Source organism: Robertkochia marina (assembly GCF_004799345.1).
GTDB lineage: Bacteria > Bacteroidota > Bacteroidia > Flavobacteriales > Flavobacteriaceae > Robertkochia > Robertkochia marina.
The window spans coordinates 230,686-288,356 of the sequence record NZ_SSMC01000002.1; the positions used below are offsets into that span (position 1 = coordinate 230,686).

Annotated in this window: 48 protein-coding genes and 1 tRNA gene (2 of these 49 only partly in view); 25 read left to right on the forward strand and 24 right to left on the reverse strand. The window is 43.1% G+C overall.

Annotated elements, in window-relative coordinates; all coding sequences use genetic code 11:
• From E7Z59_RS07505 to E7Z59_RS07550, 10 genes are all read left to right on the forward strand, one after another.
• Nucleotides 1-1,402 carry the 3' portion of a PKD domain-containing protein gene (locus E7Z59_RS07505; RefSeq protein WP_136335704.1) on the forward strand. The gene continues 6,908 nt to the left of window position 1, outside the view, so the window shows 1,402 of its 8,310 coding nt (coding positions 6,909-8,310); its start codon lies beyond the left edge, outside the window; its stop codon occupies nt 1,400-1,402.
• 97 nt (nt 1,403-1,499) lie between these two features.
• On the forward strand, nt 1,500-2,132 hold the full coding sequence (locus E7Z59_RS07510) for a Crp/Fnr family transcriptional regulator (protein WP_136335705.1): 633 nt from the start codon (nt 1,500-1,502) through the stop codon (nt 2,130-2,132).
• A 70-nt stretch (nt 2,133-2,202) separates the two neighbouring features.
• Nucleotides 2,203-3,006 carry a sulfite exporter TauE/SafE family protein gene (locus tag E7Z59_RS07515; RefSeq protein WP_136335706.1) on the forward strand — a complete coding sequence of 268 codons (804 nt, stop codon included), beginning with the start codon at nt 2,203-2,205 and terminating at the stop codon, nt 3,004-3,006.
• Nucleotides 3,007-3,152: 146 nt separating this feature from the next.
• Nucleotides 3,153-4,565, forward strand: coding sequence for an MBL fold metallo-hydrolase (locus E7Z59_RS07520; RefSeq protein WP_136335707.1), 1,413 nt, complete (start codon nt 3,153-3,155; stop codon nt 4,563-4,565).
• A 381-nt stretch (nt 4,566-4,946) separates the two neighbouring features.
• The gene (locus tag E7Z59_RS07525) at nt 4,947-6,356 is read left to right on the forward strand and encodes an MBL fold metallo-hydrolase (protein WP_136335708.1); all 1,410 of its coding nucleotides are present in this window, start codon (nt 4,947-4,949) and stop codon (nt 6,354-6,356) included.
• Nucleotides 6,357-6,556: 200 nt separating this feature from the next.
• Nucleotides 6,557-6,901, forward strand: a complete 345-nt coding sequence (locus E7Z59_RS07530; protein WP_136335709.1) for a rhodanese-like domain-containing protein — start codon at nt 6,557-6,559, stop codon at nt 6,899-6,901.
• Between the two features lie 11 nt (nt 6,902-6,912).
• The gene (locus E7Z59_RS07535) at nt 6,913-7,182 is read left to right on the forward strand and encodes a heavy-metal-associated domain-containing protein (protein WP_136335710.1); all 270 of its coding nucleotides are present in this window, start codon (nt 6,913-6,915) and stop codon (nt 7,180-7,182) included.
• 90 nt (nt 7,183-7,272) lie between these two features.
• Nucleotides 7,273-8,529: an NAD(P)/FAD-dependent oxidoreductase gene (locus E7Z59_RS07540; protein ID WP_136335711.1), complete on the forward strand. Its 1,257-nt coding sequence runs from the start codon at nt 7,273-7,275 to the stop codon at nt 8,527-8,529.
• Nucleotides 8,530-8,962: 433 nt separating this feature from the next.
• On the forward strand, nt 8,963-9,520 hold the full coding sequence (locus E7Z59_RS07545; RefSeq protein ID WP_136335712.1) for a YeeE/YedE family protein: 558 nt from the start codon (nt 8,963-8,965) through the stop codon (nt 9,518-9,520).
• 17 nt (nt 9,521-9,537) lie between these two features.
• Nucleotides 9,538-9,954 carry a DUF6691 family protein gene (locus E7Z59_RS07550; protein ID WP_136335713.1) on the forward strand — a complete coding sequence of 139 codons (417 nt, stop codon included), beginning with the start codon at nt 9,538-9,540 and terminating at the stop codon, nt 9,952-9,954.
• 76 nt (nt 9,955-10,030) lie between these two features.
• Here E7Z59_RS07550 and E7Z59_RS07555 read toward each other — a convergent pair whose 3' ends face one another.
• Nucleotides 10,031-10,477: a hypothetical protein gene (locus E7Z59_RS07555; protein WP_136335714.1), complete on the reverse strand. Its 447-nt coding sequence runs from the start codon at nt 10,475-10,477 to the stop codon at nt 10,031-10,033.
• Nucleotides 10,478-10,679: 202 nt separating this feature from the next.
• Between E7Z59_RS07555 and trxB the strand changes: the two genes are divergently transcribed.
• The gene (gene trxB, locus E7Z59_RS07560; protein WP_136335715.1) at nt 10,680-11,648 is read left to right on the forward strand and encodes a thioredoxin-disulfide reductase; all 969 of its coding nucleotides are present in this window, start codon (nt 10,680-10,682) and stop codon (nt 11,646-11,648) included.
• A 172-nt stretch (nt 11,649-11,820) separates the two neighbouring features.
• On the forward strand, nt 11,821-13,029 hold the full coding sequence (locus E7Z59_RS07565; protein WP_136335716.1) for a beta-propeller domain-containing protein: 1,209 nt from the start codon (nt 11,821-11,823) through the stop codon (nt 13,027-13,029).
• Nucleotides 13,030-13,199: 170 nt separating this feature from the next.
• On the opposite strand, the gene E7Z59_RS07570 is transcribed toward E7Z59_RS07565, so the two are convergent.
• Genes E7Z59_RS07570 through E7Z59_RS07585 form a run of 4 tightly spaced genes read right to left on the reverse strand, consistent with a single transcriptional unit; the run spans nt 13,200 to nt 16,063 of the window.
• Complete coding sequence (locus E7Z59_RS07570; RefSeq protein ID WP_136335717.1) at nt 13,200-13,934, reverse strand: head GIN domain-containing protein; 735 nt, start codon at nt 13,932-13,934, stop codon at nt 13,200-13,202.
• 33 nt (nt 13,935-13,967) lie between these two features.
• Entirely contained in the window at nt 13,968-15,050 is a 1,083-nt protein-coding gene (locus E7Z59_RS07575) for a hypothetical protein (RefSeq protein WP_136335718.1), read from the reverse strand.
• Complete coding sequence (locus tag E7Z59_RS07580) at nt 15,031-15,579, reverse strand: hypothetical protein (protein ID WP_136335719.1); 549 nt, start codon at nt 15,577-15,579, stop codon at nt 15,031-15,033. Before E7Z59_RS07580 ends, E7Z59_RS07575 begins: the two co-directional genes overlap by 20 nt.
• Nucleotides 15,572-16,063, reverse strand: a complete 492-nt coding sequence (locus E7Z59_RS07585; RefSeq protein ID WP_242015641.1) for an RNA polymerase sigma factor — start codon at nt 16,061-16,063, stop codon at nt 15,572-15,574. Before E7Z59_RS07585 ends, E7Z59_RS07580 begins: the two co-directional genes overlap by 8 nt.
• A gap of 365 nt (nt 16,064-16,428) precedes the next feature.
• Between E7Z59_RS07585 and lon the strand changes: the two genes are divergently transcribed.
• The 3 genes from lon (at nt 16,429) to rpsA (ending at nt 21,620) form a co-directional block, all read left to right on the forward strand.
• On the forward strand, nt 16,429-18,876 hold the full coding sequence (lon, locus tag E7Z59_RS07590; RefSeq protein WP_136335721.1) for an endopeptidase La: 2,448 nt from the start codon (nt 16,429-16,431) through the stop codon (nt 18,874-18,876).
• Between the two features lie 3 nt (nt 18,877-18,879).
• A complete protein-coding gene (gene cmk / locus E7Z59_RS07595; protein ID WP_136335722.1) occupies nt 18,880-19,581 on the forward strand; it encodes a (d)CMP kinase in 702 nt (233 codons plus the stop codon).
• Nucleotides 19,582-19,808: 227 nt separating this feature from the next.
• Entirely contained in the window at nt 19,809-21,620 is a 1,812-nt protein-coding gene (gene rpsA, locus E7Z59_RS07600) for a 30S ribosomal protein S1 (RefSeq protein ID WP_136335723.1), read from the forward strand.
• Between the two features lie 251 nt (nt 21,621-21,871).
• Here the strand turns inward: rpsA and E7Z59_RS07605 are convergent, their stop codons facing one another.
• The 3 genes from E7Z59_RS07605 to E7Z59_RS07615 are packed head-to-tail and all read right to left on the reverse strand — an operon-like array spanning nt 21,872 to nt 24,394.
• Complete coding sequence (locus E7Z59_RS07605; RefSeq protein WP_242015640.1) at nt 21,872-23,179, reverse strand: cryptochrome/photolyase family protein; 1,308 nt, start codon at nt 23,177-23,179, stop codon at nt 21,872-21,874.
• A gap of 14 nt (nt 23,180-23,193) precedes the next feature.
• The gene (locus E7Z59_RS07610) at nt 23,194-23,886 is read right to left on the reverse strand and encodes an SDR family NAD(P)-dependent oxidoreductase (protein ID WP_136335725.1); all 693 of its coding nucleotides are present in this window, start codon (nt 23,884-23,886) and stop codon (nt 23,194-23,196) included.
• A 10-nt stretch (nt 23,887-23,896) separates the two neighbouring features.
• A complete protein-coding gene (locus E7Z59_RS07615) occupies nt 23,897-24,394 on the reverse strand; it encodes an SRPBCC family protein (protein ID WP_136335726.1) in 498 nt (165 codons plus the stop codon).
• A gap of 198 nt (nt 24,395-24,592) precedes the next feature.
• On the opposite strand from E7Z59_RS07615, the gene E7Z59_RS07620 reads away from it, so the two are divergent.
• Complete coding sequence (locus E7Z59_RS07620) at nt 24,593-25,438, forward strand: DUF2911 domain-containing protein (protein ID WP_136335727.1); 846 nt, start codon at nt 24,593-24,595, stop codon at nt 25,436-25,438.
• A gap of 194 nt (nt 25,439-25,632) precedes the next feature.
• On the forward strand, nt 25,633-27,003 hold the full coding sequence (locus tag E7Z59_RS07625) for a hypothetical protein (RefSeq protein ID WP_136335728.1): 1,371 nt from the start codon (nt 25,633-25,635) through the stop codon (nt 27,001-27,003).
• Here the strand turns inward: E7Z59_RS07625 and E7Z59_RS07630 are convergent.
• From E7Z59_RS07630 to E7Z59_RS07650, 5 genes are all read right to left on the reverse strand, one after another.
• The gene (locus tag E7Z59_RS07630) at nt 26,994-28,727 is read right to left on the reverse strand and encodes a sodium:solute symporter (protein ID WP_136335729.1); all 1,734 of its coding nucleotides are present in this window, start codon (nt 28,725-28,727) and stop codon (nt 26,994-26,996) included. The two genes, E7Z59_RS07625 and E7Z59_RS07630, sit on opposite strands and share 10 nt — an antisense overlap.
• A gap of 106 nt (nt 28,728-28,833) precedes the next feature.
• Nucleotides 28,834-31,362, reverse strand: a complete 2,529-nt coding sequence (locus tag E7Z59_RS07635) for a PIG-L family deacetylase (protein WP_136335730.1) — start codon at nt 31,360-31,362, stop codon at nt 28,834-28,836.
• 94 nt (nt 31,363-31,456) lie between these two features.
• A complete protein-coding gene (locus tag E7Z59_RS07640; RefSeq protein WP_136335731.1) occupies nt 31,457-31,990 on the reverse strand; it encodes a mechanosensitive ion channel domain-containing protein in 534 nt (177 codons plus the stop codon).
• A gap of 4 nt (nt 31,991-31,994) precedes the next feature.
• Nucleotides 31,995-32,903 carry a septum formation inhibitor Maf gene (locus E7Z59_RS07645; protein WP_136335732.1) on the reverse strand — a complete coding sequence of 303 codons (909 nt, stop codon included), beginning with the start codon at nt 32,901-32,903 and terminating at the stop codon, nt 31,995-31,997.
• A 39-nt stretch (nt 32,904-32,942) separates the two neighbouring features.
• Nucleotides 32,943-33,533: a Maf family nucleotide pyrophosphatase gene (locus tag E7Z59_RS07650; RefSeq protein WP_136335733.1), complete on the reverse strand. Its 591-nt coding sequence runs from the start codon at nt 33,531-33,533 to the stop codon at nt 32,943-32,945.
• Nucleotides 33,534-33,647: 114 nt separating this feature from the next.
• Between E7Z59_RS07650 and E7Z59_RS07655 the strand changes: the two genes are divergently transcribed.
• Complete coding sequence (locus tag E7Z59_RS07655; RefSeq protein ID WP_136335734.1) at nt 33,648-34,493, forward strand: TolB family protein; 846 nt, start codon at nt 33,648-33,650, stop codon at nt 34,491-34,493.
• Here E7Z59_RS07655 and E7Z59_RS07660 read toward each other — a convergent pair.
• Together E7Z59_RS07660 and E7Z59_RS07665 are read right to left on the reverse strand one after the other, a co-directional pair.
• Nucleotides 34,490-35,020, reverse strand: coding sequence for a KdsC family phosphatase (locus tag E7Z59_RS07660; RefSeq protein ID WP_136335735.1), 531 nt, complete (start codon nt 35,018-35,020; stop codon nt 34,490-34,492). The genes E7Z59_RS07655 and E7Z59_RS07660 overlap by 4 nt on opposite strands.
• Entirely contained in the window at nt 35,001-35,765 is a 765-nt protein-coding gene (locus E7Z59_RS07665; RefSeq protein ID WP_136335736.1) for a Rossmann-like and DUF2520 domain-containing protein, read from the reverse strand. The genes E7Z59_RS07660 and E7Z59_RS07665 overlap by 20 nt, the downstream gene beginning before the upstream one ends.
• A 233-nt stretch (nt 35,766-35,998) precedes the next feature.
• Here E7Z59_RS07665 and ccsA point away from each other — a divergent pair, with 233 nt between their 5' ends.
• Nucleotides 35,999-39,193, forward strand: a complete 3,195-nt coding sequence (gene ccsA, locus E7Z59_RS07670) for a cytochrome c biogenesis protein CcsA (protein ID WP_136335737.1) — start codon at nt 35,999-36,001, stop codon at nt 39,191-39,193.
• Between the two features lie 96 nt (nt 39,194-39,289).
• On the opposite strand, the gene E7Z59_RS07675 is transcribed toward ccsA, so the two are convergent.
• Both E7Z59_RS07675 and E7Z59_RS07680 read right to left on the reverse strand, forming a co-directional pair.
• Nucleotides 39,290-40,849 carry an aminotransferase class V-fold PLP-dependent enzyme gene (locus tag E7Z59_RS07675; protein ID WP_136335738.1) on the reverse strand — a complete coding sequence of 520 codons (1,560 nt, stop codon included), beginning with the start codon at nt 40,847-40,849 and terminating at the stop codon, nt 39,290-39,292.
• Nucleotides 40,800-42,806: a protein-disulfide reductase DsbD family protein gene (locus tag E7Z59_RS07680; RefSeq protein ID WP_136335739.1), complete on the reverse strand. Its 2,007-nt coding sequence runs from the start codon at nt 42,804-42,806 to the stop codon at nt 40,800-40,802. The genes E7Z59_RS07675 and E7Z59_RS07680 overlap by 50 nt, the downstream gene beginning before the upstream one ends.
• A gap of 244 nt (nt 42,807-43,050) precedes the next feature.
• Between E7Z59_RS07680 and E7Z59_RS07685 the strand changes: the two genes are divergently transcribed.
• From E7Z59_RS07685 to E7Z59_RS07700, 4 genes are all read left to right on the forward strand, one after another.
• Nucleotides 43,051-43,650, forward strand: coding sequence for a glutathione peroxidase (locus E7Z59_RS07685; protein ID WP_136335740.1), 600 nt, complete (start codon nt 43,051-43,053; stop codon nt 43,648-43,650).
• 3 nt (nt 43,651-43,653) lie between these two features.
• Nucleotides 43,654-44,817: a trans-sulfuration enzyme family protein gene (locus E7Z59_RS07690; RefSeq protein WP_136335741.1), complete on the forward strand. Its 1,164-nt coding sequence runs from the start codon at nt 43,654-43,656 to the stop codon at nt 44,815-44,817.
• Between the two features lie 34 nt (nt 44,818-44,851).
• Nucleotides 44,852-45,574: a bacillithiol biosynthesis deacetylase BshB1 gene (bshB1, locus tag E7Z59_RS07695; protein ID WP_136335742.1), complete on the forward strand. Its 723-nt coding sequence runs from the start codon at nt 44,852-44,854 to the stop codon at nt 45,572-45,574.
• A gap of 112 nt (nt 45,575-45,686) precedes the next feature.
• Nucleotides 45,687-45,762: transfer RNA gene (locus E7Z59_RS07700), tRNA-His, on the forward strand.
• 972 nt (nt 45,763-46,734) lie between these two features.
• Here the strand turns inward: E7Z59_RS07700 and E7Z59_RS07705 are convergent.
• Nucleotides 46,735-48,273: a M28 family peptidase gene (locus E7Z59_RS07705; protein ID WP_136335743.1), complete on the reverse strand. Its 1,539-nt coding sequence runs from the start codon at nt 48,271-48,273 to the stop codon at nt 46,735-46,737.
• A gap of 204 nt (nt 48,274-48,477) precedes the next feature.
• Between E7Z59_RS07705 and E7Z59_RS07710 the strand changes: the two genes are divergently transcribed.
• Nucleotides 48,478-49,851: a TlpA family protein disulfide reductase gene (locus E7Z59_RS07710; RefSeq protein ID WP_136335744.1), complete on the forward strand. Its 1,374-nt coding sequence runs from the start codon at nt 48,478-48,480 to the stop codon at nt 49,849-49,851.
• A 397-nt stretch (nt 49,852-50,248) separates the two neighbouring features.
• Nucleotides 50,249-53,053, forward strand: coding sequence for a prolyl oligopeptidase family serine peptidase (locus tag E7Z59_RS07715; RefSeq protein ID WP_136335745.1), 2,805 nt, complete (start codon nt 50,249-50,251; stop codon nt 53,051-53,053).
• A gap of 113 nt (nt 53,054-53,166) precedes the next feature.
• On the opposite strand, the gene E7Z59_RS07720 is transcribed toward E7Z59_RS07715, so the two are convergent.
• From E7Z59_RS07720 to E7Z59_RS07745, 6 genes are all read right to left on the reverse strand, one after another.
• Nucleotides 53,167-54,441 carry an alpha/beta hydrolase-fold protein gene (locus E7Z59_RS07720; protein ID WP_136335746.1) on the reverse strand — a complete coding sequence of 425 codons (1,275 nt, stop codon included), beginning with the start codon at nt 54,439-54,441 and terminating at the stop codon, nt 53,167-53,169.
• A gap of 151 nt (nt 54,442-54,592) precedes the next feature.
• Nucleotides 54,593-55,090, reverse strand: coding sequence for a GyrI-like domain-containing protein (locus E7Z59_RS07725; RefSeq protein ID WP_136335747.1), 498 nt, complete (start codon nt 55,088-55,090; stop codon nt 54,593-54,595).
• Between the two features lie 3 nt (nt 55,091-55,093).
• Nucleotides 55,094-55,636 carry a dihydrofolate reductase family protein gene (locus tag E7Z59_RS07730; protein ID WP_136335748.1) on the reverse strand — a complete coding sequence of 181 codons (543 nt, stop codon included), beginning with the start codon at nt 55,634-55,636 and terminating at the stop codon, nt 55,094-55,096.
• Between the two features lie 16 nt (nt 55,637-55,652).
• Nucleotides 55,653-56,381: a sulfite exporter TauE/SafE family protein gene (locus E7Z59_RS07735; RefSeq protein WP_136335749.1), complete on the reverse strand. Its 729-nt coding sequence runs from the start codon at nt 56,379-56,381 to the stop codon at nt 55,653-55,655.
• 22 nt (nt 56,382-56,403) lie between these two features.
• Nucleotides 56,404-56,964 carry a DUF1643 domain-containing protein gene (locus E7Z59_RS07740; protein ID WP_136335750.1) on the reverse strand — a complete coding sequence of 187 codons (561 nt, stop codon included), beginning with the start codon at nt 56,962-56,964 and terminating at the stop codon, nt 56,404-56,406.
• A protein-coding gene (locus E7Z59_RS07745) for a beta-N-acetylhexosaminidase (RefSeq protein ID WP_136335751.1) crosses the window boundary here: on the reverse strand, nt 56,961-57,671 show its end. It continues 1,194 nt past the right edge of the window; only the last 711 of its 1,905 coding nucleotides appear in the window; its start codon lies beyond the right edge, outside the window; the stop codon is at nt 56,961-56,963. The genes E7Z59_RS07740 and E7Z59_RS07745 overlap by 4 nt, the downstream gene beginning before the upstream one ends.

A 57,671-nucleotide genomic window follows, 5' to 3' on the forward strand; every position in this document is an offset into this window, starting at 1 on the left:
CCTGAGAACAGAATCCGTAGCTCCGTATGCACTGTTTGGTGACTCGGGAGGGAATTATTTCGGTCAAGCCTTACCGGAGGGTAATTATACCATTACGGCGACTCCTTTCAGCGCCTCAGGCGGAGGAGGAACTCCGGGAACACCTTTAACGATCAACTTCTCTATAGGAGATCCTGTTATCGTAGTCGGACCCACGGCAATAGCTACCTCCAACCTGCAATCGGGTGAAGCCCCACTGGAGATTCTATTTAACGGTAGCGGATCCCTGGAAGGAGATAACCCAATTATTAATTACGCCTGGGATTTCGGCGATGGTGGATCTTCTGAGCAACCTGACCCAACCTATAACTACAATACTCCCGGAAACTATACGGCTACCTTAACCGTAACGGATGACCAGGGCTTACAGGATAGCGATCAGCTGATTATTAGCGTATCAGGCCCTGTTATTACAGGTCCGACTGCCATTGCTGTTTCAGATGTAACATCCGGGGAAGCCCCTTTTGAAATTAATTTTAATGGTAGTGGTTCGGTGCAGGGAGACAACCCGATAACAACCTATTCATGGGATTTCGGAGATGGTGGGACTTCAGACCTGGCAGATCCAACATATACCTATCTGACACCCGGTTCTTTCCTTGCCGTATTAACGGTTACCGATGATCAGGGACTTCAGGCTACCGACGAAATTAATATTACCGTTACCCCTCCGGCTCCGGAAGCAGATCAGGTGGTTAGTTTTACGCTGATCAATGCAGCAACTGACAATGATCTGTTTGATATCACAGAAGGTATAATCATTGATTTAAATTCCATAGGAACCCCTTCTCTAAATATAAGGGCTAATACGAGTCCTGCGGTGGTGGGTAGTGTTATAATGCAATTATCTGGACCTGTGAGTAATTCGAGGACCGAATCTGTGGCACCTTATGCCTTGTTCGGAGATTCTTCCGGGAATTATTTCAATGGGTCATTGACCCCGGGTGATTATAGCCTTACAGCAACCCCCTATACTGCCGGGGGGGGAGGAGGCACTGCAGGAACCCCTCTTGTGATCAATTTTAGCGTGGTCAATACACAGACCAAGTCAGGTACGATCGCTCCTGATTCTTCCCTGGGTGAAGAAACAGTATTGTCTGAAGAGGTATTGCTATATCCAAACCCGACTAATTATACCCTGAATATATCCGGGTTATCTTCCACCGATATCAGCCAGGAAGCCCGATTTTATATGCATGATATTAAAGGAGCGCTATTAAAAACCTTTACACCGAATGGGGTGGAAAGCGCAGATGGGTATGCATTGCCTGTTGATGATCTGCAGCAAGGGGTCTATCTGCTTAGTCTTGAGAGTAATGGAAGGGTTCTGCTCAGGAAACGTTTTGTCGTTATGAAACAATAAAAAATTCATCATATAATGATGGCCGGGAAAGGTAGAGGTGAGATTTTTCAGAAAGTACTTACCTTTACCTTTCTTTAATCCATTAACCCCGATTCACATGCTTATTGAGCTGCAGGAAAATTACGGCCATATTTTTGAAGAAGAATTGCTCAGGGAGATCAACCAGGTTGGTACTTATAAGGAAATACCGGCCGGCACGAAACTTATTGAAATTGGCGATTATGTTAGATCAATGCCCCTGTTGATATCAGGAGCTATTAAGATCATGAGAGATGATACAGAAGGTGATGAACTTCTTCTGTACTTTCTTGAAAGGGGCGACACCTGCGCCATGACCATGGCCTGTTGTATGGGGCAAAAGAAAAGTGAGATCAGGGCGGTGGCCGAAAAAGACACCCGTCTGATCATGATTCCTGTTCAAAAAATGGAAGAATGGATGACGAAGTACCAGACCTGGAGAAGTTTTGTGCTTGAGAGTTATCAATTACGGCTTAACGAGATGCTGGAAACCATAGATACCATTGCCTTTCTTAAAATGGATGAACGCTTACTAAAGTACCTGAGAGATAAGGCAAAGATCAACCAGGATGATTGCCTTGAAACCACCCACCAGCAAATTGCCTACGATCTTCATACCTCAAGGGTAGTGATCTCCAGGCTGTTAAAGGCCCTGGAAAAGGAAGGAAAGATCCAGCTGCACAGAAACCATATCAAGGTAATAGACCTTTAGTGCATTGTAACTATTGTTACTGTAGCCGCAAAGTACCCCCGCTATATTTGCCCCTGTAATTAATTCAATTATGGATATACTATACGTTATTCTTGGGTACGTAGGCGCATTGGCAATAGGAATTGTATTAGGATTGATCGGAGGCGGCGGTTCTATATTGACTGTCCCCGTCTTGGTTTACCTGTTGGCCATAGAGCCTGTAATAGCAACAGCATACTCTCTTTTTATTGTCGGAACCACCTCCCTGGTGGGTGCCATTAAAAATATTAAGAAGAAACTGGTGGACTTCAGAACAGCCCTGGTTTTTGCTGCTCCGGCATTTATTGCGGTCTATGCCACCCGAAAATACCTGGTACCTGCCATTCCTGAAGAGATCTTTACGATAGGAGGATTTACCCTAACCAAGGATGTGGGGATCATGATCTTTTTCGCCATTATTATGTTGCTGGCTGCTATTTCCATGATCCGCGGTCGTAAAGAAAACGGTGAAACTGAAGAACAGGAGGTTACCTATAATTACCCGTTGATCGTTTTAGAAGGTGCCGTAGTGGGAGTACTTACCGGTATCGTTGGTGCAGGAGGAGGATTCCTGATCATTCCTGCCCTGGTGCTGTTGGCCAAACTACCTATGAAAAAAGCAGTGGCCACCTCCCTGTTGATCATCGCTATAAAATCGCTTATAGGCTTTATCGGAGATGTTGAGAACCTGGAGATCGAATGGCAATTTCTTCTCAGTTTTACGGCTATCTCTGTAGTAGGAATATTCATTGGTATCTGGCTTAATAAATTTATTGAAGGCAGTAAGCTCAAAAAATCATTTGGTTGGTTTGTGTTGATCATGGGAGTATATATAATTCTTAAAGAATTGCTGTAGTACTTCGGATCACATTTTAATAAAAGGGAAGGCTGATATTTATCAGCCTTTTTTTATGCGCTACTTTTTTTCTTTGTAACAATTGTCACTGTAAACATTATGAGTGTGTTATAGTTTTACTTCAATAATTTAAAACCAAAGGGATAATGAAAATTGAACAAATTTATACAGGATGTCTGGCCCATGCCGCATATTATATTACCAGTGAAGGAGAGGCTGCGATATTCGATCCACTCAGGGAGGTGCAACCTTACCTTGACAGGGCAGAAAAGGACGGAGCAAAGATCAAATATGTATTTGAAACCCACTTCCATGCCGACTTTGTAAGCGGTCACCTGGATCTAAGGAAAAAAACCGGTGCCGATATTGTTTTCGGCCCCACAGCCAAACCCGGCTATGAAGCCATTGTTGCCGAGGACGGACAAGTATTCGAAGTAGGAAAATACAAGGTAAAGGTTTTACACACTCCCGGACACACCATGGAGAGTACTACCTATCTGTTGATCGATGAGAATGGCAAAGAACACGGTATTATTACAGGAGATACCCTCTTTATTGGAGATGTTGGAAGACCGGACCTGGCTCAGCATGTCATCGAAGACCTGACTGAAGAAAAACTGGCAGGTCATCTCTACGACTCACTTCGCAATAAGATCATGCCTTTATCAGATGACCTGATCGTGTATCCTAATCATGGTGCAGGTTCTGCCTGTGGGAAGATGATGAGCAAGGAAACTACCGATACCCTTGGACATCAGAAGGAGGTGAACTATGCCTTGAGAGCTGATATGACGAAAGAAGAATTTATCAAAGAATTACTGACCGGGCTTACCACCCCTCCGGGATATTTCCCGAAGAATGTGCTGATGAATATCCAGGGATATGAAAGCTTTGATGAGGTAAAAGACAGGGCTGAGCACCCCATGAATGCTGAAGAATTTGAAATGGCTGCTAATGCCACACAGGCGCTGATGCTGGATACCAGAGATGCAGAAGATTTTGCAGCAGGGTTTATTCCTAATAGTATTAATATCGGATTAGGAGGTGACTTTGCTCCCTGGGTAGGAGAAATGATTCCCGATATCAAACAGGAGATCTTACTGATCACCGAGCCCGGAAAAGAAGAAGAAGCTATTACCAGGCTGGCCCGGGTTGGCTACGACGGGGTTATAGGGTTCTTGAAAGGCGGCTTTAAAACATGGAGGGATGCCGGAAAGGAGATCGATACCGTGAAGAGACTCGATGTTAAAGATCTGGAGGAGCTATATAGTAAAGAGCTGATGGTTTTTGATGTAAGGAAGAAAAGTGAATATGACTCTGAACACCTTATCGGGGCAGAAAATGTACCCTTGAATCAGATCAACAACCACCTGGCAGAATTTCCAAAGGATACCCCTTTCTACCTCCATTGTGCAGGAGGTTACAGAAGTATGATCGCCGCCTCCATGCTTAAACAAAGAGGTTGGGAACATGTTGCCGATGTACGTGGCGGTTTTGATGCCATTAAAGAATCTGAGTTGCCCAAATCAGATTATATCTGTCCGACTACACTTTTGTAGTATCACATAATTTTCATAGCAGTTTTAGGCCTCGGATTTCGGGGCCTTTTTTTGTTTGTAGGGATGTAGGGAGTTTGTTCGCGGAACGAGCTTGCTTGTCTGCAGAAGGGATTGAGTGCCTTCGTCTTCACGAGCCCGCATTTGCGGGGCTTGTCAACCTGCCTGGCATGCCATGGTAGACAGGTTTCCCGATTTTACCTCAATGCCTTCCGATACTGTACACAGTTTTGAATCGAAAATTACCCCCTCCTTTTAAAGGAGGGGTGCTCCCAGAGGGAGTGGGGTGGTTTGCCTCTTCCACCAGATCCCCTCTGTAACCTTTGTTACTGGCAGAGCCTTACTCCCTTAGTAATTTTACACCTGTTAAAAAATCGAAACACTATGAGAATAGAACAAATATACACCGGATGTCTCGCTCAGGGAGCGTATTACATTGAGAGTAACGGAGAGGTTGCCATTATTGACCCCCTAAGAGAGGTACAGCCTTATTTAGATAAGGCCGAGAATGATCAAGCAAAGATCAAATACATTTTTGAGACTCACTTTCATGCCGATTTTGTAAGTGGTCACCTTACCCTGGCAAAACAAACCGGAGCACCCGTAATTTATGGTCCTCTGGCGAACCCATCTTTTGATGCGCTTATCGCAGAAGACGGTCAGGAGTTTCCCCTGGGCGATGTAACCATCAAGGTATTGCATACGCCGGGGCATACCATGGAGAGTACCACTTACCTCTTAAGAGATGAGAATGGGAAAGATCATGCCATCTTTACCGGAGATACCCTGTTCCTGGGCGATGTGGGACGTCCGGACCTTGCGCAAAAGGCTGCTGATATGACGCAGGAGCAATTGGCCGGAACCCTATATGACAGTCTAAGGAACAAGATCATGCCGTTAGCAGATGATGTAACGGTATACCCTGCTCACGGTGCCGGTTCTGCCTGTGGTAAAAATATGATGAAGGAGACGGTAGATACCCTGGGGAATCAAAAGGCAATGAATTATGCTCTGCGTGCCGATATGACCCGGGAAGAGTTTATTGATGAGGTAACCGAAGGACTATTGCCTCCACCAAAATATTTCCCTTTGAATGTAAAAATGAACAAAGAAGGGTATGAAGATATTGATGAGGTACTGGCACGTGGAATGCAGGCCTTAGATGCTGATGCGTTTGAAACTATGGCTAACGAAACCGGAGCGGTGGTTCTCGATGTAAGACACCAGGATGATTTTGCGAAAGGTCATATTCCAAGATCGATATTCATCGGGTTGGATGGAGATTTCGCTCCATGGGTGGGAGCCCTTATTGCCGATGTACAACAGAAGATCTTGTTGGTTGTTGATGAAGACAGGGTAGAAGAGGCTGTGACCCGCCTATCTCGCGTCGGATTTGATAAGACATTGGGATACCTGAAAGGAGGATTTCACACCTGGAAATCTTCAGGTAAAGAATTCGATACAGTAGACTCTGTAACGGCAGCTTACTTTAAAGAGGGGATGGAGAATGATCCGAAACCGGTTGTTGATGTAAGAAAAGAAAGTGAATTCCTTTCTGAAAGGGTGGTAGATGCTAAAAATGCTCCATTGGATTTCCTGAATGATCATATGAGTTCTTTTTCAGCAGAAGATGAATTCTATGTGCATTGTGCAGGTGGATACAGAAGTATGATCGCTGCTTCTATTTTGAAGAGCAGGGGAATACACAACCTGATCAATGTAGAAGGAGGCTTTAAGCAGATCAAGGAAGAAGGTGTTCCTGTAACAGAATATGTATGCCCTTCTACCTTATAATTCAACATCGGAGGGCTCTGTAACCTATGTTACTTTCGCTGGTTGAATTTGAACGTATATTTATACATAGATAAGTTGAGGGCCGAAAATGGTTTGATGATGCAAGTAGGCTTTCGTTACGTAATGTTTGATTATTATTGGTTGGATTGGGAAGTGGTCAGCGTTTAGCGGCTGCTTCCTTTTTTTTAAATGGTAAGGAAATGATATTACAAGCAATTCGGGAAATGCTGTTTCCCGCTAAAATGGATAATGTTAAGGTGCTGAGTCCCGAAGTTTTTAAAAGCAGAATTGCTTCAGGCGTGCCCGTTCTTTTGGATGTGAGAACACAGAGAGAGTTTAAACAGGGGCATATAGAAGGCGCTCGTAACCTGGATATATTTCACACCGGGAAGTTTCAATCACAATGTGAATTGCTCAACAGGGATCAACCGGTATACCTCTATTGTCGGTCCGGAAACCGAAGCCGGAAGGCCTCAAGAATTTTAATCAGGATGGGCTTTCGTGAGATCTATGACCTAAAAGGAGGAATTTTAAATTGGTACTAAAACTGTAGGTGATGAAAACCAGAATAGTAATACAAAATCTTAAATGCGGCGGATGTGCAAAAACCATTCTTAACCGCTTGCAGGAGGAACAGGATATTCATAATGCCCGGGTATTGATCGATGAGAACACCGTTCAGATCGACCATGAAAATGCAGCAACGCCCGCACATATAAAAAATGTACTGAGGCAACTTGGCTACCCTTCTGTTGAAGAAGAAAACGGACTCATGGCAAAGGCGAGATCGGTAGTTAGTTGTGCAAGCGGACGATTGAAGGATTGATCTCTGAATACAGCTGTTTGCATTACTAACATATGTCATTATTTGCTGTCTTTATATTGGTTAATTTTATATAATCTAAATATCTAAAACATGAAGTATCAAGTCATTATAGTAGGTGGGGGTACTGCAGGTCTTATGACTGCAGCCCAGTTGAGAAAAGCAAATAATGATCTTAAGATCGCCTTGATCGAGCCGTCTGAAACTCATTATTACCAGCCTGCATGGACACTGGTAGGAGCGGGTACATACGATTACGACAAGACCGCCAGGCCAACGAAAGATTTTATACCGAAAGGAGTAACCTGGCTAAAAGAAAAGGCAACCGGTTTTGATGCGGCCAATAATATTGTGAAGACAGAGAAATCAGGCGACCTGGAGTATGACTACCTGGTAGTGGCTCCCGGGTTGGTAATGGATTATGACCGTATTGAAGGGCTCAGGGAGGCCATTGATAAGGGAGTGGTGTGCAGTAACTACACCGATCCTAAGCATACCTGGGAGGTGCTCAAAAATTTTAAAGGGGGTAACGCCATTTTTACCCAGCCCACGGGGGCTATTAAATGTGGTGGAGCTCCGCAGAAGATCGCCTACCTGGCGGCCGATTATATGAGGAAGCACGGGTTACAGTCTAAAACGAATCTGGCCTTCATTACCCCGGGAACTGTGATCTTCGGAGTAAAAGAGATTCGTGAAACCCTCGAGAAAATTATCGACCGGTACGGGATGATCTTTACGCCTTACATGGCCCCTAAAAAAATAGATGGTAAGAATCAGAAGGTGTATTTTGAATTCATTGGGCCTGACGACAAAAAACCAACATTTGATGGTTCTGATAAACTCGGTGCCAAAGAATTAGACAACGGCCTGATAGAGGTTCATTTTGACATGCTTCATCTGGCACCTCCACAAGCGGCACCTGAATTTGTAAGAAGTTCAGACCTCGTTAACGATGGAGGGTGGCTTGACGTAGACCAATACTCTTTGCAGCATAAGACCTATGACAATGTATTTGGTCTGGGTGATGTAGCAGGGCTGCCTACCGCAAAAACCGGAGCTGCCATCAGGAAGCAGGTTCCTGTGGTGGTAGATAATCTGTTGAAATTAATGGAAGCTAAAAAGGCAGATAATCATTCCTATAACGGGTACAGCTCATGTCCGCTGGTTACTGCCTATGGTAAAATGGTACTGGCTGAGTTTGATTACGACGGGAACTTTACCCCGGATCCTCAACTTAAAAAGATGCTTATTTCAGATTCTTCCAAAGAACACTGGAGACTTTGGATGCTGAAGAAATATATGTTGCCTTATCTCTATTGGAATAAAATGCTCAAAGGGGAAAAGGTTTAATGAGTGTTATGCTTACAAGGCGGCCCGGGAGGGCCGCTTTTTTTTAATATTCAACCCCCAAATTACAAATCCCAAAACTCACAGCGCACTGCCCTTTATTCTCAACCCCCTTCGCTCTTCTGAAAAAACTCGTTACCCCCCTTTACCATGAGCTTGAATCTCAAAACCATTAGTAAATTATTCAGAAGACCGCTACGGTTTGTTTTACAAATCTGCTCCTGATGGATTTTAACAATCTTCATTATCCTCCACCGGAAATCTAATTTCAGTGACCTGGCCAGGAGGTCTAATTTTCATATTCTCGCATAAACGCATAAACGCATAAACGCATAAACGCATAACCGCATAACCGCATAACCTAGAGAGTTCGTAACCTTTGTTACAGACAGGGGCCTGTTTTTACTATTACTTTGCAGAAAAATAAGATTGAAATATGGAGTTAATCTTTGAACCCTGGCCATGGTATGTTTCCGGGCCGATGATCGCCGTGATCATGTTGTTATTGCTGATGTCTGGTAAGAATTTTGGGATGTCTTCTAATCTGAGGACCTTTTGCACCATAGCAGGTGCCGGAAAAGCCAGTGATTTTTTTAAGTTCGACTGGAAAGCCCAGCGATGGAATCTTTTGGTGGTTGCAGGTGCTGTGATCGGTGGTTTTATAGCCATGAATTACCTCACCGCAGATCCGGCCGTAAAGATCAATGAAGATGTAGTGGTTCAGCTCAGGGAGTTGGGCTTTTCTACTGCGGGCCAGGCTTATTTACCCGAAAAGCTATTTTCGGCTGATGTTTTTACCCAGCCTGCTACCCTCGGACTTTTGCTGTTGGGCGGATTCCTGGTTGGTTTTGGTGCCCGTTATGCCGGAGGGTGCACCTCAGGCCACGCCATTTCAGGAATGAGTAATCTGCAATTACCATCGCTCATTGCAGTGATCGGCTTTTTTGCAGGAGGTTTGATCATGATCAACTTCTTATTCCCCCTTATCTTTTAATTTTTGAAGAAGACCGTATGAAAAGAGGTATATTTTATTTGATGGTAGGCGTGATCTTTGGTATCACGATGTTTAAATCTGAAGCTGCATCCTGGTTTCGTATTTATGAGATGTTCCAGTTTAAATCATTTCATATGTATGGTATCATCGGGTCGGCCCTTGCCTTAGGAGTTGTTTTTGTGCAATTGATAAAAAAAGGAAAGATCAGGAACTTTGACGGTGAACAAATTATTATTCCACCAAAAGCAATGAGTGTTCCCCGATACCTGCTTGGTGGCTTGTTTTTCGGATTTGGATGGGCCCTGGCAGGTGCCTGCCCCGGTCCTATGTTCACACTTACCGGAGCTGGTTACTGGCCAATTCTGGTGGTAATAGCAGGAGCTGTTGGAGGGACGTTTGTTTATGGGCTATTGAAAGACAAACTTCCCCATTAATCTTTAGCAACTGTGACATATAAAAAAGGGGCGCTTCATAGGGCGCCCCTTTTTTGAACGAGTTTAGAATAAATGTTTATTGGAGACGTTTGTAATTTTCTTGTAATAAAGGATTGCCATCTGCGTCAAGTTGAATTTGACTATAGGTGTCTTCATCCAGAATAAGCTTAAAACTAAATACCCTGAAGGTATCTATGACCCGCATCATGGAGGCCGAACCGTATTCCAGCGTTTCCGTCAGAGAACTGTCTGTAATGACATAACTCCCATAGGCAAACCATTCTACCGAATCTTTTGGTACAAACCTTGACCACATTACTTTGCCATCATAGAACATTTTAATCTGACGGTATCCCTCAGAGGCTTCTATGGTATCAACAACTTTTTCACCATCATAGGTGTATTGATCAACCTGCTCCCAAGTACCCTCCAGTGATAGTTGAATATCTTCATTGTTACCGGGTTTTGCAGCAAAAAGTACCATAACAACAACGAGTACAATGGCATAGGATAAAAGTTTCATATCTTAAAAATTTTAATGGTCGTGAATTATTCTCACTCTCTAAGATACAAAAAATGAGTTAATATATATATGTAAATCAAGATGTTAGATCTTGTTTGTATCGCAAGGGTCACCATTTTGAGCCTCCCGATTTTTTGTTTTTTTTAGGAGGCCAATTGTGGCAAATAAATTAATTTTGAACAAATCTTATTATAGCGTATTTATGTCTGATAAAATTGAAAGAATCAAGTGTCTGATCATCGGATCAGGACCTGCAGGATATACCGCTGCCATTTATGCAGCCAGAGCCGATCTTAAACCCGTAATGTATACAGGAATGGAACCCGGAGGTCAGCTGACAACTACTACTGAGGTAGACAATTTTCCGGGATATCCTGAAGGTATCGATGGTCCAACTATGATGGTACAGTTGCAACAGCAGGCAGAACGTTTTGGTACCCAGGTTCGTATTGGAATGGTTACCAAAGTTGAGCTTAGTGAAGAGCATGGAGGTATTCACAAGGTAGAAGTTGATAATACTACACAAATAGAGGCGGAAACGGTCATTATTGCAACCGGGGCAACCGCAAAATATCTTGGTCTTCCCAGTGAACAAAAATTGCGTGGAGGTGGAGTTTCTGCTTGTGCCGTTTGTGACGGATTCTTTTACAAAGGGCAGGATGTTGCCATCGTAGGAGGTGGAGATACAGCTGCTGAAGAGGCAACCTACCTGGCTAATATTTGTAAGAAGGTTACCATGTTGGTGAGAAAGGGCGAGATGAGAGCTTCAAAAGCAATGCAGCACCGGGTTAAAAACACGCCCAATTTGGAAGTAAAGTATTTTACAGAGGTGGATGAGGTAATCGGAGACCAGGTGGTTGAAGGACTTAGAATGGTTAACAACCAGACCGGTGAGAAGGAAGAGATAGCTATTACCGGACTGTTTATCGCTATTGGTCACAAACCTAATACCGATATTTTCAAAGGACAACTTGATATGGATGATACCGGGTATATCATTACCCACGGTAAGTCAACCAAGACGAACAGACCCGGAGTATTTGCCAGTGGAGATGTTCAGGACAAAGAGTATCGTCAGGCTATTACTGCTGCAGGTACCGGTTGTATGGCCGCACTGGATGCAGAACGCTATTTGGCTGCTGTAGAGAGTAAAGAAGAGGTGGAAGCCTAAATTATAAAGCACTTATTTATCTTTAAAGCGTCCCGGGATTAGAATCCCGGGACGCTTTTTTTCATCTATGATTTCCCTCATATTTCCTGCTTTTTTTTAGTGGTATTTTCGGTAATAATTTAGAATAGAAAACAATGAATTTCTCTTTTGAAAACATAAAATACCACGAGATATGAAAAATTTTAGTCTCTACTTTTTAGCAATGCTTTCTTTTGCTATTGTCTATGCTCAGGAACCTGAAGCATATGAGAATGCCAGGCAGGATGAGGTGGCTAATTTTCACACGGATGCTGATCCGGCTGTCGGACAAATCCTTGCAGCCACCACTAACGGAAAATTCTTTTACACGCGAGGTTGCCAGAGAGAAACCCCGGGCAAGGTTTTGTACCGGGCATCAGAAAGCAGTGAAGAACGCGTACTTTTCGATCCGCTGTTGTACAAATATGACGCTTTCTATCACGTCGATGCCCTCTACCCAAACCTCGATGGTACCCGACTCGCTATTGGTTTGTCTGCTGATCATCTGCCATATATGGAGGTGTTGATCGTTGACCTGGACGGGAATCAATTGGATAAGGAGATATCAGGAGTTTCAAAATATGGAGTATCATGGCTTCCTGATGGAGAACACTTCTTATACCATCGATTATCAGGTAACCTGCAAAACGGTGAAGAATTGTATCTTAATACCAAAACATGGCTGCATAGAGTAGGCGAGGACCCGAAAAAGGATCGTGACTATTTTTCAGCGAAAACAGCCGGCGAAATTGACATCGCCGAGGCAGAACTTCCTGTTGCCGAATATAGCGAAACCCTGAAAGCTGTTGTGGGTAAGGTTGTACTGCCCGGAAATAAGTTAAAGCTCTTTGTGAAAAGGGGCGATCCATTGCAGGAAACGCCATGGGAAAAACTGGCCAAAGAAGAAGCCGAAGTCACCGATGTATTTATTACCAACCGCTTTATTTATTATAAGTCAGCCAAGGAGGCACCTAATTTTAAGATCATGGCTTCCAATTTAAGATGGCCTGATTTCTGTAATGCAGATGTGGTTGTGCCGGAGTATAAAGACCAAAGGATCATAGATTTTACCGTAAATGCCAATGGCTTGTATTTCGTGACTAAAGACGATCGAAATCAACTCAGATTGTGGTTTAAGGAAAGAAAGTCAGACACGTACAATCCTACAGCCGGCCATCATTTCAAAATTATTGAGCTGCCTGTAGCCGCTAAAACGATCCAACTCCAGGAAAACCCCGGTGGGGCAGATAAACTCTGGATCAATATTATTGACGATCAGGAGAAACATCACCGGTTTAATTATACGAAAAGCGGAAAATTCATTAAAGAAACCGTAAATACCAACCCCCAAACAGCCTTGTAATGTAACGGTTTATGAATTTCTGAAAGCCCGCGACATTCGCGGGCTTTTTTATTAGAAAAGGATGCAAGTGGGCATAAGACTATGTCTTTAGAACGTGAGTAGTTAATAAAAAAGCCCGAAACATCAATGTTTCGGGCTTTCCTATGATTGGCTGGTTGTTGGAAATCGCGCTACTCAGATTTTTTTCTGACATCTCCTGAGCCCATGCTGCTGCTTTTTTCCTTGGTAGGATTTCCTTTGTAAACCACATCTCCTGAACCAACGATATTTGCCGATAGTTCTCCGTTGCAGGTTACCATGATGTCTCCCGACCCGGCAATGTTTGCAGTTACATCAGAAGCTTCCAGTTCAAAGGCTTCAATATCTCCTGAACCCGCCACATTACAATCAAGGGTATTGGTTTTTCCGGCCAGGGTAATATCGCCAGAACCGGCCAGGTTGGCCTCAACATCATCGGCTTCGGTTTTGATCTTCATATCGCCCGATCCGGCAAGATTGAAATCAATGGAGGAACCTTTTATAACGGTTTCAGAAACCAGGTCTCCTGAACCGGCCAGAGAAACCTCCTCCAGTTCTTCCACAGGCACGGTGATCACGATGGATTTCCCGTTGCTGGGACGAAGATCGTATCCGTCTTCGGTGCCGATCTTCAGTTTCCCTTTTTTAGCTTCGATCTCAATATGAGGAATAAGGTTAGATTCGGCCTCAATGGTGATCTGTCCTTCAGACCCATCTATCAGAACCACATCAAAACTTCCGGCAACAGCTACCTTGTCATAGGGCTCTGTGCTGATTTTCTTAGTGGTCATCTCGCCGTTACCTTTAACCTTTTCTCCGCCCCACCATTGGGCCTGGATTAAATTGATACTGAAGATTGCCATGGCGGCTAAAATGAAATTTTTCATAACGTGTTGTATTAATGATTGATGGTTTGGTTTTTATTGTTTTTTGATCATTTGAACCGATCCGTAATCGGAACTTATTTTTAAGCTGTTCTTGCCGCTGCTGCCGCGGGTTCCTTCATAGTAATTTTCTGAGGACTTTTCTCTTTGAATACGGTAATTGAAATCCTTATCATCACCTTTAAGTCCGGCATAGCTCAGGTCGATCTCGAAATCAAAGTCGTAGGCCGAGTTAAAGCCCAGTTTGATGTTGGTATAGTCTGACTTGATCAGAACATCACCGTCAAAGATCTCTCCAACCTCGATGGAACCGTAATCGGAGTTTAGGTTCAATCCTGCGCTGATGCTGCCCAGTTTGGTTGTAAGGTAATCTCCGTTACCTTCAATCACACCGGCATTGTCGACCTTCATACTTCCGTAATCACAGCTGTAAGATAGTTTCTTTACGGTTCCTAAACTGCTTTGGGTATAATCGGCGCTTATTTTCAGATCGTTGGCATCCTCTAATCGATAAGACGAATAATCGGCACTAATGTTACCGCTTTTTATAAAATTGATCTCAGAATTATTGGTATAATCAAAATTGAGTTCATTTCCATCTGCATTGAGGTCGCCTATCATCAGTTTCCCGTAATCGCAACTGATCTTTGCCTTGCCGTCTAATCGGTCAAGATTAATACTGCCGTAGTCGTTACTGAGGTCAACGCTGTTGGTAACCGGAAGTTTTATGGTATAGTTGATCTCCATACTCACATTACTGTTATTACCCCAACTCCAGTTCCATCCGCTTTTCTCAAAAACTGTTTTAGCCGAGACCACCGAGGAGGACCCCTCAAAATCTACCGTGATCTGATCCAGTTTTTTCTGAGCTTTTTCTTCATTATTACTGTTGGTCTTAATGGTAACCTCGATCACGGTTTTATTTTGGTTCCAGGTGGTTATATAAATGTTTCCGTAGCTGTTGTCAACCTTGAGCATGGCATTGGCATTTACCTGGAATTCTTTCTTAATGGTCTTTTCTTTGGTATGTTTACCCATAAGGTCAATATCGTGGGCTCCAAAGGCGATCTGCGGGACAATGAGTCCGATAAAGGCTATTTTAAATAATAGAGTTCTCATCACTGTTGTTTTTTAATTGTTTGATGTTTTCGATTTGTTGTAATACGTCTTGTAACAGGTTTATTCGGGTTTGAAAATTGGTGATCATGGCGTGTAAAATGAGCTTTTGATCTCCCGGCTGTTGGAGTTTTTTCTCCAGGGCCTGGTAATCGGCTTCCAGCTTGCTCATTTGAAGCATGGTGTCTTCTACTAACTTTTTGGTAACCGGACTGTCTTCTGCCTCTAGCTTTTCCATTTCAGTTTGCAAGACAGAAGCAAAGTAAAATTCTGTTTTCTTGAATTCAGGATCAACCTGGTTGGCCGGGTTTCCTGCATTAAAAACACTGATACCTACACTAATAACCAGTGCAAAAGATGCGGCGATGGCCAATACAGGCCAGATGCTGCGTTTCGGAGCCGCTTTTTCAACAGGCTGTTGTTGCTGAAGGCGTTTCAGAAAGCGTTCTTCATGCCCTGGTTGAGGGTGTTCAAGATCAAACTGCCCCTGCAGGTTGTCAAATAACTTATCTATGGAGTCTTGCTTATTCATAAGCCATCTCTATTAAATGTTTTCTCAATCGTTCTTTAGCCCTGGAGATCGTGGTTCTGCAATTGGCATAGCTGATATCCATGATCTCACAGATCTCTTCATAGTCGTAGCCTTCGATAAGGTGAAGGGTTAAAGCCACTCTGTAGTTGTCTTTTAATAATTTCATGGTTTGCAATACTTTTTGAGCCTTCATATTTGTAAACTCATGATCAGTAACAACCTCTTCATGGTCTTCAACCCTGTAGGATACCTTATCAAAAGAGATCTCATCCTCTTTTTGTTTTTTTCGATAGTGCTGAATACTGTTGTTGATCACAATTCGTTTTAACCAGGCGCCAAAGGTGACCTCTCCTTTAAAATTGTCAATCTTGGTGAAGGCACTCAGAAATGATTCCTGCATGACATCTTCTGCTTCGTAGGGATCTTTAACGATGCGTACCGAGATGTTGTACATGGCCTGGTAATAGGTTCTGTATACCTGCATCTGGGCTTGTTGATCTCCCTTTCTGCACCTATCGATTAACAATTGGTTATTTACACTACTTTGGCTCAAAAAGTATGATTTTACTATAAAGATGACCGCGTTCGGCTTTTGTTACACTTTTTATAAAAATATTTGATTTAGCCGATTTTATGGGAATGATGCGTAATTTTGCATGCCTTTTTTAGCAGAGTAACCCTGATTTGTTCAGGCATAATTCAAATTGGCATGGCAATTGAAATTATGAAATGTCTTGACCCTGCATCTTCTATGTAATATCATTGGATTCAGGGGAATTGTATCAAGGCACTGTGGAAAAGAAGAAAAATAAACCACTGTCCATGTGACAGAATGACCGCAAAAAGATTATGAGCAATAATAAATTTTTAAACGTTGACAGTTTGTCACTGCAGAATTTTGATGAGGATGCGGAACTGATCCCCCTGATGACGCCTGAGGATGAAGAGGAGATCAATAACGAAATACTGCCCGAATCGCTGCCTATCCTTCCGTTGAGAAATACAGTGTTATTTCCCGGAGTGGTTATACCCATTACAGCCGGAAGGGATAAGTCGATCAAGCTGATCAAAGACGCCAACAACGGAGCAAAGGTAATAGGGGTGGTATCGCAAAAGGATGAAAGCGTTGAAGATCCTGAGGTAAAAGACCTGAACAGGGTAGGAACTGTAGCCAGGATTCTGCGTGTGCTGAAAATGCCTGATGGGAATACAACGGTGATCATTCAGGGTAAAAAGCGATTCTCTATCAAGGAGGTCATCTCTGACGATCCTTATTTTACGGCAACTATTGAAGGTCTTCCTGAAGAAAAACCCAAAGATCAGACCGAGTTTGATACCATAATTGATTCGATAAAAGAATTGGCCCTTCAGATCATCAAGGAGAGTCCTAATATTCCAACGGAGGCCTCTTTTGCCATCAAGAATATTGAAAGTTCTTCTTTCCTGATCAACTTCATATCGTCAAATATGAACCTTGAGGTGAAGGAAAAACAAGCATTGCTGGAAAACAGTAATCTTCGTGAGCGCGCTCTGGATACCCTTAAATATATGAATGTAGAGTTTCAAAGGCTCGCCCTTAAGAACGACATTCAGAGTAAGGTAAGGTCTGATATGGATCAGCAGCAACGCGAGTATTTCCTGCACCAGCAAATGAAGACCATTCAGGAAGAACTGGGTGGAGTTTCCTCTGAGGCAGAGATCGAAGAAATGCGAAAGCTTTCCAAGGAAAAAAAATGGTCCGAAAAAGTAGGGGAGCACTTTGAAAAAGAATTGATGAAGCTGCAGCGTATGAATCCGCAGGTGGCCGAATATTCAATTCAAAGAAATTACCTGGAGTTGTTTTTGGAACTTCCATGGGAGGAATTTTCAAAAGACCGGTTTGACCTTAAGAGAGCTCAAACCATTCTCGACAGAGATCATTATGGTCTGGAAGATGTAAAGCGAAGAATTATAGAATACCTGGCTGTACTGAAACTGCGTAACGATATGAAGTCGCCCATTCTATGTCTTTATGGACCTCCCGGGGTAGGTAAGACCTCCCTGGGTAAATCGGTGGCAGAGGCGCTGGGCCGTGAATATGTGAGAATGTCGCTGGGAGGCCTGCGGGATGAAGCCGAGATACGAGGTCACCGTAAAACCTATATCGGGGCCATGCCCGGAAGAATTATTCAAAGTATTAAAAAGGCAGGAACCTCTAATCCGGTGTTCATACTTGATGAGATCGATAAGCTCTCGGTAAGCCATAGTGGTGACCCTTCTTCAGCCATGCTGGAGGTGCTTGACCCCGAACAGAACAGTGAATTTTATGATAATTTCCTGGAAATGGGGTACGACCTTTCTAAGGTCATGTTCATTGCAACGGCAAATAACCTGTCAACCATACAGCCCGCCTTGCGCGATCGAATGGAGATCATTAATGTAACAGGGTATACCATAGAAGAAAAGGTAGAGATCGCCAAACGCCATCTCCTGCCTAAACAATTAAAAGAGCATGGATTAACCAAAAATGATCTGAAGATCGGCAAACGAGAGCTCGAAAAGATCGTGGAAGGATATACCCGTGAGTCAGGGGTGAGAAGTCTTGAAAAGCAGATCGCAAAAATGGTGCGTTTTGCCGCCAAGTCGATCGCCATGGAAGAAGAATACAATGTAAAGGTCACGGCAGAAGACGTGGAAAAAGTATTGGGACCTGCCCGTCTGGAGCGTGATAAATATGAAAATAATGAGGTTGCCGGAGTGGTAACCGGACTGGCATGGACCAGCGTAGGGGGAGATATTCTATTTATAGAATCGATCCTTTCTAAAGGAAAAGGAAACCTGACCATTACCGGGAACCTGGGACAGGTGATGAAGGAGTCTGCGACCATTGCGATGGAGTATATCAAATCAAATGCTGATATTTGGAATATTGATCCGACGGTATTTGACAAATACAATGTTCATATTCACGTACCGGAAGGGGCTACCCCAAAAGACGGTCCCAGTGCAGGGATCACGATGCTGACCTCCCTGGTCTCTTTATTCACCCAGAAAAAAGTAAAGAAAAGCCTGGCCATGACAGGAGAGATCACTCTTCGTGGTAAGGTGCTGCCTGTAGGAGGGATCAAAGAGAAGATCCTGGCTGCGAAACGCGCCCGTATCAAGGAGATCATTCTTTGTGAAGATAACAGAAAGGATGTGGGGGAGATCAAGGAGGAGTACCTGAAAGGGTTGACCTTCCATTATGTGAAGGAGATGAGCGAGGTGATCGATATTGCCATTACAAATCAAAAAGTAAAGAACGCCAAAACATTATAATAGATGTCCAAGATCACCATAGCTATTGATGGCTATTCTTCTACGGGTAAAAGTACTGTGGCACGTCAATTGGCCAAAGCCCTTGATTATATCTATGTAGATTCCGGCGCTATGTATCGGGCCATAACCCTTTTTGCGCTTCAGAATGATCTTATAGGTAAGGAACAGGAGGGGGTAGACAAGGCGGGACTGATCAGTTTGCTTCCGGGAATTCGACTGGAGTTCAGAAAGAACCACGAAACAGGAAAGGCAGATATTTGGCTTAACGGTGAAAATGTTGAGCAGGACATTCGTAAAATGGAGGTGTCGTCTTTCGTGAGTATGGTGTCGGCCCTGCCCGAGGTTCGCAAAAAACTGGTAGAACAGCAGCGGCTTTTGGGCAAAGACAAAGGCGTGGTTATGGATGGTCGTGATATCGGTACCGTTGTGTTTCCTGATGCAGAATTAAAACTTTTTATGACGGCGAGCCCAAAGATCAGGGCCACGCGCCGGTACAAGGAATTGCTGGAAAAAGGTGAGACCATTACCTATGAAGAGGTGTTGCAGAATGTGGAGTCAAGAGACCTTGCCGATTCGACCCGTAAAGATTCTCCTCTGATAAAGGCAGATGATGCCGTAGAAATAGATAATAGTGATATGGGAGAAAAGGAACAGTTTGAGCGTATTTTGAATCACGCAAGGAATCTCATAAAGGGGGAGGCCTGATCCTTTTTAAAAATATAGAGCAGGAATGTTAAAGAGTGGAGCTGAATGCCTTCACTCTTTTTTTGTTATTGTTTTGTAAATCAAAACTTATAGTCGTATTTTTGCACTCCTTTTTAGCAGATGAAAGAGGTGAAAAAGGATTTTAACTATTTAAATATTAACTGCTTCTGTAGACCGGTTGCCCAACCTCTTCCCGGAACACAGAATACAAATTTAACTCAGCAAACATGGCTGAAACTAAAGAAAACCAAGGAGCTGAAGCTACAGCTCAGGATGTAAAAAAGGAAAAAGTATCTAAACAGGAATTCCTTGACAACTTTAACTGGCACAATTACGAAGAAGGAATTGATCCTGTTGAAGACGATAAATTAAAGGAGTTCGAAGCGCTTGTAGAAGAGAACTTCGTAGATACTGCAGATGAAGAAGTTGTAGAAGGAACTGTAGTTCACCTGACAGACAGAGAGGCGATCATTGATATCAATGCCAAGTCTGAAGGTGTTATTTCATTAAACGAGTTCCGTTACAACCCTGACCTTAAAGAAGGAGACAAGGTAGAAGTGCTTATCGACGTTAGAGAAGATAAGACCGGACAGCTTGTTCTTTCTCACAGAAAGGCCAGAACCATCAAAGCATGGGATCGTGTTAACGCTGCCTACGATAAGGGTGAGATCGTTAACGGTTACGTGAAGTGCAGAACTAAAGGAGGTATGATCGTTGACGTATTCGGAATCGAAGCCTTCCTTCCAGGTTCTCAGATCGACGTAAAACCGATTCGTGATTATGACGCTTATGTTGGAAAAACAATGGAATTCAAAGTGGTTAAGATCAACCACGAATTCAAAAACGTTGTTGTTTCTCACAAAGCTCTTATCGAAGCTGATATTGAAGAGCAGAAGAAAGAGATCATCGGACAACTTGAAAAAGGTCAGGTACTTGAAGGTACTGTTAAGAACATTACTTCTTACGGTGTATTCATTGACCTTGGAGGTGTTGACGGTCTTGTTCACATTACAGATCTATCATGGTCTCGTATTAACCACCCGAATGAAGTGGTTGAACTTGATCAGAAACTGAATGTGGTAATTCTTGACTTTGACGATAACAAATCAAGAATCCAGCTTGGACTTAAGCAACTTCAGAAGCACCCATGGGATGCTCTTGGAGAAGAAGTGAAGGTTGGTGATAAGGTGAAAGGTAAAGTAGTTGTGATCGCAGATTACGGTGCATTTATCGAAGTAGCTGAAGGAGTTGAAGGACTTATCCACGTTTCTGAAATGTCTTGGTCTACTCACCTGAGATCTGCACAGGATTTCGTGAAAGTAGGAGATGAGGTAGAAGCAGTGATCCTTACCCTTGACCGCGAAGAGCGCAAGATGTCTCTTGGTATCAAGCAACTTACTCCGGATCCATGGACCGATATCACCTCTAAGTATCCTGTAGGATCTAAGCACAAAGGTATCGTTCGTAACTTTACTAACTTCGGGGTATTCGTAGAGCTGGAAGAAGGTATTGACGGACTTATCTATATCTCAGACCTTTCTTGGACTAAGAAGATCAAGCACCCATCTGAGTTTGTAAACGTTGGTGATGAGCTTGAAGTAGAAGTTCTTGAGCTGGATGTTGACGGACGTAAACTGAGCCTTGGTCACAAGCAAACCCAGGAAAATCCATGGGATAAGTACCAGGAAGAGTTCGGTGAAGGTACTGTTCACAACGCAGAGATCGATGAGATCGTAGACAAAGGTGCTACCATCAAGTTTAACGATGATATCACTGCATTTGTTCCTTCTCGTCACCTTGAGAAAGAAGATGGTAAGAAACTTAAAAAAGGTGATGTAGCAGACTTCAAGATCATTGAGTTCAACAAAGAATTCAAGAAAGTTGTTGCTTCTCACACTGCTATCTTCAAAGAAGAGGAAGAGCGTAATGTAAAAGCTGCTGCTAAGCGTAGCAAGCAAACCGAGAAGAAAGCTACTCTTGGTGATGCTAACGAGCAACTGCAAGCATTGAAAGACAAAATGGAAGGAAAAGGAGAGTAATCTCTAACCTGAAATTTTAAAATAGAAAAAGCCTCCCGTAAGGGGGGCTTTTTTAGTTATGTGGGGTTATACAGTTATACGCGTTTTTGGAGATCAGTTGGCTTCGTGAGATCGCTACGGTTTGTTGTAAAGGGCTACCGCTGAAGGAATTGGATTCTTGACTAGGTTTAGGGAGATCGCCACAACCTGCTCTGCAGGTTTCGCGAAGACGACGAATTCATAATTCATAATTCATAATCCATCATCCATCATCAACCAAGCGCTTTCTTATAGGTAGCCAAACACCGTTCTCTGGCTTCTTTATGATCTACCATCGGCTCAGGGTACTTATCGGTATCTACTTCGGGAATCCAATTCTTGATATACTCCCGGTCTTTATCGAATTTCTTGATCTGGGTGGTGGGGTTAAAGATCCTGAAGTAAGGAGCTGCATCAACACCACTTCCGGCAACCCATTGCCAGTTACCTACATTGCTTGACATTTCGTAGTCCAGAAGTTTTTCTGCAAAATAGGCCTCACCCCATCGCCAGTCGATCAGGAGATGCTTGCAAAGAAAACTCCCTACCAACATCCGAACCCGGTTGTGCATATATCCGGTCTCGTTTAACTCACGCATCCCCGCATCGACCAGTGGATAGCCTGTTTTTCCTTCACACCATTTTTGAAACTCGTCTTCCTTGTTGCGCCATTCTATGCGATCGTATTTCTTTTTAAAACTTTCATCTCGCGTATGTGGGTAATGCCAGAGGATCTGCATGAAAAACTCTCTCCAGATAAGTTCATTTAAAAAGGTTTCATTTTTTTCTGCCAGGGCCTTTTGAAACACCCTTCTGATGCCAACGGTACCGAAACGTAGGTGAGGCCCTATTCGGGAGGTGCCATCTATCGCCGGAAAATTTCTGGTGTCTTCATAATTCTGAATGGTTTCAGGAGTAAGATCGTAATCAGGAACCTTGATCGGTGAGGGTTTAAATCCAATATCACTAAGATCAGTATTCGGAAGGGCGTCTGTTTTAAAGAAATTGTCGGCAAAGGGTGCTATTTCGAATGGTTCCAGGGTGTGGTCGGCAAACACCTGTTTCCACTTTTTCATATACGGGGTGTAGACTACATAAGGATCGCCATCATCTTTCACTACTTCACTTTTTTCGAAGATCACCTGATCTTTATAGGTGTTGAACTCTATGTATTCCCGTTCAAAAAGGTCGTACACCTGGTTGTCTCTTCGTTCAGCATAGGGTTCATAATCGTGATTGGTAAAGACCGATTCAATTTCAAAATCATCAAGCAGGGCCGAGAAAACTTCCACCGGAGTTCCCCGGTATATTCCTAATGAAGACGAATACTCTTTTTGAAGCGTTTGTCTCATTTTCTGTAATTGCTCATGTATGAACTGTACCCGTGCATCTACCCTGGGGAGTTTGTCAAGGATGTTCTTATCAAAAATAAATATGGGAAGTACCGGTAGATTGCCTTTTAAGGCCTTCTGTAATCCTTTATTATCGTCAAGTCTCAGGTCTCTTCTGAACCAGAAGACATTCACAGTTGGTTTCTGCAAGTGATTGCGTTTTGTTAGTTGATGTTTAAAGCTGAGATTCCACCGTCTACCTTCAACACCTGTCCGGTAATCCATTGAGAATCATCAGATAGGAGAAAGGTAGTTATTTTCGCCATATCTCCAGCTGTTCCCACTGACTTTAAGGGGTGTCTTTCGGCCATCTTCTCTTTTTTTGCGTTGTTATTCAATAATCGCTCGGCCAGGGGGGTGTCTGTAAGGGAGGGAGCAACGACATTTACTCTTAGTTTAGGGGCGTATTCTGCGGCAAGAGAGCGTGCAAATCCTTCAATAGCCCCCTTTGCTGCCGCTACACTGGTATGAAAAGGCATCCCGGTCTGGGTGGCTACTGTACTGAAAAAAACCAGGCTGCCCCCGGTATTCATTTTTGGCAATACCGATCGTAAGACCCGGACAAGTGCGAAAAAGTTAAGCTCCATGTCATCAGTGAAATCCTCTTCCTTGAGCATCTTAAAAGGCTTGAGGTTGATAGATCCCGGGCAAAAAACAAAACCGTCTAATCCATCAGGAATATCCAGCTTACCTGCATCGTCCTTCAGGACATCAAAGGTTGAGTGATGAAAATTGTTTGCCTGATGCTCTCCCGGGGTTCGCGAAGCAGTATATACTTCATGATCTTCCTGAAGGAGATGAACTATTTCTTTTCCTATTCCATGACTTCCGCCTATTACTAATATCTTTTTTTTCATGTATGATGGATTATGTTGCTTTCATTTCCAATACCCTGGTGTCAGAACCATAGGGGCCGAATAGCTGCACCAGCTTATCTTTTCGAAAGGCAAATATTTGTTGCAGTTGCTTTTTCACCACAAGAGCGTGCATGATCCTTCCCAGGATACCAAAAGGAAGTTTATAATCTACGATATCTTCCATTTCAACACCTCCTTCGACCTCCTTTATAAAATGTTTGTGATGCCATAGGGAATAAGGACCAAACCTTTGCTCGTCTACAAAATAAACCCCCTCCTCTACATGGGTGATCTCTGTTACCCATTTAACAGACATCCATGGAAAGGGCTTTACGATATATTGTATGATCTGCCCTGGGTACATTTTTCTGTCTGCCCCAGACAAGATCGTAAAACCCATATGCTCCGGGGTGATCTCTTTTAAATTGGAGGGGTCTGAAAGAAAATCCCACGCTTTTTCACGGGATATGGGAAGTTTTTGAAAAGTATGCAGACGGTATAATTTCATTGTAATTCTTTAGCCTTATAAAAGTACAAATATAAATGTTCAATAAATTTAAAAATAAGTTAAACAAAATAATTAAAAGGAGATTTCTTACGTAAAAATGGGGATGATATAATTGCGTATTTATACTTTTATTAACAAGTGTAATATGTCTTTATTGGTAAATTCGGACTATAATTATTAACTAAATCACCCGATAAAATGAAAAAAATATTGCTAGCCATCTGTTTCCTGGCTGCTTCTTATGTTTCTGAAGCACAGGTAACTACCCCGCAACCAAGTCCTTCGTCAACCATTACACAAACCGTAGGACTTACTGAGGTCAGTGTTACCTTTTCACGTCCGTCTATGAGGGGGCGATCTGTATTTGGAGACCTGGTTCCTTTTGATAAGGTATGGAGAACTGGAGCCAATGCGAATACCATTGTAAAATTTGAACACGATGTAAAGGTTGGTGGAAGTGAGGTTAAGGCAGGCGCTTATGCCCTTTTTACCAAGCCCGGTAAAGACAGCTGGGAGATCATCCTATACAATGATACCAGTAATTGGGGTGCTCCGCAGGAGTGGGATGAGAGTAAGGTTGTGGCTTCTGTAACTTCTGAGATCATGGAATTACCATTTGATGTGGAAACTTTTAGCATTGGTTTTGCAAACCTGACCAATAACGGAGCAGATCTGGGTATCTATTGGGAAAACACCTATGTGGCTATGCCGTTTGAAGTTCCAACCCAGGAGCTAGCCATGGCCAGTATCGAAAAGACACTTAACGGTCCCGGTTCCAGAGATTATTTCAGTGCTGCCGTTTACTACCTGGAAGAAGGACAGGACCTGGAAAAAGCTAAAATGTGGATGGATAAAGCGCTGGAAGGGCAGGAGGAGCCTGCTTACTGGATGCTTCGTCAAAAATCATTGATCCTAGCAGCAATGGGCGATAAGAAGGGTGCAATTGAAACGGCTAAACAATCATTGGCAGGAGCTGAAAAAGCCGGGAATGCTGATTATGTAGCCTTGAATAAGAAATCACTTGAAGAGTGGGGAGCTAATTAACAGGTCCTTATTACTGAATACTTAAAAGCACAGGTAACCCCTGTGCTTTTTTATTTGTATTCCTCCAATGTTTGATTTATTGAGGTAATGTGACCTGTGTTACAGACAAGGGTTTGCGGTAGCCCTTATTTTGTAGTGCATCTCAACTAAGATGAAACTTAAAGGGCATTCCTTTTTAAATTTTACCGCTACAAATGACGTTGGAGAAAATACTTCTGTTGATATGTGCTTTTACCGGACCGATGGTATTTGCACAGGAGCCTCATAACAGGGGAGAAGAGCATCGGGTAGAAAAGTTATCAGATCTGTTTACCCACGGAGAGATCGAAGGACATATTCGTAATTACTTTATGAACACCCGTAACCAGGGAGAACTCAAGGATTATTATACCAATGCGCTGGGCGGGGCCATAGCCTTTAAGACATTGCCCTATAAAGGCCTTGAAGCCGGGGTTAAAGGAATTTTTACCTATCGAACCTTTTCGGCCGATCTGAACGAACCTGATGAGATAACCGGCGGTGTTTCCAAATGGGAGCACGAGCTCTATGATGCCACCGATTTCGAAAATTTCAATGACCTTGATCGCCTTGAAGAACTCTATTTGAAATATAATTTTCGACAGGGTTATTTTACCTATGGAAAGATGGAAATAAGGGATACTCCCTTACTGAATGAAAGTGACGGAAGAATGAAGCCGTTTGCTTTTAAAGGAGTGTGGCTGCATCTTGAAAACCGGATTCACCGGTTTGAGGTCTCATGGATAGACAGGGTTTCTCCGAGAAGCACGGTAGAGTGGTATGATTTTAATGAAGCTCTCGGGCTTGCATTTAATGGCTATCAACCTAATGGTGTTCCGGCCCATTATTATGAAAAGACTGAAAGTAAGGGCATCGCACTTATGGAGTATTATTACAGGGCAAAAGGATGGCGATTGCGTTACAATCACTATTACCTGCACCGTATGTTCAATATCGGGATGGCAAATGTAGAGTACAACCTGCCCGGGTGGCGCTTCGGAGTGCAGTATGCCCTACAGGTTCCGGATGGCTTTCAGGAGGAGCTGCCTTATGAAGAGCGCTATATGCAGCCTGATGAAACAGGGCAGGTAATTTCCATTCTTTCAGAATTTCGAAGATCAGGATGGCTTTTTAATGCTGCCTACTCCAGGGCTTTTAGTACCGGGAGGTTTTTGTTTCCCAGAGAACTGGGGCGAGATCATTTTTATACCTCCGTACAGCGCTCAAGATTGGAAGGTTTTGGAAACAGTCATGTTTACACCCTGCAGGGAGGGTATAATTTTAATACCAGGGAATTATTTCTGCTGACCCAGTTTACCGGGGTTCACGGTCCGGAAGTGGGAGATCTTAGGTACAATAAGTACAATCTTGACTCCTATCACCTCTTAAATACCAAGCTCATCTGGAACCTCAGTGATTTTTTTGAAGGATTGCGCCTTGAACTCTTTTACGTTCGCAGGTGGAACATGCATAACGATGATCCTCAGGTAGTATTTAACCTGAGTAACTTCGATCAGTTCAACCTAATCATCAATTATTATTTTTGATTCATCAGGCGCTTACGTGAACGATTAATAGCTTCGAGGATCACAGCCAGAATAATTACCAAAGCACACCCTATAAAGTTCAGCCACAGGTAGCCCAATTTTTCTTCGCCTGCATCGTGAATATGTATGGCAAAATAATAGATGGCAATTACCGAGATCTGTGTAACAACACCGGCAATAAATACCGCATTCCTTTTTACGAAGTCAATGAAAAATGCGATAAGGAATATCCCTAATACATTTCCGTAAAAGATCGATCCGATGATATTGACAAGTTGTATCAGGTTATCGATCAGCGATGCAAAATTGGCAATGAGTATGGCAATAAGCCCCCAAAGAAGGGTAAACCATCTCGAAGCACGAAGGTAGTGCAATTGGTCTCTTTCTTTTGTCTGGTTACGCTTATAGATATCTATGGTAGTAATGGTGCCAAGGGCATTGAGCTCAGAAGCTGTTGATGACATGGCAGCAGAGAAAATTACTGCAAGCAACAGGCCAATAAGACCTGTGGGTAGGTTGTTTAGTATAAAATGAATAAATACATAGTCTTTATCATTGGTCTCAACAACAGGATCAGCTTTTGATATAAGGGCTTTAGCTTCTTCCCGGTTTGCCCGCTCAGCTTCGTTGATAGCCTGTATCCTGTTTTTGGCTGCTACGATCATTTCATAATCCTTAATGTCGAGCACGGCCGAATAATGTTCCTGGGCAATTTTCTTTTTACTTTCCAGTTCCAGGTGCTTTTCTTCCAGGTTCCTGTAGTCGTCTTTATACTCCGATTGTTCAATAGCGGCCACGGCTGCCGGGTTGAAATTCAGGGGACTGTGCTGGTATTGATAGAATACAAAAACCATGACGCCCACTAATAGGATAAAGAATTGCATGGGTACCTTGAGTAATCCGTTGAAGATTAGTCCCAGCTGACTTTCTCTGACCGATCGTCCTGAGAGGTAGCGTTGTACCTGCGATTGATCGGTGCCGAAATAAGCCAAAGCAAGGAAGAATCCACCGGTAATACCACTCCAAACGGTATATCGGCTTTTTGCGTCTACTGAAAAGTCGAGGATATTTAATTTATTATTGGCGCCGGCTATTTTCAGGGCTTTTGAGAAATTAAGGTCGTCAGGAAGGTAGCTCATTACCAGGAAAAAAGCGGTAAACATACCGACCATGATTACAAACATCTGTTGTTTTTGGGTGACACTAACCGCATTGGTTCCTCCCGAAACGGTATATATGATCACGGCAATACCGATAATGATGTTCAGGGTTTTAAGGTCCCATCCAAGCACAGCCGATAAAATAATGGCCGGTGCATAAATGGTAATACCGGCTCCCAGGCCGCGCTGTACCATAAATAGAAAAGCTGCCAGCGACCTGGTTTTCAGGTCGAACCTGTTTTCCAGAAATTCGTAGGCCGTGTAGACTTTTAGTTTGTGATAAATAGGAATAAAGACCAGGCAAATAAAGACCATTGCAAAAGGCTGCCCGAAATAAAACTGAACGAATCCCATCCCGTCGTGAAAGGCCTGACCGGGAGTGGAAAGGAAGGTGATGGCACTGGCCTGCGTGGCCATAACTGATAATCCAATGGTCCACCATTGTGCTTTTTTTCCTCCAAGGATATAGTCTTCTACGCTTTTACTGCCCTGGGTTTTCCAATAGCCATAGCCGACAATAAAGGCAAGCGTTCCTATCAGAACGATCCAGTCAATTAATTCCATACTAAATATTTGAGGTCATTATCAGGTAAAAAATGAGGATGTAAATAAGGTTGGCTATAAGAACCACTGTATATGATCGTTTCCACTGAAATTTGTCATGCATAGGTTAGCCTTTACTGTTCGTGTTATTGTTATCGGTCTTTCCCAAAGACAACATATTGGCAAAAAGCTTGTAGGCTCCGGGTACACCAGCAGGCAATTCCCTGAAAAAGCTCAACCCGGTATAGATATAGTATCCGGCGCCATAAGGGGCTACCAAAAGGCTGCCCAGGGCAGGTTCTTCACCGGGATCATTCATAGCCAGTACAGGGGTGAATTCTGAAGCCCATTGATCAGGAAAGTATAAACCCCGTTCCTGAACCCATCCCGAAAAATCGTTTTTCACGATCTTATTAGGGGTATTGAGTACCGGGTGAGTAGGGGCCATAAAGCGCACGGGAGAATTTTCATCGGTAACCCTTTTGCGGGAGAGATTTAACTCGTAAGGAGCTATTTTTGGTCCCCTGAAACCGCTTCTTCCTACCGTGTTGTATTGAATAATTAGGGTTCCTCCGTTCTTTACATAATCCAGTAAATATTGTTGTTTGGTGCGTAACTCGTTCTCAAGAACATTATAGGCTCTGATCCCTGTAACAATGGCGTCAAAGCTGTCAAGATTAGCAGGAGAGATATCGCTCGGGCTTATTGGAATAACCACATATCCAATTTCTTTGAGGCTTTCGGGTACTTCATCGCCTGCACCCATGATATAGCCAATATTCTCCCCGGCCTTCTCAATGTTGAGCCGAACCACCTTGGCCGACGACTTCATAAGGATACGTTGGCGGGGAATATGCTTATAATTAATATCAATGAGTTCACGGTCGTACGTTTTGCCGTTTAGTTCAATGATGGGCGAAAGGGCTCCGGTACTTTCTGATGAAGGTGGCATTACCTGGAAATAATAGGTTTTAGATTCCCCTTTATTCTTAATCGAAAAATCGATCTGTTCAGGACTGCTGGTCCAGCCCTCCGGCAGATCCAGTCTAAGGATTCCGGAAGTATTCTCTCTGTGAGCGGTGATACTCACAGGAATATGTTTGCCGCCTTCCTCATTAAAGATATATACTTTATTGGCCAGGCTACTGGTCACGGCCGGAAGTATTTCGAATGGTTCATACAATTCTCCCTTATCCGGTTCGGCGTGTTTGTACACTACGTTTTTCGTGGTGGTTACCCTGACCCCGTTGATATTTAATGCGATCTCTGCAGATGCTGCAGGGGGTGTTTCCGGCAACCCGATAAACTTACGGGGAGCGCTGTACATACCCAGAGTACTCTCTTTATTCAACCAGTAAGGTGTGCTTGGCGCAGCGTTTTCAGGGATTTCAAGTTGAAGTTCAAATTGCTCCTGTTCATTAGAAGGGATTGATTTTTTAAGTTCAAGTACAGCACCGGAAGGACTCAGCGTGATTTTTTCGATGATAATTTCTGCTGTAGACCGGTTGATGACTTGAAAATCAAGATCAATGGTTTCTCCCGGCACTCCGATCGGACTCCCGGTTATGACCTCAGCAAGGAATCCTGAACATCCTTCAATGAGGGCGGTGATCTGACGTGTTTTAAAATTACGCCAATACTCGTCCTCCAGGTTTTGGATCATTTTATAGGCTCGCAAAAGTTCAGGAAGGTGTACAGAAGGGTCCTGAAAATTAAAATCAGCCTCTACCTTGGTCAGGATATCACCTATCTCTTTACCTCCTTTAACACGTTTCCAGCTGGTATCAATACCGCTGAAAATATCGTTGTTCTGTGGTTTGTCACCTTTGAGAAATTCAAGGTATTCATTTCGGCTTCCTCTTGTGGTTAAACGCCCCCAGCCCTGGCTTAAATGCTGGCTGCTGGCTATAGAAGCCATTTCATTATTGCTCATCCCCTTTGAAGGGAAATATTTTCCAATATCAAAGTTAAGAAGGTTCTCTTTGTTGGCTTCAAGAAACTTTTCTTCACTTCCATAAAACCACCAGGAAGTGTTGAAAAATATGCGTTTAGGCTGCCATGTTGAAACTCTATTGAGTTGGTCCGAGAACATTTGCGAATCACCGGCCATATCAAATGCCTCTACGCTTAACATGGCCGAAGAAGTGTGGTGGCCATGAGTCGTTCCGGGAGTACGATGATCAAACCTGTTAATGATAACATCTGGTCTGAACCTTCTTATGGCCCATACCACATCAGAAAGAATACTGTCTTTATTCCATATCTCCAGGGTTTCTTTCGGATGTTTTGAATATCCGAAATCATTAGCCCGGGTAAAAAATTGCTCACCTCCATCGAGCCTTCTGGCAGCAAGAAGTTCCTGAGTTCTTAAAACCCCTAATGCTTCTCTTAGTTCGCTGCCAATAAGGTTTTGACCTCCATCTCCACGGGTGAGTGCCAAATAGGCCGTTCTTGCCTTTGTTTCATTGGCAAGATAAGAGATGAGACTGGAATTTTCATCGTCAGGGTGGGCAGCAATATAAAGTGCGGTACCTAAAAAGTTGAGTTTTTGAAGATCATCATATAGTTCGGAAGAGGTTTTGGGGATTGGTTGCTGTGCGTAAATAGTGAAAAATGTGAACCATCCCATCAGGATGGTTAAAAGGTAATTCTTCATAATGGTTGGTTTCAACTTTTCAATCAAATATATAAATTAAGAAAGGCCACGGCCTTGTTTTAGTTTTTATTTAACGCTAGAAAACCTACCGTGATCAGACCCCGGAATCGTCATCATCTAATTTTTGAACAAGCACAACCCCCTTTTGAAGAATCAGGTTGTTGGGGTAGGTCAGTAATTCATTGCTTTCGGTGCGTAATAGCAGGTGGAAGGCTCTGATGTCTTCAATGATAGCCTCCTCCGGAAAGTCCTTGTCCTGAATGCGAATTCTGTCGCCGATTTTATAGGGGAAAGAGAAGAATAATATAACTCCGGCGGTGATATTACTAATGATAGACCATTGGGCAAACAGCGCTACTCCTATAACAGCGAATACAGAAGACAACAGTAATCCGATGTCCTGAAGATTAATGCTCCAGATAAACCCATAAATACCCAATAGTAAGATCCAAAAGGCAGAATTGACATACTTAATGATCAACAGGGTTCTGCTGCTGTTCAATTCACCTGATTGTCCTACCCGTTTTACACCCTTGGTAACCAGGTAACGAATTAAGAGCAGACCCAATAAAATGATCACCGAAGAAATTAAGGAATCCCGGTATACTTCAAAGTACTCTTGTAACATAAAATTATAATCCTAAAGCGTGGTAAAGATAGGTATCATTTTTCTTATTCTTTTCCCAATAAGCCGTCTTGATCCGTTTAATTTTTGTGGCTGAACTTTCCAGCATCTCCGGTTTGGCACCTCCGCTTGGATAGGTCTCTTTCCAGGATTGGATCTCGTAGGGAAATTTTTCTGAAAATGTAATGGCAAGTTCTCTCTTTAAGGAAGGGTAAGAAAGCGTATAGGTATACGAACCGTTCTTTTTTCTCAAAACGCCCTGCCCCTGGTAGGCCATAGGTTCAATATGCATAAGCCGCATATACTCCAGGGAAGGGATTATCTGGAAACTGCCCTGAGGAAGTTTTAAAGGATCCAGCCTGATAATGCTCCAAAGCTCATTTTCAAGATGGGTGGGCTCTATTTCCAGGTATTGATCTGCTTCTCCCTCAAAATAGGAATGAGACAGCAATTCAAAAACCCCTCGATTATTTAATTGGCTGTAAACCTGTCCACACCATTCCTGAATCGAGGCACTGACCTTGACAGCATGTTTTTTCTTTTCCAAAGGGAAAAATGTGCTGCTCATGATAGAATAAGGATAAATGCCGGTAAGAAAGTTGCGGGTTTGGTTGAGTTTTAAAACCGGCAGGCTCCCGGTGGTTTTATTAGATTTTACCTGTTCAGAAGTGTTAAAAGGTTCTGTGACATAAATTAAAACCGCCTTTCCCTCCCTGATCTCACCATACCTGGCTTGCTTAAGCTGATAGGAAGTGATCTCAGCCTCTCCTGTTTGCCAATAATCCGAAAAATTAATCGCAAGGTTAAATGGAGTTTCTCTCGGTGCAAATACACCTTTATTAGACAACCACATGAAGCTGAACACAAAAACCAATAAAAAGACGAAAGCTAATAGTAGTAGCCTGGCAGATTTCATGCAGATTTAAGGTTTATAATTCACTAAATGTACGAAATATTATCTAACTGCGAACATTTTGAGATTTTTGTACAGCTTATCTACCGGCAAGCCTACTACGTTAAAATAAGAGCCTTCAATACGTTCTATGCCTATTTGCCCGATCCATTCCTGAATACCATAGCCCCCGGCCTTATCGTAGGGTTTGTAGGTGTTTACATAGTACTCAATTTCCGATTCCTCGAGATCTCTGAAGTATACCTTTGTGCTGCTGTTATCTGTTTTTTGAAGGGATTGGGTGGTAAAACATATGGAAGTAATGACTTCATGCGATTTGCCTGAAAGCGAACGCAGCATGGCCATAGCTTCTTCTTTGCCACCGGGTTTCCCAAGGGCTTTTTCTTCGTGCCATACGATGGTATCTGAGGTGATCAGGATATCCTTCTCTTTTAACTCATCTTTGAAAGGAAGTGACTTGAGTTGCGCCAGGTAGTCTGAGATCTCATATTTGTACAAACGCTCCGGGTAAATTTCTTCTACCGGTTTAAGTCTGATCTCAAAATCCAGGCGTAGATCCTTGAAAAACTGTTGTCTTCGCGGAGATCCTGAAGCAAGGATAATATGATGGTCTTTGAGTATTTCCTTAAGCATATAACGGTATTATTTCTTAGCGAAAATACGAATACAGAATGAATCGTAACGTTCGTAGAATAATAGAGCAGTTGGATGTGTAATTATCTAATTTAGAGGAATATATAATTCTTGATGAAAAAATCCCTCACCCTCGTCTTTCTTCTTTTTTTAACTATTTGCAGCGCACAAAAGGAGTTGCTTTACATTTCGACGGTCTCAGGTAATTTTGACATATTTAAACTGGATCTTCAAACGGGAGCTTCAGAACAACTTACTGATAATGCCGGTTGGGATTGGGCTCCGAAATACATACCAAAAAACGGGGAGATACTTTACTACAGTACCGATACAACCGATACATTCAGTTACAGGCTGATGGACCCGGATGGATGTGGTGTGGCCCTTGAAGCTATTGAGGGCGAGAATCTTACTCCATCTCCTGATGGGAAGAATTTCACCTATACTTCAAAGACTGGAGACCACCAATATATTTTTTTATATGATCGCTGCACTTTGGAGCGAAAGAAAGTTGTTGGCAGTAAATCATATAACGGAAGGGTGTGTTGGAAGCGCGATGGATCGGGATTTGCATTTATTTCTGATCGTGACGGAAATAATGAGATCTACTATTTTGAATTGAAGGGAAAGCGTATGCTGCGACTGACCAATGATGAGAAACGACAAAAATACATGGCATGGTCACCTGACGGGAAACATCTCGTATTTTCTGAAGAATTAAGTGATACCGCCAACCAATTGAAAATACTTGAGCTGGCTACCGGAAAGATCACTGAGCTTACCGGGACGGAATATATTGAAAGTGAACTTTCATGGTCTCCTGATGGACAACATATAGCTTTTCACTCTAAAAGAGATCAGGGAGATCAGCTTTACATGATTCATGTTGAAACAAAAAAAGTAAGGCAATTAACCTTTGCAAGAGCCTACCACGGAGAACCGGAGTGGATCAATGATTAGTCATACCTGGCATCCTGTGCCTTAAGCCATTTTCCCTGTACTCTCATAACCTGCTCTATGATATCACGTACGCAGCCTTCACCCCCTTTTTTATGAGAAACATAAAGAGACATTTCTTTAATATCGGCAACCGCATCATTCGGACAACAAGGTAGACCTACCATTTTCATGACATGAATATCGGGAATATCATCACCCATGTAAATGGTATTTTCAGGCTTGATATTATAGATGTCAAAATATTCATCCAGTTGCTCCACCTTATCAGAGACTCCCAGGTAAACATCGGTAACTCCTAAAGCATTTAACCGCTGTTTCACACCCTGATTGCTGCCCCCTGAAATAATGCAGATATTATATCCCTGTTGTATGGCGGCTTTCATAGCATATCCATCTTTGGTATGCATGGTTCTGAGCATTTGGCCGTCAGAGGTAATTTGAATGGTACCGTCGGTTAACACTCCGTCTACATCAAAAACGAAGGTGGTAATGTGTTCCAGGTACTCTTTATAACTTTTCTCGCTCATAAGTTGAAGCAATTGAAGCGGTTAGTAGCTTGTAAATTTTATCCAGTGCAGTGCCTTCCACTTGCTGAAGCTGCGAATTTAGGGTTTTTTGGTCATTTCTCCTTGCAGGACCGGTCTGGGCTTCATAGGGAGTCATACTTTGTATCTTGGTTGCAGTTTCCAGGATCAACGGGTGCAGTACCTCGAAAGGTATGTTGTGGTCTTTGCAAATTGACTCTGCCAGAAAATACAGGTGATTCGTGAAATTATTGGCTACCACAGCAGCCAGGTGCAGCTTTTTGCGTTGCTCAGAATTAATGGCGTATACCTTGTCAGAAAGAGCCCTGCCAAGCTTTTTTAAAAACGTAAGGTCGCTCTCCAGGGTGGTTTCAAGGCATAAGGGAACTTCTTTCCAGTTGACCTCTTTAGACCTTGAAAATGACTGTAAGGGGTAAAACACTCCGGCTCTTGTTTGATCTTTAAGGCTTGAAACAGCAGAAGACCCGGAGGTATGAACCACCAGTCTGTCATTGAAAGGAAGGTTTTTACTGATCTCTTCAATGGCATCATCTGTAACGCAGACTATGTACAGGTCTGCACTTTCAAGGGCCTGGAGGTTATCTGTAACCCGTACTGATGTTGGAAGGTCAGCATGGTCTTTGTTCCTGACAAAGATCTGCCGAACCCTGAATTCATGGGTCTCCTGAATTCCCTTAAAAAGACTTTGGCCTACATTTCCGAATCCGATAAGAATAATATCATGCATAGTACGAAAATACCATATTATCGCGGGGTGCACAATTCTTTAAAAGCTTCCCGAATTTCCCTGAAGCATTACATGATAAGAGACTGAGCCTGATCAGTAATCACTCCAAAAAGAGACCATCGTACCCTGATAAATGTCTGCTATTGCAGATTTATTTAATAGATGTTAATTAGTGGGTTAATCGCACTAAATACGCTATTTTTGCACACTGAAAATTCAATTTCTTACCTGTAATGATAGATTCTGTAAAGAAGATACTTTTCTCTACCCGGTTAATGGCTGTTCTTTTTGTTGTTTTTGCTGTTGCTATGGCATTCGGAACGTTTATTGAAAGTTGGTATAGTACTGAAACCTCCAAAATATGGATTTATAACAGTTGGTGGTTTGAGGTGATCATGGTGTTCTTTTTGATCAACTTTATTGGAAACATTAAAAGATACCGGTTATGGAGAAAGGATCAATGGCCTGTATTATTACTTCACCTTTCGTTTATCTTGATCCTCACAGGTGCTTTTGTTACCCGATATATAGGTTATGAAGGGGTTATGCCTATTCGTGAGGGCGAGAGCACCGACTTTATGCTAACCGAGAAAAAGTATATCACTGCTTTTATTGATGGAGAGATCGATGGGCAGCCCAGAAGGAGGGCATTTCAGGATGAGATCATGATCACTCCGGAAGCCATGAGTTCTTCTTTGCCATGGCGATCAGATTTCAATGGTCAGCCATTTGAGATCGCTTATGCCGGGTTTATCAAAGGTGCAGAAGAAGGATTGATTCCGACCGAAGACGGGGACCTTTATTTGAAGATCGTAGAGGCGGGTGGAGGTAACCGACACGATCATTACCTGAAAAGTGGAGAGGTTGCCAGTATACATAACGTTTTGTTTGCCCTTAACACCTACACAGAAGGGGCTATTAATATTACGCTGAATGATTCGGTAAGTACCCTGCAATCGCCCTTTGCAGGTGATTTCATGAGGATGGCAGATCAGTTGAAGGGACAGGTGGTAGCAGACAGTGTTCAACCCTTAATGATGAGATCGCTCTACAATACTGCCGGAATGCAGTTCGTATTTCCTGAGCCCATGATCAGGGGTGAATACGGGATCGTAGAAGCAGAAGAGAAAACAGAGAACCAGCAGGATGCCCTGATTCTTAATATTTCAACCGAAGGTGAAACCCAGCAGGTTAAATTATTAGGTGGTAAAGGCTTTATTAATGATCCCGTTACCGTAACCCTTGGCGGACTGGATTTCAACCTCTCCTATGGTTCAATCCGGCATCAGTTACCTTTTGCTGTACAGTTGAATGACTTTATTGCAGAGAAGTATCCTGGTACCGAAAGAGGGTATTCGTCTTTTATGAGCAAGGTTACGGTGAATGACGAACGGAGTTTTGACTATGATATTTATATGAATCACGTGTTAGATCATAAAGGCTACCGATTCTTTCAATCCAGTTTTGATCCCGATGAAAAGGGTACCATTCTTTCGGTGAATCATGATTTTTGGGGAACCTGGATCACCTACATCGGCTACTTTCTTTTATATGTAGGTTTAATGGCTATTATGTTCTTCGGTAAGACCCGTTTTAAGAACCTTGGAGAGATGTTGGAAAAAGTAAAGGCAAAGAAGCAGGCGATCGCCGTTGTGGCATTCTTATTTAGCTTTAGCATGAGTATGGCACAGTCTCAGACTGAACAAGACCATGATCACACAGGTCATGACCATACCCATGACGAGGCCAGTATTGTTATGCCTACCGCTTCACAAATAGACTCGGTATTAAAAGCTACGGTGGTTAATAAGGAACATGCTGCCCGTTTTGGAGAGCTCATTATCCAGGATGAGAAGGGGAGGATGAAACCTGTTAATACCTTTGCTTCCGAGCTTTTGAGAAAATTAAGCAAAAGTGATGAGTTTCAGGGCATGGATCCCAACCAGGTTCTTTTATCCATGCTGCAAAATCCCGGGCTTTGGTATAATGTAGACTTTGTATATATCACCAAAAAGAATGACAGCATCCGGGAGATCATCCAGGTGCCGGACGATCAGAAATTGGTGAAAGCCGTCGACTTTTTTGATGGCACCAACTACAGGCTTTCTTCCTACCTTCAGGAGGCCTATGCCACCAATACCCCTAACCAGTTTCAGAAGGGATTCAGAGAATTTGACCTGAAACTTGGACTCTTAAACCAGGCGCTTGGAGGCGATATTCTACGTATATATCCGCTGCCGGGAGATGAGAATAATAAATGGGTTTCGGCTCCTGAGTATGCAAAAGGAGATTTTGCAGTGAAGGATTCTCTGTACGCCAATTTCATAAAAAATTCACTTCCGTTCTATGTGATGAGCCTGAGAGAGGCAAAGGCATCGGGAGATTATTCCCAGGCAAACAGCATTCTGGAGGCCTTGCATAAGAATCAGCGAAACTATGGGGCAGAGGTGATGCCCAGCGAGCAGAAGATCAAGGCAGAAATGCTCTATAACGAGGTGAATATTTTTGAGAAACTCCTGGTGTATTATATGCTGTTTGGAGTGATCATGTTCGCGTTCATCATCTTTCAGATCTTTAAAGATATTAAATGGGTACGATGGGGTATTACCGGGATGAAGGTTGGTATCATAGCACTGTTTTTATTACAAACCATCGGACTTGGAATACGTTGGTATATTAGTGGTCACGCTCCCTGGAGTGATGCTTACGAGAGTGTGTTATACGTGGCCTGGAGTACTATGGCATTAGGTCTTGCTTTTGGAAGAAAAAGTGACCTGACCATCGCCTCTACAGCATTTGTAACGGCTATTATTCTGTTCGGAGCACATATGAACTGGCTTGATCCGGCTATTGCGAACCTTCAACCCGTACTTGACAGTTACTGGTTAATGATTCATGTGGCGGTGATCGTAGGTAGTTACGGGCCGTTTACCCTGGGTATGATACTGGGGGTGGTTTCCTTATTCCTGATGATTTTCACCACTCCTTCCAATAAAAAGAAAATGGAACTCAATATTCAAGAACTTACTCTTATCACTGAATTAGCTCTTACCGTTGGATTGATCATGCTGACCATCGGAAATTTCCTTGGCGGTCAGTGGGCCAACGAGAGTTGGGGACGTTATTGGGGTTGGGATCCTAAAGAAACCTGGGCATTGATAAGCATTATGGTATATGCCTTTGTATTGCATATGAGGCTGGTTCCCGGGCTCAGAGGTCGCTGGGCCTTTAACTTTGCAAGTATTGTAGCCTTTGGCAGTATTATGATGACCTACTTCGGAGTGAATTTTTACCTAACCGGTCTGCACTCTTACGCCAGTGGTGATAAGGTGATTACCCCAACCTTTGTTTGGTATTCTGTGGTATTCGTTATTATACTCGGTGCAGTAAGCTACTGGTCGTGGCAACGTAATTATAAGAAAGCCTGATCATATCAGGAATGTATTGAATAAAAAAGGACCTCGTTAGAGGTCCTTTTTTTATGATCAAACGGCGATGAATCCGCACTAAATATTATATCAGGGTCATACTGAAAACCAATGTTGAACAAGGTTTTTTTCTTCCCTTGAGTCGGCCTTATGACGGTACTCGTTTTCCGATGCTTCGTATATATAATCCTTGCCCCATTCCTTATAATTGGAAGCTACTGCTTCTATCGCATCACAGATCAGGTCTGCTTCAGCGTTGGTCATGGTAGGGTGTATTGACATTCTCACCCATCCCGGTCTGTCTATCAGGCAGCCATCCAGGATCTTTTGCTCGATGGCTTTTGAGGTGGGTTGGTCAACATTCAGAAGAAAATGGCCGTAAGTTCCTGCGCAGGAGCAACCTCCCCGGGTTTGTACTCCAAACCTGTCGTTCAGTAGTTTAACTACCAGGTTGTAATGCACATTTTCAATATAGAATGAAAAGATGCCAAGCCTGTGGGTATGCTGCCCCGCCAGAATGTGTAGATTCTTAATCTTTTTCAATCTTGAAAATATGCGGTCGTTGAGTTGATGCTCTCTTTCAAGGATGTTGTGAACCCCCATTTTTTCTTTGAGTTGAATACTCAAGGCAATCTTGATGGCCTGGAGAAATCCTGGTGTTCCGCCATCTTCTCGTGATTCAATGTCATCAACATAATCATGATCTCCCCATGGATTGGTGTAGGATACGGTTCCACCACCGGGATTATCGGGAATCATGTTCTTGTATAGTTTTTTATTAAATATCAGGACTCCGGAAGTTCCGGGGCCTCCCAGAAACTTGTGGGGAGAAAAGAAAATAGCATCCAGGTATTCATCTTCCGCTTCAGGATGCATGTCAATGGCTACATAAGGTGCAGAACATGCAAAGTCAACAAAGCAAAGTCCGTTATACTTATGGGTGAGTGCAGCGATCTCATGATAATTGGTGGTTATCCCGGTAACATTAGAGGCGGCGGTAATCGACGTGATCTTAATAGGGTGCTCCTGATGTTCTTTTAAGAGCTTTTCAAAACTCTCAAGACAGATTAGCCCTTCCTCATTACAAGGAATTACAACGACCTTGGCAATAGTTTCAAGCCAGGAGGTCTGGTTGGAGTGGTGTTCCATATGAGAAACGAACACTAAAGGGCGTTTCTCGTCAGGGATCTTCGTATGGTCCTTGAGGTTCTCAGATACTTTCAGGCCAAGAATACGCTGAAACTTATTGACTGCCCCGGTCATTCCTGTTCCGGTGGTGATCAATACGTCATCGCTGTTCGCATTAACATGACGTTTTATAATGTTTCTCGCCTCGTGATAGGCCAGCGTCATGGAAGAGCCCGTAAATGTAGTCTCTGTGTGCGTATTAGCCACATAGGGGGCAATATCCTCCAGTAATTTCTCTTCTATATCGCGGTACATCCTTCCGCTGGCAGTCCAGTCAGCATAGATGAGTTTCTTTTCACCGTAGGGAGTATGGATCGTATGATCGTTTCCAAGGATCTTTGAGCGGAATGGGGTAAAATAAGCTTCAAGGTCTTTATTGCTGTTCTTAGGTTTTACCTGAACCGCAGACTCACCTCCTTTAAAATTTGCTAATACCTTCCTGTAACCAGTTGTAATATTCTTCAACATTTGGATTATAAGCTGAGGGTTCTACTAATGTCTTTTCATTATGATCTATGATCACATAATAGGGTTGTGCATTGGCTTTGTAACGCAATTGCTGGAATTCACTCCACTTCTGCCCAATATTCCTGAACTTTTCACCACTGAGGGCTGAAATGTTTTCAGGTAAATCCGGAAGCTCCCTTTTGTCATCAACGTACAAAGATATTAATACCAATTCATTTTTTAGAAGGCCTGATACTTTTGGGTCAGACCAAACATTGTCTTCCATTTTTCGGCAATTCACACAGGCGTGTCCTGTAAAGTCGATTAATATGGGTTTATTAACCTTTTTGGCATAAGATAAGCCCGTTTCGTAATCGTGAAAACTTATAATGTCATGAGGGCCGAGGTGGGCTCCTTCAGGAAGTTGCTCTGCTCCTGAATTTCCGGTGCTGCCCGACGTATTACCCACTCCATAGGGTGATTCTGAATAATGGATCGGAGGGGGGAAGCCGCTGATGAGTTTTAAAGGTGCTCCCCAAAGTCCGGGGATCAGGTAGATAACAAATGAAAGCACCAGTAAGCCCAAGCCTAACCTGCCCACCGATATATGATCCTGTGGAGAATCATGAGGTAATCTGATCTTTCCGAAAAGATAAAGTGCCAGGGCGCCAAAAACAGCGATCCAAATAGCGAGAAAAACTTCTCTTTCCAGCCAGTGAAGCTGTAAAACGAGATCGGCATTGGATAAAAACTTAAAGGCGAGTGCCAGTTCCAGGAATCCCAATACCACCTTGACTGTATTGAGCCATCCGCCCGATTTAGGAAGCGAATTCAACCATCCGGGAAAGGCCGCGAAAAGGGCAAAGGGGAGGGCCAATGCCAGGGAGAATCCCAGCATACCGATAATAGGGGCAATACCTCCTTTGCTGGCTGCTTCAACCAGGAGGGTACCAACAATAGGGCCGGTACATGAGAAAGACACAATGGCCAGGGCAAGCGCCATAAACAAAATACCGATAACACCCCCACGGTTGGAATGAGAATCAACCTTGCTGGCCCAGGAATTGGGCAGGGTGATCTCAAAAGCTCCCAGGAATGAAATGGCGAAAATTACCAATAAAAGGAAAAAGATGATATTGAAGGTTACATTGGTTGATAAACGGTTTAAGGCATCAGCCCCGAATATCGCGGTGACCAATGACCCCAATAAGACATAGATGGCAATGATGGAGATGCCGTAAATAATGGCATTTTTTATTCCCGCTGCCTTACTTTTACTTTGCTTTGTGAAGAAGCTCACCGTAAGCGGGATCATAGGAAATACACAAGGGGTCAATAAGGCTGCGAACCCGGAAAGGAAGGCAATGATAAATATACTTAACAGTCCTCTTTGGTTGTCTTGTTTACCTATGGTTTGGTTGGCAGCTTCCAGGTCGGTCCCCGGGGCCTGTGTAATATCGGTAACCACCGGTTCTATAACAGGTGAGGTTGTTTCTTTACTCTCTTCTTCTTGTCTCTCTTCTGCAGCAAGTTGCGGGTCTACAATGAATTCAAGTGACACATAATTTGGGGGTAAACACCTTTCATCATCACACACCTGGTATTCTACTTCCCCTTTGATCACGCCTACAGCTTCGGTTATCTTAATTCGCTGCCTGAAGATGGCTTCATCTGAAAAATATTTGATGTCAGTCCCCCAGGTCTTATCAAAATCCGTATGTCCTTCCGGTTCTATGGTGTTGCCTTCCAATGCAACCCCTTCCTGAGTCTCATAGGTAAAAACCGTTGGTAAAGGGCCTTCCTCCGGCACCTCTTGAGAATATAAATGCCACCCAAAATCAATAGTGGCTGTCGAGATAAGTTCAAACTCGTTGTCTGAGATCTTTTTAACCTCGGTATCCCAACTTACGGGATCAAGAATTTGGCCGTGTATGAAAGCAGTGGTTAAGAAAAAGAATCCTAAAAGAAAATTCCTCATAGTATGTAGTTAGTAAGTATTTGCAAATCTAAACGGCTTAAGGTGTTTCTCTTCATAACTTAACAACTTTTTTTGAAAAAAATCACCTGGTGAAAGCATGCCCCCGTTTTAAAACCATCATATTTTAATTACTGATTACAGGCTGCCTTACAGAAAAGCTTAATCGTTGTCGAATTGTTAATTTTTCTTACAAACATAAGCCCGATGTGAAATATGCTTAAATTCGTCTTCAAAAAAAAACAGAATGAAAAAATTAAGTATTGTATTCATGCTTTCGCTCGCGGTGGGAGGATGTAAACAGACCGATCAGTCAACTAAAGAAACTTCTTCAGAAACTATAGCCATGACCGAACAAAAGAGTGTTGAAACCATTTATCAATTTACCGTTAAAGACATCAATGGAGATGATTTTGATTTTGCCGATTTAAAAGGAAAAAAGATCATGATCGTAAACACGGCCAGTAAATGTGGCCTGACACCTCAATACGAGCAATTACAAGCGTTATATGAGCGGTATGGAGGGAGCGGATTTACCATTGTAGGGTTTCCTGCTAATAATTTTGGTCAACAAGAACCCGGATCCAATACTGAGATCGCCGAATTCTGTCAGTTGAATTACGGGGTGAGCTTTCCTATGATGAGCAAGATCTCTGTAAAAGGAGAAGATATGCATGAGATCTATCGTTTTTTGACTCAAAAGGACCTGAACGGACTAAAAGATTCTGAGGTGGCATGGAATTTTCAGAAATATCTCATTGATGAAGACGGTACTTTAGCAGCGGTGATTGAACCACAGATGCTGCCGGATGATAAAAAGATCACAGATTGGATCGAAAGTAAATAACCTATGAAGGCAAAAGGATTAAATACCATATGCACCCATACGGGAGAACTGATAGATGAGCAGTACCATGGGGCAGTTTCGCCCCTGTATCCCGCTACGGCTTATACTTTTGAAGGAGGAGGGGATAATGTTTATCCCAGATACTTTAATACGCCTAACCAACATGCACTCAACACAAAGCTGGCTGCATTGGAAAAAACCGATACTGCCATGGTGTTTGGCAGTGGTATGGCGGCTTTGAGTACGGCGTTGTTCGCTTTTTTAAGTGCCGGAGACCATGTTGTTTTTCAACGCAATCTCTATGGTGGTACCTCTAACCTGATCAGGGAAGAATTCGATAAATTTGGTATTTCTTACTCCTTTGTCTCCGGAAATAAGCGGGAAGATTTTGAAAATGAGATCCGGGAAAATACGCGGGTGATCTTTGTAGAAACCCCCTCCAATCCACTTTTGAGCATTACAGACCTGGAAATGATCGCAGAACTGGCCGGAAAATATGAGCTGGTCTCTATGATCGACAATACTTTTGCGTCTCCTGTAAATCAGAACCCGGCTGAGCAGGGTATCGATATAGTGATTCACAGTGCCACCAAATACCTGGGCGGTCATAGTGATATTCTGGCAGGAGTGGTTTGCGGGTCTCATGAGCATATGGGAAAGGTGATGTCTTTTGCCCGAAATTTCGGGGGTTCCCTGAGTGATCATGTGGTATGGCTGTTGGAGCGCAGTATGAAAACGCTGGGAATAAGGGTGAAAGCCCAGAACAGGAATGCCGGTAAACTGGCAAAGTACCTGGAGAAACATCCTCTTATAGAAAGGGTGTATTACCCGGGGCTAAAAGATCATCCTGATCACCTTTTGGCTAAAAAGCAAATGAAGGGATTTGGAGGCATGCTTTCTTTTGATCTTCATCCGGATATGGAGGTTGGGAAGTTTCTGAAGGCGCTCAAACTTATTAAGCCTGTTATGAGTCTGGGCGGGGTTGAATCGACCATAATTTCCCCTGTAAAGACTTCCCATGCATCCCTGAGTGCTGAAGAGCGGAAGGTACAGGGTATATCAGACCGATTACTGAGGTTATCTGTGGGTATAGAAAACAGGAAAGATCTTGTAGCAGACCTTGAACAGGCCCTGGCAATGGCCAACTCTAAGGTTGCGGTTGATTAAGGAATCTTCGTTATTTTTGTTTAAAAGTTAAGATATGAAGTTAGATATATTGGCCTTTGGGGCCCACCCCGATGATGTAGAGTTGGGTTGTGGCGCTACTCTGGCCAAAGAGATCTCCCTGGGAAAAAAGGTGGGGATCATTGATCTTACACGCGGAGAACTGGGTACCAGGGGTACTGCAGCTATCAGAGATAAAGAGGCCGCTGACGCAGCTACCCGATTAGGGGTATTGGTTCGCGAGAACCTGGAGTTTGCCGATGGGTTCTTCGTTAATGATAAGGCACATCAGCTGGAAGTGATTCGTATGATCAGAAAATACCGCCCGGAGGTAGTGCTGTGTAATGCCATTGAAGATCGTCATATAGATCACGCAAAGGGGAGTAAGCTGGTAAGCGATGCCTGTTTTCTGAGCGGACTAATAAAGATAGATACGAAATTTGACGGGGATGATACCTGGCAGGATCCGTGGCGGCCTAAAAGGGTGTACCATTATATTCAATGGCAGTCTATAGATCCGGATTTCGTGGTGGATGTCAGTGGTTTTATGGATGCCAAGATGAATGCCATTGAAGCGTACGGGTCTCAGTTTTATGATCCGAAGAGTGATGAACCCCAAACCCCGATCAGTACGAAAACCTTCTTTGACAGTCTTGATTACAGGGCTAGAGACCTGGGGCGTTTGATCGGTGTTGATCATGCCGAAGGATTCACGGCAGAGCGCTTTGTGGCTGTAGAACAGTTAGATGACCTGATCTAAAAAAGAACTCCTTTTTTTTGGTGTATTTTTTTAAAAAAATATTTGGCAAAAAGAGATAAAATAAGCTACATTTGCACTCGCTTTGCCACTTGGCAGAGCACACGCAACAAATGGTGGTTGTAGCTCAGCTGGTTAGAGCGCTGGATTGTGGTTCCAGAGGTCGCCGGTTCGAACCCGGTCTTCCACCCAATAAAGCCTTCAGAGAATTCTGAGGGCTTTTTTTGTACCCTGCCCCGAAAGCTTGCTTTCAAGGGGCTTAAGGGTGCAAAAAAAAGCACCAGCGGCCATAGCCGCTGAAGGCTTTATTGGCAGGTTTTCCCTCACGGCTCAACGCTGCGGATGCAGCGTTAACACCCCCGAACCACCCCGGCCTTCTTTCCAGTGCGCCTGCTGGCTCTTTCGCTAAAATGGTTCACCGAACCATTTTTAAACGCTCAGCCCCCTTGGAAAGGAGGGGGTATGTCACGTTTCCAATAATGATGATGCGAGTAACCCTTGCTAACGAGTTCCTTTAAGAATATGGATTTACGCTCCCCTCCTTAAAAAGGAGGGGAGCGTAAATTTATTTTCAGAATACGCTTTTAGGTAAGGAATTTTTTCATGGTTAATTCAGTTGAAACAGCCCTCACCCGTCATCGCCTCCCCGATGATTATCGGGAGGCGATGCCACCCTCTCCCCAAGGGAGAGGGAATTGATTTCTTCACAGGCATTCCTATAAAACTCAATAGTGTAAGAAGCTAATTTATGGCACCTTCTCCTTATTAACGATTTCTTTTACAAATACGGATTAACGCTCCCCTTTTTTAAGGGGAGCTGGCCGCAGGCCTGAGGGGTTTTGATCGGAGGGCCGAGCGTTAAGAAAACAGCCAGTGGCTGTTTTCAGCGAACCTGCCTGACGGCAGCCAGGGGAGCCAGCTGGCGCGATGGAGTTTTGTAAAGCAAAACCAGATTGGGGCTTTTTATACTTGGTCAAATTGAGGTTCGTAGTAAGTTCTAGGAGATTGCCACGGTTTGCTGCACAAACCTCGCAAAGACGATTCTTTATCTTTATTTCGCATAACCGCATAACCGCATAACCGCATAACCGCATAACCGCATAATCGCATAACCGCATACCCGCATAACAAAAAAAGCCCCGCAAGTTGCGGGGCTTTTTTTATTAAGGTTGTACATCTGTCTTATCTACTTTTACCTTGGAAGGCCTGTTGGCTATCTCCCAGGCGGTGTGGAAAACCAGCTTGGCCCGGTTGGTCAACAGATCGTAGTTGATCTTATCAGGGGTATCACTTGGCTTGTGATAGTCATCGTGCGTCCCGTTAAAATAAAAGATGATCGGTACGTTGTTCTTTGCGAAATTGTAGTGGTCACTTCTGTAATAAAAACGATTAGGATCGTTCTCATCATTATAGGTATAGTCCAGTTCAATATTGGTATAGGTGCTGTTCACCTCTTCAGAAAGTTCGTGGAGTTCTGTACTCAGTTTATCAGAGCCGATCAGGTAGATATAGTTACGGTCGCCTTCACGCTTAGGATCGATACGTCCAACCATATCAATGTTAAGATCTACTACGGTGTTCTCCAAGGGGAAAACAGGGTTTGAAGTATAGTATTCAGAACCGAATAATCCTTTTTCTTCTCCGGTTACATGAAGAAAAACTATAGATCTTTCAGGACCATTTCCTTCCTGAACAGCTTTTTGGAAGGCTTCGGCGATCTCCAGGATGGCTACCGTACCACTACCATCGTCGTCAGCCCCATTGTATACCTCACCGTTGGCTCCAACACCAACGTGATCAAGGTGGGCAGAGATAACGATATATTCGTTAGGCTTGCTTTTACCTTCTATAAATGCCACTACATTATTAGCAGTTACAGATTCGCTCTCATTTTGTCCGTTGATCTTAAGCGTCACTTCTTCGGTTGAAACATCCTTTAAAAGATCTTCTGAAGCAAAGAACACATTGTTCATCGTTTCGCCTTTTACCAATGTAAGCTGACCGCCATGGTCAGATTTTTTCATATAATCGTATACACGACGGTAACGGTTGTTCAACTCATCATCGAGATAGATCACTGCCGTAGCACCTTTGGCCATGGCAATATCAATGCGGGTTTGACGGGTTTCTCTCCAGTTACTCCAGTCACTCTTAGTTGAGGTACCACTGATTACATAGGATCCGTCTTCGTTTTTAGGCTCTCCGGCCTTAATGATCACTGCTTTGCCGGCTACATCGATATCAGCGTAGTCAGAGTAAGTGTCGGTCTCAATACCATATCCGGCATCAACGGCAGACATTTCCCCATTGTTCATCTTCGTACCGGCAAAAATATCTTCCCCAATATTCAGGGTTTTTCCATTTACTTCTATGGTTCCTGTAGGCAGGGAGTTGCGCATTAAAGGCACTTCTTGCAGGTAATTACCTGATCCCTGTGCGGCTTTAATACCCATTTCCTTATAAGCGTTACTCAAATAGTCGGTGGCCATCTTTTCACTTTCAGTACCGGTATCACGTCCTTTGAACTCATCAGAGGCATAGGTGTACAGGTGATCTTTTAATTCACCTTCGGTAATGGTATTGGCGTAGGTCACCGGAGATATTTCTCCACTTTTAACTGCTGCCTGGTCAGAAGAAATATTCTGTTGTGCACTGTTGCAAGCAGCCAGAAGCAAGGCTCCTGCGTAAATGGCGATTTTCATAAGCAATCGTTTGTGTTTTTGATTTAGCGACAAATATAATGTTTGCAATTAATTATTAAGACTTTTTGGAGTCCTGTTGGGTGAGTTTTAAGAAAACTTAAAGATTTAAATATTTCAAAATAAATTTTAAGTTTCTGTTAAGGGTTTTTAGTGAATTAATATTTAACATTGACAGCTTGCAAAAAATGAAGCTGAAAAGTGCGAATGAAGATATATGTTTTAATAGGACTAACTCTGTTGGCAGTAGGCTGCGAACAACAGTCCTCTGTAGATTATTCAATTGTAGAAGGAAGTATTGAGAATGCTCATGGCAAAACACTGGCTTTAAACACCCTGACAGGAGATTTCAACAAAAAGATCACACTTGAAGATGATGGTAGCTTTATAGATACGCTTCAAATTACTTCAGGGACCTTCTCCCTTTCTGATGGAAGACAAAAAATGCAATTTTACCTTGAAGAAGGAGACCGGCTTCATGTAAACTATGACGCAGCAAAACCCGGAACATGGGCTAACTTTGAAGGGTCTGCAGCGGCATCCGCTGTTTATTACAGAACAAAAGAGGAGTTGACCAAAGATCTGAAGAATGGCATCAAGAATATTTATACGCTTGACGAAAGGACTTTTCTGGAACAGCTCAATAAACAGAAAGAGGCTCATAAGAAGCTTTTACAAGGGGCTAAATCGCTGTCAAGGTCTTTTCAAAAGCTGGAAGAACGCAATATTGACTATGAATATTTGAATCAGGTCAATAATTACGAGATGTATCATGCCTATTATACCGGGAATAAAGGATTTAAAGCCTCTGATATTATCGAGGAAGAACTAAGGGGCATTAATATGGAGGATAAAAAGGCTTTCCGTTTTTCTCCTGCCTTCAGAAATCTGCTCACATCTACTTACAACCAGAAGGCCTCTGCCATGGTAAAGAAAGACACTATTGAACCGTCATTAGCTTTACTTAAGGTTATTGCAGAAAACGGAGATCAGGAGATCAGGGATGAGCTGTTGTATGAAAATGCGAAAACCTACCTGTCTTATTCTGAAGATCCTGAGGCCTATTATAACTTTTATATGGCCTATAGCAGTAACAAGGAGTATCAAAACGCTGTTACAAAGGATTTTGATAAAATGCGTAAGATAGCGAAAGGCAAGCCCTCTCCGATCTTTAGAAATTATGAAAATCATGAAGGAGGTACCACCTCTTTGAACGATCTGAAAGGGAAGTATGTTTATATGGATATTTGGGCTACCTGGTGTGGCCCGTGTAAGAGAGAGATCCCATCGCTCAAGGAGTTAGAAATGGAATACAGGAACAAAGACATCGTTTTCGTAAGTATTTCCATTGATGAGCAAAAGGATCATGATAAATGGAAAAATATGGTAACCCAACTGGAATTGGGTGGCGTTCAATTATTCGCAGATAATGACTGGAACTCTCAATTTGTTAAGGACTATCTGATCAAAGGAATTCCGAGATTTATATTGGTTGACCCCCAGGGTAATATTGTGAACAGCAACGCTCCCAGACCTTCCAGTGAAGATATTCGTAAGCTCTTTAATGAATTGGAAATTTGATCTTCTAATTCTTAAACCTCATAAGATAACCTGCCACCTTTTTTTGGCAGGTTTTTTTATTCTTATGAGTAAGTTTAATGCTATAAGATTCATTTTCAGGACTCAAAGATGAGAGGTATTATCAATGTAAAGCGTGATTTTTCAGTGGGCAGTCAGGGTGATTTTTGCGTCTAAATATCTGTTTTTTAATCGATTAAGTGTTTTGTTTGCGGGTTGAAATACACCTCTTAACCTATAATTAATAGGTGAAGTAGTTGCATTTATCATTTATATCCTATAAAATCCACATTTTTTTCTTAAAATTCACCATTTTCTTTTCAGTTTTCATGGCTGTTATTATCTTGCGACCGTCTGATAATCAAGTTATTGACTCAGGCGTAACCCAAACCTTAACATCATGAACATTTACTTCAAGAAAGGTCGTCTTTTGATGGCCGGATCACTTCACGTGCTGTTCGTTTTTCTAATTGTTTCAAGCGTAGCTGCCCAACACCTTCCGGGAGAGGATCTGAAGCCTCTTACGCCATCTGAATATGGCAAGTGGGAAAGTGTCAGGGGAGCAGATTTTTCTAAAGATGGAAATTGGGTTTCAGTAATTACCGGTACCAATGAAGGAGATCGGAACCTGAAACTTAAGAACCTTAGAAGTGGAGAAGAAGTTTTGTTTGAGAACGTTAACGGGATCGAGTATTCTCCCGATAACCAATGGGTGATCTTAAGGAGAACACTTCCCGGTAAGGACATGCAAAGGATCAGAGAGGTAGGCGGAGAACTTGAATCTAGAGCCTGGTTGTATTCATTGAGAGAGAAAGACACCGTTACGGTTAATAACCTGAAGAAGTACGAGTTCAGTAATGATGGTGCATTTTTGGCGATGACCAAAACCAGAGACCACGGAAACTCCTTGTTGATCCGTAATATGAAATCCGGAAGAGAGATCAGTTTTGGTAACGTGCAGCGTTTTGAGTGGAACTCTGAAAAAAACATACTGCTGTTCCTGATAGAAAATCAAAAAGGAGATAGCGAGATCCAGTTATACGATCCTGTAACCGGCAGCATTCAATTGCTGGATAATCACGACGGGGAATATGTTTCTATGCAGTGGCTGGAAAACTCATCAGATGTAATGATTATTAAGGAAACGGAAGATGATACCTTCAAGGAAGTATCTCATAAAGTGGTCATTTATAAGGATCTGGATAAGGGAGTAGACAAGAAGATAGTCTTTGATCCTCATCAACAAGGACTTATCGATGCTGATCAACGTGTTATGGCCGATGGTATTAAACTGTCTGCCGATGGTGATAGATTGTTCTTCAACCTGTATTACAGAACAAAAAAATACACGGAGTCTCCAAAGGAGGTGCTGGATACCCTGGTAGCAGATACAGAAGGTCATGGTGACGTAGTAAAGCCTGTTTTTCATAACAAGCATGATGAGGCACCAGATTTGCAGATATGGCATAGCAAGGATAAGGTATTAGTTCCTGCTCAGCGAGTATCGGGAATGAAGGGTTTTAAAAAGCCTAGAACTGCGGTTTACAATTTCGGAAAACAAGAGATCACCCTGCTTCAGGATGAGGTGTTAGAGAAGGTAAATGTAGAGGAAGACCAGCGGTTTATGCTGGGGTATGATGAAACTCCCTATGAGAGAGAAGGGATGTTTGGGAGGCATTATTACGATGTATACCTGGTTGATGCCGGAAACGGTAAAAACAAGAAATTAGTAGAGAAGGTAAGCAAGTATTATGAATTAAGCCCAGATGAAAACTTTTTCATCTATCTGAAGAACAACAGATTTTTTATTTATGATATAGCCGAGGAAATATCTCAGGACCTGACCGGTCATTTAGAGGTGAGTTTTATTGATGAGCACAATGACCACCCTCTGCCACAGAAACCGGCCTACGGTTTTGTTGGATGGGCAGAAGACGGGAGGTCATTCCTGTTGAATTCAGAATTTGATGTATGGCAGTTTTTCGTTGATGGGAGAGCCCCGAGAAATCTAACCAATGGCAAGAAAGATCAGAACATTTTCCGTCTTGACTTTACTGCCAAAGACGGGGGGCTGATTGATACTCGCAACAAATTGTTCTATGCGGTAGAAGGAAAATGGACGAAGAGAACGGGGTATGCCGCCGGAAAACCGGGGAGTGCTGTAAAAAATCTGATCTTTGAAGATGCCGGTATCCGAAGGATCGCCAGAAATGATCAGACCGGTCAAATAGTATATATCCGTTCTTCATATGATATTCCGGGAGATGCTTTTTACACTGCCGACCGTTTTATCACCAATGAGCAGTTAACCAGTATCAATGAATTTCAGGGTGATTATCAGTGGAGTAAGGCTGAGTTGGTAGACTATACCACCTCACAAGGTCATCGTGCACAGGGTGTTCTGTATTATCCCGCCAATTATTCAAAAGGAGAGAAATACCCGATGATCACCTATGTTTATGAAAAGTTGTCGCATGGTCTGCACAATTATATGCAGCCTTCTGAAAACGATTATTACAATACCCTACTTTGGGTACAGTCGGGCTACTTTGTTTTTAAACCCGATATGGAGTTTGAAGCCGGTAACCCGGGGGTATCTGCGGCCAGAACCCTGGAGAATGCCGTTGGAGCCGTGGTTCAAAAGGGAGATGTTGATGCTGAAAAGGTAGGACTGATAGGACACTCATGGGGAGGATACCAGGCAGGATTTGTACCAACACAGACCGATATTTTTGCTGCCTCTGTAGCAGGAGCAGGACTTACCAACCTGATCAGCATGAACCTGGCTGTAACGCCTGCCTTTGGTTGGAGACCTGAAAATGATCATTTTGAAGTAGGACAGGAACGTATGGAAGTGGCGCCCTGGATGGCTCCGGAAAAATATGTAGCCAATTCTACGGTGATGCAGATCGATAACCTAAACACTCCGGTTATGTTCATGGTAGGAGATGCCGATGCTAATGTGAACTGGTCCCAGGGTGTTGAATACTACAATGCGGCCAGAAGAGCCGGTAAGGAGTTTGTTTTACTGGTATATGAGAATGAAGGACATAGTCTGAGTAGAAAGAATAACCAGATCGATTACCAGCAACGTATCCTGAAATGGTTCGGTTACCATTTAAAAGGAGAGCAGCCGGAAGACTGGATGACCGGAAGTGTACCTTATTCAGAACAACAGGAACGTCTTAGAAATTGGAATGATTGATCGGATGAAATGTGAAGAAAAAAGTAAGATGGTCGCTATACGTATGAAGCATACGGGATCTTAGTTTTATTATGTTCAAATTAATGCTAAAGCCCCTTGATCAAGGGGCTTTTTTATTGTTTGGTTTTTAAGAACCTTAGTTTTGTCTTACTGTGGTTATCCTTTCCAAAAGAATGGGCCTTTTCATAGAAGCGTTCTGCTTTGTACAGCTGGTTAATACTGAAATAAAAATCGCCCATACCGTCATAAACCCTTGAACTTTCAGGGAAATTAGTGATGTTGAGTTTAAAAAGGGCTTCGGCCTTTTCGTAATCTTCCAGTTCCAGACTCTTATAGCCCATATCACTAATGAGATCTTCTTCAGGCAGTATTACAAACCCCAGCTCTTCTGAAATGGTAGCATAATGATCTTTAAAGGCGGCTAAAAAACGCTCTGTGGAGATATTGTGCAGGATTTCCGGGTCGAATGCTTTTAACACAGGGTCAATATTGTAAAAGTCAAAGATGGTGGTAACCGCCTCATAATAAGCAGGTAATCCTATATTGGCGTGACTGTTACTGTTGTGGTATCTAAAAGTATAGTTCTCCTCATCACACCTCATTTGATACATAAGGTCATCCAGTCTTTTGATGGCCTTAAAATGGGCGGTTCTGTCACCACTTGTTGTATGCACGTTCTCAGGGGTAACACCTTCAGGTAATGAATTGGCCGCCACCAGGTAGAAATTGGTCTTTTCAGATAACAAACATTTTCTGTAGGCAGACAATTGGTTTAACAGGTAATTCTGATCCCACCAAACACTTGGGTCCAGGGCTATAAAATTTCTAAAAGCATCTGTCCCGGTATACATGGCATAGGTGGTAAACAACCCTCCGAGAGAATGCCCCAAAAGACTGCGATACGGTGCTGCAGGATAGCGACTTTCAATGTAAGGGATGAGTTCTTTGGTGAGGAATTCTAAAAAGACAGCGGCACCTCCTGTATGGTTGAAATATGAAGGAGGGAGGTCATCCAGCGGATGAATTTTTGAAGGGGTGTAGTCGCGATACCTGTTGGAACTTTCTATGCCTACAATGATCATTTTTGGCCAGAACAGCTCCCTGCCTAATTGATCTGCCATGGCAGCCATCCCAGTAAAATGGCTCGAAGCATCAAGAATGAACATAACCGGATAGATACGATCTGGCTTTTCTGTATGGCTGGTATATTCAGAAGGCAGATGTATCCATACACGGTGTTCTTCCTGAAGGATCTCAGAATAAATTTTATCAATATGTCCTATCTCAATTCCTTTTGCCTCCTGTGTATGTTCACTGTTTTGAGCCCGCAGGCCGTTGAAAATACATAAGAAGATCAGAATAAACAGGAGTTTAGAATGCCACCTCATTCCCTGTAAATTTTATGTCAGGTTAGGCATGAGAGAAGAAGAGGAGCGTACCAATACTGGCAATGCGATTGGTGTTTAAACTTCTAAAATAGTGAAAATTAGGAAATTATGGATTTATTGTGTAAGAAAAAAGACGTTAAGGCTCCTTTGGTTATGCTATTTTCCTCACCGGGATCCACACTTCTTCTTCGGCTTCCGGGTGCATAGGCCCTTTATAATGGGGCGCCATAACCTGCAGGTGATGGCGGTCATCAGTTTCATATCCCGATCCTGGCAGCCAGTCATTCATGATTACTTCCATAGTTTTTTGGATGGTGTGCACAGATCCTTTGTGAATAAAAACGGCGTAAAGACCTTCGTCTACTTTACATTCTTCCATCTTACCTGGTAATTCATCAGGGTTTTCATCAAGACGAACAGCAGCCCAAAACTCAAAAGGCTGCCCAGGGTCTATAGACGAAGAATCCTTGGGGGCGGTATACTTTTGAATGGCGTATAGATTTTCATCAGCCCTGAAGGGATGCAGGTGTTTTACCAGGGGCATGAATGTTTTCCAGGTTATAGACGGATCTAACTCGGTAAGGGTGGTAAGAGTGCGTATTCCGAACATCTTATAGGCGGCAATGGTTTGTAATCTAACAGGGGTCATGATTTATTCCTTAATGATTCGATAATGGTTAAATGTCATTCCAGAAGGATAAGCTTTATGATCGATCAAGGAGAGTTTTATCTTCATTTTTGAAGCAGGAAAGAGGGGTATCCCTTCTCCCAAAAGAACCGGAGCTGTAAACAACATCAGCTCTTCAATACATTGATGTTCCAAAAGAGACCTTGTCGTAAGGCCACCTCCCAGTAACCAGATGTTCTTATCGCCCCAAACGTTTTTTAATTTTTCGATCTCTTCCAACAGGTCTCCTTTGAGTAATTGAGTATTAGGAGTATCTATTACAAGATCATGTTGTCGGGATACTATATAGACCTGTTTATCGGCATAAGGCCAGGCCATATCAAAATTTCGTACAACCTCATACGATTTGCGCCCCATGATTATGGTATCGATTCCCGCAATGAAATCCTGGTATCCATAGTCGGTGCCATCTGGATTTTCAAGGGTTTCCAGCCATTTAACTCCGTGATCCGGGGTGGCAACATAACCATCTAAAGAGCTTGCCACATAGAGAATAACGTTTTTCATAAGTGCCGTTTTTTATTCATACTAATAATACTTTACCAATACTTACCAATCCTATGATCAGGATGAGTATCAGGGAGAATTTTTTGAAATTTTCCTGTGAAATATAATGTAGGATCTTTTTGCCTATCCATGTACCTGCAATCCCGATAGCGAATAAAAAAGGCAGGTAGATCAATTCCTGCTTGCCTATATAACCATTGCTGTAGTACACGAAGGTACGACTGAGATCGACCATAAAGTCGATCATGGCAGAGGTGGCAATGAATACACTTTTCTCCAGGTTAAAGGCCGCCATGGTAATACCTCTTATAGCTCCTCCCGTTCCGAGGAGTCCGGCCGTAAGGCCTGAAAGTGCACCCCCGGCTACAGATCTGGGCTTGTCGGGCGTAATAACCAGGTTTTTCTTGATCAGAAACAACAGGCTTAATGACACGAGGAAGATACCAAGTATGATCTCAAGGATTCTTCCATCCAGGTATTTTGAGAGAAATCCGCCTGCAATAACAAATATCACGGCAGGGACGCCCAGGTAAACCAAAAGGGTTTTGTCTAATCCTTTCTTAAACAGGAATATCTTGCTCAGGTTACTGGAGAAGTGAAATATGGCCGTCATTCCCAAAACCGAGTAGAAGTCGAAATAGAAGTTGCCCAGAGGTACAAAGAATACCGACGAACCGAAACCACCTATGGTACCCAGGATCTCTGCAAGAAGTGCCAGTACCAGGAAGATGTATTCAATGCGCATAGGAATTCTATCAAATTACTACCTAAAGATAGGGTTTATTTTCGCTGCTTAGACCGGATTTAAGGTGAGAGCTGTACGTTGAAATATTGAAACTCATTAGGGTACTTTTGGACGAGGCATAAAGCGGATGCCTGGGGTGCCCTTTTTTTGTGTGTGGCTGGAGTTGAAGCCATTCGAGGGTTGTACACTCAGAGATCCCTGAGATTTGCCGGCAACTTTTATACAGATACGCTCTTTTTTCTATAATATCTCCCCAGGCTGCCCAAAGTCTGCGTATAGGGTATTGTTTTAGTACTTGTGCGATCAAGGTTAGATTATACTTGTTCACTGTTGATGATAAATGGGCAGGAAGGGTATTGGGATGGGTAGCGATTCGCGGACTTAAATTAAAGATCACCCAGCCGTCATAGCCCCAGTACTTGCTGAATTTCTCTATGCGCGTTACAGTTCTGTCCGGATGGCCCGGGGCAGCTGTGCTGGGATTTGCCCCGATGACCCCCAGCATATTTTTACCGGGATATCCAAGGGCATACCGAAACCGGTTGGAAGGCGATCTTTCGTATATCCAGGTACCCGATGTCATTTGGATTCTGTGTAATGGTTTTTTACATCCTTCAGTTTTTGAGCTGAATCCTCAAGACCGCCGGGTCGGTTTCGTTTGGTCCACAGTCTTCGGTGTTCTGTGATAAGCTGACCCAGTTCATCTGATAATTCTTGCCTTGTGGTTTCATCAATACTGCCTACATCACCCCCGGGAACTTTTAATCTTTCTTTTCCCAGCCTGATGGCATGCAAGGCAAGAGAAGAAGCGAGTTTTAATTCATCCCGCAACAGCTCACTATCTATGGTTTGCGGTTTGGAGTTCTGAAGGATTTCAAGGGCTTTTTTGATCTCTTGCTCTGCTCTTGAAAGTCCCTTCAGGTTCATTTCTTTGGTTTGGTAGTTTCCCTTTAATGACCAGGCAAAGCGATGCAGCATCAGGTGAAAGATATTAGCATTTCCACCCGGAACCCCTGTTTGGGTGTATGCATTTCCTAATTGAAGCATGGCCTTGCTAAACTGCCCGGAAGGGTCTTTAAAAATGTGGATATCCATCCAGGAATCCAGGCCGGGCTCCGGATCTGCTCCGGTATTCCAGGACAAAGAGGAGGCCATGATGATGGAAGGTATACTGATCACCGCCGGTTGCCAGTGGCCGTGATCGCCCCAGTCGGTAAGCAGGAAACCATCAGCTCCATAGGTAATGCCATTGGTGGCTGCATTTCGAAGGTTTTCAAACCCATTCTGATT

Coding starts and splice junctions, on each gene's coding strand:
- E7Z59_RS07565 (WP_136335716.1), top strand. CDS start 11,821: ATGAAAAATTTTAGTCTCTACTTTTTAGCAATGCTTTCTTTTGCTATT.
- rpsA (WP_136335723.1), top strand. CDS start 19,809: ATGGCTGAAACTAAAGAAAACCAAGGAGCTGAAGCTACAGCTCAGGAT.
- E7Z59_RS07620 (WP_136335727.1), top strand. CDS start 24,593: ATGAAAAAAATATTGCTAGCCATCTGTTTCCTGGCTGCTTCTTATGTT.
- E7Z59_RS07735 (WP_136335749.1), bottom strand. CDS start 56,381: ATGCGCATTGAATACATCTTCCTGGTACTGGCACTTCTTGCAGAGATC.
- E7Z59_RS07645 (WP_136335732.1), bottom strand. CDS start 32,903: ATGAAATCTGCCAGGCTACTACTATTAGCTTTCGTCTTTTTATTGGTT.
- E7Z59_RS07665 (WP_136335736.1), bottom strand. CDS start 35,765: ATGCATGATATTATTCTTATCGGATTCGGAAATGTAGGCCAAAGTCTT.
- E7Z59_RS07535 (WP_136335710.1), top strand. CDS start 6,913: ATGAAAACCAGAATAGTAATACAAAATCTTAAATGCGGCGGATGTGCA.
- cmk (WP_136335722.1), top strand. CDS start 18,880: ATGTCCAAGATCACCATAGCTATTGATGGCTATTCTTCTACGGGTAAA.
- E7Z59_RS07525 (WP_136335708.1), top strand. CDS start 4,947: ATGAGAATAGAACAAATATACACCGGATGTCTCGCTCAGGGAGCGTAT.
- E7Z59_RS07730 (WP_136335748.1), bottom strand. CDS start 55,636: ATGAAAAACGTTATTCTCTATGTGGCAAGCTCTTTAGATGGTTATGTT.
- E7Z59_RS07675 (WP_136335738.1), bottom strand. CDS start 40,849: ATGTTGAAGAATATTACAACTGGTTACAGGAAGGTATTAGCAAATTTT.
- E7Z59_RS07625 (WP_136335728.1), top strand. CDS start 25,633: ATGACGTTGGAGAAAATACTTCTGTTGATATGTGCTTTTACCGGACCG.
- E7Z59_RS07650 (WP_136335733.1), bottom strand. CDS start 33,533: ATGCTTAAGGAAATACTCAAAGACCATCATATTATCCTTGCTTCAGGA.
- E7Z59_RS07580 (WP_136335719.1), bottom strand. CDS start 15,579: ATGAATAAGCAAGACTCCATAGATAAGTTATTTGACAACCTGCAGGGG.
- E7Z59_RS07715 (WP_136335745.1), top strand. CDS start 50,249: ATGAACATTTACTTCAAGAAAGGTCGTCTTTTGATGGCCGGATCACTT.
- E7Z59_RS07630 (WP_136335729.1), bottom strand. CDS start 28,727: ATGGAATTAATTGACTGGATCGTTCTGATAGGAACGCTTGCCTTTATT.
- E7Z59_RS07640 (WP_136335731.1), bottom strand. CDS start 31,990: ATGTTACAAGAGTACTTTGAAGTATACCGGGATTCCTTAATTTCTTCG.
- E7Z59_RS07510 (WP_136335705.1), top strand. CDS start 1,500: ATGCTTATTGAGCTGCAGGAAAATTACGGCCATATTTTTGAAGAAGAA.
- E7Z59_RS07680 (WP_136335739.1), bottom strand. CDS start 42,806: ATGAGGAATTTTCTTTTAGGATTCTTTTTCTTAACCACTGCTTTCATA.
- E7Z59_RS07740 (WP_136335750.1), bottom strand. CDS start 56,964: ATGACATCGGGTACCTGGATATACGAAAGATCGCCTTCCAACCGGTTT.
- E7Z59_RS07615 (WP_136335726.1), bottom strand. CDS start 24,394: ATGAAATTATACCGTCTGCATACTTTTCAAAAACTTCCCATATCCCGT.
- E7Z59_RS07545 (WP_136335712.1), top strand. CDS start 8,963: ATGGAGTTAATCTTTGAACCCTGGCCATGGTATGTTTCCGGGCCGATG.
- bshB1 (WP_136335742.1), top strand. CDS start 44,852: ATGAAGTTAGATATATTGGCCTTTGGGGCCCACCCCGATGATGTAGAG.
- E7Z59_RS07660 (WP_136335735.1), bottom strand. CDS start 35,020: ATGAGCGAGAAAAGTTATAAAGAGTACCTGGAACACATTACCACCTTC.
- E7Z59_RS07515 (WP_136335706.1), top strand. CDS start 2,203: ATGGATATACTATACGTTATTCTTGGGTACGTAGGCGCATTGGCAATA.
- E7Z59_RS07585 (WP_242015641.1), bottom strand. CDS start 16,063: ATGCAGGTATACAGAACCTATTACCAGGCCATGTACAACATCTCGGTA.
- E7Z59_RS07705 (WP_136335743.1), bottom strand. CDS start 48,273: ATGAAAATCGCCATTTACGCAGGAGCCTTGCTTCTGGCTGCTTGCAAC.
- trxB (WP_136335715.1), top strand. CDS start 10,680: ATGTCTGATAAAATTGAAAGAATCAAGTGTCTGATCATCGGATCAGGA.
- E7Z59_RS07520 (WP_136335707.1), top strand. CDS start 3,153: ATGAAAATTGAACAAATTTATACAGGATGTCTGGCCCATGCCGCATAT.
- E7Z59_RS07720 (WP_136335746.1), bottom strand. CDS start 54,441: ATGAGGTGGCATTCTAAACTCCTGTTTATTCTGATCTTCTTATGTATT.
- E7Z59_RS07570 (WP_136335717.1), bottom strand. CDS start 13,934: ATGAAAAATTTCATTTTAGCCGCCATGGCAATCTTCAGTATCAATTTA.
- E7Z59_RS07710 (WP_136335744.1), top strand. CDS start 48,478: ATGAAGATATATGTTTTAATAGGACTAACTCTGTTGGCAGTAGGCTGC.
- E7Z59_RS07575 (WP_136335718.1), bottom strand. CDS start 15,050: ATGAGAACTCTATTATTTAAAATAGCCTTTATCGGACTCATTGTCCCG.
- E7Z59_RS07725 (WP_136335747.1), bottom strand. CDS start 55,090: ATGACCCCTGTTAGATTACAAACCATTGCCGCCTATAAGATGTTCGGA.
- lon (WP_136335721.1), top strand. CDS start 16,429: ATGAGCAATAATAAATTTTTAAACGTTGACAGTTTGTCACTGCAGAAT.
- E7Z59_RS07610 (WP_136335725.1), bottom strand. CDS start 23,886: ATGAAAAAAAAGATATTAGTAATAGGCGGAAGTCATGGAATAGGAAAA.
- E7Z59_RS07555 (WP_136335714.1), bottom strand. CDS start 10,477: ATGAAACTTTTATCCTATGCCATTGTACTCGTTGTTGTTATGGTACTT.
- ccsA (WP_136335737.1), top strand. CDS start 35,999: ATGATAGATTCTGTAAAGAAGATACTTTTCTCTACCCGGTTAATGGCT.
- E7Z59_RS07530 (WP_136335709.1), top strand. CDS start 6,557: ATGATATTACAAGCAATTCGGGAAATGCTGTTTCCCGCTAAAATGGAT.
- E7Z59_RS07690 (WP_136335741.1), top strand. CDS start 43,654: ATGAAGGCAAAAGGATTAAATACCATATGCACCCATACGGGAGAACTG.
- E7Z59_RS07540 (WP_136335711.1), top strand. CDS start 7,273: ATGAAGTATCAAGTCATTATAGTAGGTGGGGGTACTGCAGGTCTTATG.
- E7Z59_RS07635 (WP_136335730.1), bottom strand. CDS start 31,362: ATGAAGAATTACCTTTTAACCATCCTGATGGGATGGTTCACATTTTTC.
- E7Z59_RS07550 (WP_136335713.1), top strand. CDS start 9,538: ATGAAAAGAGGTATATTTTATTTGATGGTAGGCGTGATCTTTGGTATC.
- E7Z59_RS07685 (WP_136335740.1), top strand. CDS start 43,051: ATGAAAAAATTAAGTATTGTATTCATGCTTTCGCTCGCGGTGGGAGGA.
- E7Z59_RS07655 (WP_136335734.1), top strand. CDS start 33,648: ATGAAAAAATCCCTCACCCTCGTCTTTCTTCTTTTTTTAACTATTTGC.